This is a genomic window from Streptacidiphilus jeojiense (assembly GCF_000719095.1).
Lineage (GTDB): Bacteria > Actinomycetota > Actinomycetes > Streptomycetales > Streptomycetaceae > Streptacidiphilus > Streptacidiphilus jeojiensis.
This window is the reverse complement of the sequence record NZ_JOEH01000043.1, coordinates 1-42,542: the sequence shown is the minus strand read 5'-3', so window position 1 is coordinate 42,542 and position 42,542 is coordinate 1. Positions and strand designations below refer to the sequence as shown.

The window sequence follows — 42,542 nt, the reverse complement described above, 5'->3', positions numbered from 1 at the left end:
GGTCGCCAACGCATCCGCATCGTCCTGCGACGGACACGCCACCCGCACGATCTGGCACCCCGACGCCGTCAGCTCCGCGATCTGCTGCAACGTCGCATTCACATCCGAGGTCAGCGTCGTGGTCATCGACTGCACCGACACCGGCGCGTCACCACCGACCGCCACACTCCCCACCATGATCTGACGACTCTTGCGCCGCACGGCAAGCGGCTTGAGCGGCGTGGACGGCATTCCGAGCGAGATCGCGGTCATGAGGAGGTCACCAGAGCCCTTTCTGAGAACGGCGAGCCGAAAGCGGCGAGTACGGGTGCGGCCGTGCGCAGCGCGCGCCAGGCGCGCAGGCCGTGGAGGAGGGTGCCGGGGCGCAGCAGTTCGTGCTCGGGGGTGTCGACGACCACGCGGACGGCCGCGGCCGGCAGCCCGGCGGGAAGGGCGCGCAGCGCCCCGGCGGTCTCCATGTCGACCGCCGCCACCCCCGCGGCGTGCAGTTCCGCCCGGCGGTCACCGCGCACCACCGCGTCCGCGCTGAACAGCGGGCCGGTGTGCACGGTCAGCCCGACCGAGCGCAGCGCGGCGGCGAGCACCTCAGGACCTGGCAGCCCGGTCCCGGCCCCGGCTCCGTCCGTACCGCCACTGCCGGCATCACGCACCTCAGTGGCAACCAGGACGTCTCCGGGGCGTATTCCCGGCCCCACCGCCGCACCGAAGCCCGCGAAGAGGAAGGCGCCCGGCTCGCGCTCCTCCTGTGCCAGCGCACTGCTGACGGAGCGAAAGGCCTTCTCCCCGCCCATACCGGTACGGAGCAGCCGCACCGACGGGGCGGCGCGCACGCCCGCGCGCAGGGCGGCCTGTTCGGCCCCCAGCGCGCAGGCGAGCAGCAGCCGCCCCTCCGGACGGCCCGGTCTGGCAGGCTCCGTACTCATCCGGTGCTCACCGCGATCGCCTCCCCGTCAGCAGCGGCCGCTGGTGGCGGATCCGCTCCTCCTGTACCGGGACGCCCGCGTCCAGCTCCGGGGTTCCGTGCAGGTAGCGGCCGAGGGCCGTCACCGGGAACACCAGGCGGTAGAGGTTGTAGTTGATGGAGAAGTCCCAGGGGAAGCCGGTGCCGGTGAACTCCGGCTCGTCCCAGGTGCCCTCGGGCAGCTGGGTGGCGGCCAGCCACCGCACGCCCCGGTCCACGGTCTCGCCGGTCTCGCCGGCCGCCAGCAGCGCCATCAGCGACCAGGCGGTCTGCGAGGCGGTGGAGGTGCCGCGCCCGGCCCAGCTGCGGTCGCTGTAGGAGCGCATGTCCTCGCCCCAGCCGCCGTCCGCGTTCTGGTGCTGCTCCAGCCAGAGCACGGCCCGGCGCACCGAGCTGTGCGTGGCCGGGATGCCGGCCGAGACCAGCGCCGGGACCACCGAACCCACCCCGTAGATGTAGTTGGTGCCCCAGCGGCCGAACCAGGAGCCGTCCTCCTCCTGCTCGCGCAGCAGCCATTCGACGCCGCGCCGCACCCGGGGGTCGTCGGTCATGCCGACCGAGGTGAGCATCTCCACGACATGCGCGGTGACGTCCGCCGACGGCGGGTCGACCACCTCGCCGAAGTCGCAGAACGGCAGCTTGTTGGGCAGGGTGCTGGTGTTGTCGACGTCGAAGGCGGCCCAGGCGCCGTTCTTGGACTGCATGCCCAGGGTCCACTCGACGCCGCGTCCGACCGCCGCCTCGACCCGCTCGGGCCTGGGGTGCTCCACCCGGCGCAGGGCGAGCACGACCTCGGCCGTGTCGTCGATGTCCGGGTAGTTGTCGTTGTCGAACTCGAACGCCCAGCCGCCGGGCTGCAGCCGGGGCCGCTGCACGCCCCAGTCGCCGCGCTTGACGACCTCCTCGTCCAGCATCCAGTCGGTGGCGCTGACCAGGGCCGGATGGTCCTTGGGGAGCCCGGCGTCGGCCAGTGCGACCACCGCGAGACAGGTGTCCCACACCGGGGACTGGCAGGCCTCGATCCAGCGGTGGCCCTCGTCGGTGTGCACGGTGAAGCGCTCGAAGGCGGCCAGGCCGGCCTTCATCACCGGGTGGTCCAGCGGATAGCCGAGCAGGTGCAGCGCGATCAGCGAGTAGACGGCGGGCGGCTGGATGCCGCCCCAGCAGCCGTCGGCCTCCTGGCGGTCCACGATCCAGCGGGCGGCCTGCTGCAGGGCCAGCTTGCGCACCGGCTTCACCGGCATCCGGTGGTAGAGGTGCAGCACCCGGTCCAGCCGCTCGAAGAAGCCGTCCCAGGTGTGCGCGGCGGCGAAGGGCCGCGCCGGGTACGGGTCGGCCGGGTCGGTGTGCAGCTCGTCCAGGGCGAACGGGGCCTCGCGCACCGGGCGGTGCGCGGAGACCACGGTCAGCGGCACGATGGTCTGCCGGGCCCAGCAGCCGAACGAGTAGATGTTCAGCGGGAAGCCGCGCGGCAGGAAGATCACCTCGGGCGGCAGCTCGGGCAGCCGCTCCCAGGGCCACCAGCCGAACAGCGCCAGCCAGATCCTGGTGAACACCCGCGCCGCGGCGATCCCGCCGCCCTTGCGGATGTAGGCCGAGGCCCGGAGCATGTGCGGGGCCTGCGGGTCGTCCCCGGCCAGCTTCAGCGCGACATAGGCCTCGATGGTGGTGGACAGCTCCGACGGGCCGCCGTAGAAGGTGGCCCAGGTGCCGTCCGGAAGCTGCTGCGAGCGGATCCAGTCGGCGGTGGCCCTGGTCTGCTCCTCGGTCCTGATCCCCAGGAACTGACGGAGCAGCAGGTCCTCCGCGTCCATGGTGACATTGGTCTCCAGGTTGCCCTTCCACCAGCCCTGCTCGTCCTGGAGGCCGAGCAGGTGCGCGGTGGCGCGCTCCAGGGTCTGCGCGGCCAGCGCGCGGACGTCCTCGGGCAGGCCCTCCTGGGAGGGAGTCGCTGACTCCCCCGGCTCCTCGCCCGCCGCCACCTCCTCTCCGAACGCCGGAGCCGTCTTTCCGGCCTCGGTCGACTTCGCACTCTCCGCAGCAGGCTCTGCCTCGTACTGTGGGTCGAGCCGGCCGTCCGCGGTTGCTGTCATCTCGTCACCTCTCCCTGACCACTACGAATTCGGCGAGCGCTGCGAACTGCTCCCGAATCTTGGCGGGCATGGGCACCTCGTCGAGGGCCGCCAGCGCGGTCCGGTGCTGCCGGCGCGCCTCCTCGGCGGTCCAGGCGCGTCCGCCCGCCTCCTCGATCAAAGCCGCGCGGACCGCGAGTTGTTCCTCGTCCTCGTGCCCGCGTCCTTCCGGATCGGCCAGCAACTCGGCCAGCCGCACCGAGGCGGGGCCGCCCTCGGCCAGCGCGGCCGAGACCGGCAGGGACTTCTTGCGCTGGCGCAGGTCGCCGAAGTTGGGCTTGCCGGTGACCTCGGTGGCGCCCCAGATGCCGAGCAGGTCGTCCACGGCCTGGAAGGCCAGCCCCAGGTGGTAGCCGTAGCGCTCCAGCGCGTCGGCCCCGGCGTCGTCGATGCCGGCGAGCACCGCGCCGACCGAGGCGGAGGCGGCGAGCAGCGCGCCGGTCTTGTTGCCCTCCATCTCCAGGCACTCCTCGACGCTCACCCGGTCCCGGTGCTCGAAGGAGAGGTCCTGGGCCTGGCCGTCGATCAGCTTGCGGGTGGCCAGGGTGATCCGCTGCACGGCCCGGCCCGCGTCCACCCCGGTGGCGCCGCCCTTGTCGGCCGCCTCCAGCAGCACCTCGTTGGCCAGCGCGAACATCGCGTCGCCGACCAGGATCGCCTGCGCCGGGCCGAACACGGTCCAGACCGTGGCCCGGTGCCGGCGCTGCTCGTCGCCGTCCATGAGGTCGTCGTGGAGCAACGAGAAATTGTGCACCAGTTCGACGGCAACACCGCCGGGGATGCCGATCTCGGCCGGAGCGCCCGCCGCCTGTGCGGAGAGCAGGGCCAGCGCGGGGCGGACGGCCTTGCCGCCGTCGCCCTCGGTGGGCCTGCCCTCGGCGTCGGTCCAGCCGAAGTGGTAGGCGGATACCCGGTCCATGGGTGGCGCCAGTCGTCCGACGGCCTCCCGCAGCACGGGAGTACAGAGCGATCTGCCACGTTCGAGCAGGAACCGTACATCCGCGGCATCCACGGTGCCGACGGACTGCTCCACCGCTCGTGCCGGGCGAGTCTCCTCAGGGCTCGAAACCACGCTAGCTCCCTCTCCGTTCTGACTGTTCGTCCGGGGCTCTGCTGTCGCTGTCATCAACCAACCTGTCTGCGGGTTCGTCAGCCGGTTCGGGAGGCGCTGCCTGCTGCCGTGCCGTCCGCCCCGGCGAGGTCGGCCCGCGCGGCGCCGGCGGCGGCATTGCCGCTGCGGACGGCGCTCTCCATGGTCGCGGGCCAGCCGGTGGCCGTCCACGCTCCCGCCAGGTAGAGGCCCGGCGTGCGGGTACGGGCGGCGGGGCGCAGCGGCGCCGATCCCGGTGCGGGCGCGAAGGTCGCGGTCCGCTCCCGTGTGACGAAGAACTCGGTGACCCCGGCGCCGCGCGCCGCGGGCAGCAGCCGCTCCAGCTCGGGCAGGTAACGGCGCCTCAGCTCGGCCACCGGCAGGTCGATCTCGTCCTGCGCGGCGGACTGGGACAGGGCCAGGTACTGCCCGGGGCCGCGCAGCCCGGAGTGCGCGGTGCGGTCGAAGACCCACTGCACCGGCGAGCCGAGCGCGGCCAGGAACGGCCGGTCCAGGACCTTCCGGTCGTAGACGACGTGCACGTTGAGGATGGGTGCGTGGCCCAGTTCCAGCAGCCGCTCGGGGCGGTCGATGCTGCCGGGCGGGAGCAGCCCGTGGGCCTCGTCCTGAGGCACCGCCAGCACCACCGTGTCCACGGCCTCCAGCAGCTCCGAGCCGCCGTCCAGCCGCTCGCCGGCCAGCTCCACCCGGTGGCCGCCGCCCTCCGCCGACTTCAGCTGCGTCACCTTGGTGCGCAGCAGGATCCGCACCCCGGCGCGTTCCAACTCGGTCTCCGCGGCGTCGTGGTGCAGCGCACCGAGCGGGACCTTGGCGAAGCCGATGTCGGACGCGCCCGGGTCGCTGAGCAGCCCGGTCTTGAAGACCATGGCGGCCAGGGCGAGTGACGAGTCGTCGGCGGTCGCGTTCAGGGTGGCCACGCCGACCAGGTCCCACAGCGCGTCGACGGCCCGGGGCGACTGCCCGTGGCGGCGCAGCCAGTCGCCGAAGGACTCCCGGTCCAGCGCCGGGTCCTCCAGGTCGAGACCGCGCAGGGCCAGCGCGGCGCGGCCGGTGGCCAGCTTCTCCGCGGTGCTCATGTGCGGGTACAGGGCCAGGCTCTTGGCCAGGTGCAGCGGCACCGGCAGCCCGGCCCGGCTCAGCGAGCCGGTCCGACCGGTCGTCACATCCCGCACCGGGACGTCGAGGCGCCGCTGGATCTCGACCTGGTCGGTGACCCCGAGCCGCTGCAGCAGCCCGCGGTAGGCCGTGCAGCAGCGCAGGAAGACGTGCTGGCCGTTGTCGACCCACAGGTCCCCGCGCTTGAAGGAGAAGGCCAGACCCCCGAGCCGGGGACGGGCCTCGACCAGGGTCACCGCCGCCCCCGCGTCGGCCAGGCGCAGCGCGGCAGTGATCCCCGCGAGCCCCCCGCCGACGACCACCGCCGTCCGCCCGTTCATGCGCCTCTCCCTACATGCCGACGTGCCTGCACGCCCGCCTCGTTCTTCAACGACGTGACTCCCCAACGACCCTGTGTGACAAACACGCCACGGTCAGTCGCCGCCGTCCGACGTTCACTCAACTACGACGCCCTCCGGCCAGCCCCGAGAGTGCCACATACGCCTTCTCCCACCCCGGCAGCGACACCCGTCCGCGGAGCACCGCCTCCGGCTCGCGGACGATGCGCTCCAGCAGCCGGTGGTAGATGCCGGCCATCGCCGCCACACAGGCCCGGCTGCGCCGGTCCAGCATCGGCAGCAGCAACAGCCCCTCGTCGAAGTATTCCTGGGCCCGCCTGGCCTCGAAGAGCACCAGTCCGGTGAAGTCGGCCCCGGCCGCGGGACGGCCCAGGAAGCCCTGCTCGCAGCCGAACCTGGCGAGGTCCTCGGCGGGCAGGTAGGTGCGCCCGTTGGCGGCGTCCTCGCGGACGTCGCGCAGGATGTTGGTGAGCTGCAGCCCGAGGCCCAGGGTGTCGGCGAACTCGGCGCCGCGCTTGGGGTCGCTGCAGCCGAACACGCCCAGCGACAGCCGGCCGATGGTGCCGGCGACGCAGCGGCAGTAGACCCGCAGCTGCTCGAAGGTCTGGTACTCGGCGCCGCGGACGTCCATCTCCACGCCGTCGATCAGTTCGTCGAAGGCGTCCAGCGGGATAGCGAAGCGGGAGCAGGCGTCGGCGAGGGCGACCTTCACCGGGTCGACGTCCTCGGCCTCGACCCTGCCCTCGCGGATCTCGTCCAGCAGCGCCCTGGTCAGGCCCAGGTGCTCGGCCTTGCGCTCGTCGGACCACTCGCCGTCGCCGATGTCGTCGATCCGGCGGGCCAGCGCGTAGACGGCGGACATGGCCCGGCGCTTGTCGGCGGGGAGCAGTCTGATGCCGTAGGAGAAGTTGCGGGCCTGCGCCCCGGTCACCGCCTCGCAGTAGTGGTACGCCGCTGCCGCCTGCGGGGACACCGGCAGGGAAAGCTCTGAGGCCACCTCCATGCGCCGACTCACCGTCCTCTCACCAGAGTCGCCGCCGCCTCCCGCAGGAGACGGCTCTTACGGGGCTTGGGGGCCCCGGCCAGCACATCGTTGTCGGCCGCCGCGATCGCGTCGAGGGCCGCGTAGCCGCCGGCGGCGAAGCCGGCCAGCAGCAGCCGCAGCCGACCACCGACGGTACCGACCAGCGGCGCGCCCTGGTCCAGCAGCACCCGGGCCCGCTGCGCCTCGAAGGCCACCAGGGCGCGCAGCGCGGGTCCGGCGTGTTCGGCGTCCAGGTCCGCCTCGGTGACCTCGAACGCAGCCATGTCGGCGGCGGGCAGGTAGATCCGGTCCCGGGCGCGGTCCTCGGCGACGTCCTGCAGGTGTTCGATGATCTGCAGCGCGCTGCAGACCGCGTCGGACTGCCGGACCCGCTCCGGGGTCGCCAGCCCGGCGAGCTGCAGCACCATCAGGCCCACCGGATTGGCGGAGAGCTCGCAGTACCCCATCAGCGCTTCGATGTCGGGGTAGCGGCTGGTGGTCTGGTCCACCCGGTTGGCCTGGATCAGGGCCCGGAACGGCTCGGGGGTGAGTGCGTGCCGGTCGGCCACCGGCACCAGGGCGGCCATCAGCGGATGCCTGGGGGCCTCGGCCCCCGGAGTTCCCAGCACCGTCTCGAACACCCGGTCGAGGTCCGCCTCCAGCGCGTCCAGCAGCGCGGGGGCTTCCGCGTCGGCGGCGCCCAGGACCGCCGCGGTGGCCGCCGGGTCCTCCAGGTCGCCGTCCCCCGCGTCGTCGACCAGCCGGGCGAAGCCGTAGACGGCCATCAGCCCGGCGCGCATCGCGGCGGGCATGAAGAACGGGGCCACCGGGAAGTTCTCCCGGGCCGCCTTGTCCAGCACGACCACGGAGGCCTGCTGACTCCCCGCCTGCTCGTCCGCCTGCTTCTTGTCTGCTGCCTGTCGACGCACTGTCATGACCGCCACCCCCCCGTTCTACACCGATCTTCACGGCCTGCCCACAGCGGACACGCCAGCCTCCCACTGCCGCGCCCGCGCCGCATCCGGTCAGCTCCCCCCGGGGCGATCCCAGGGATCTTGCTCATAGCTTAGGACTCCGGTGTGACAAACCCGCCGCCGGGGGTGGCGACGGCGGGGTGTCACGGCGTCATGTCCTGCCGGTACCGCTCTTTACCTGCGCTTACCGGCTCTTCATGTACTTCTCGTACTCGGCGACGATCTCCTCAGTGGGACCGTCCGCCCGGATCACACCGCTCTCCAGCCAGATGGTGCGGTCGCAGGTGTCCCGGATCGACTTGTTGTTGTGCGAGACCAGGAAGACCGTACCGGCCTCCTTGCGCAGTTCCCGGATCCGGTCCTCGCTGCGCTTCTGGAAGGCGCTGTCGCCGGTGGACAGCGCCTCGTCGATCAGCAGCACGTCGTGGGTCTTGGCCGCGGCGATGGAGAACCGCAGCCGCGCCGCCATACCGGAGGAGTAGGTGCGCATCGGCAGCGAGATGAAGTCCCCGCGCTCGTTGATCCCGGAGAAGTCGACGATGCCCTGGTACTTCTCGCGCACCTCGGCGTAGGACATGCCCATCGCCAGGCAGCCCAGCACCACGTTGCGCTCGCCGGTCAGGTCGTTCATCAGGGCCGCGTTCACGCCCAGCAGCGAGGGCTGGCCGTCGGTGTAGATCGATCCGGACTGGGTGGGCAGCAGCCCGGCCACCGCGGCCAGGGTGGTCGACTTGCCCGACCCGTTGGAGCCGATCAGGCCGACCGCCTCGCCCTTGTAGGCGGTGAAGCTGATGCCGCGGACCGCGTGCACCTCGGAGATGGCCGGTGACGCCTTGCGGCGCACCATCCGCGACAGCGCCGAGGTCGCCGAACCGCGACCGGCACCGGCACCGTAGATCTTGTAGACGATGTGGACGTCGTCCACGATCACGGTGGGGACCTTCTCGGCACGCCGGGAGGCGGCGACCCTGCGCAGCTCCTCCTCCTGCGCCATCCGCTCCAGTTCGTCCGCGTCGACCGACTCCGCTCCGTCCGCCGCCGCGCTGCGCTCGTTCGTCGAGGTCTCAGCCACGTCCGTACTCCTCTTCGGCCTTCCAGAAGAACATGTAGCCGCCGAGACCGACCACCACGGCCCACGCCAGTGTGATGATCCAGACATGGTGCGGCAGGCTGCTCGAGGACACCGAGTCCATCAGCGCGTAGCGCATCAGGTCGTTGAAGATCAGCGCCGGGTTGTTGTTGAGGATCACCGCGACCCAGTGCGGGGCCTTGTGGGTGAAGGTGGTGACGCTCCAGAAGACGCCCGAGGTGTACATCCAGGTGCGGATGATGAAGGGCATCAGCTGGGCCATGTCCGTGGTCTTGGCCCCGATCCGGGCCATGAGCATCGCCAGCCCGGCGTTGAACACCGACTGCAGGAACAGGATCGGCAGGATCAGCACCCAGCGCAGGGTGAGCGGCTCGCCGGTGGCCAGCACGATCACGCCGAGGACGCCCATCGAGAACAGCAGCTCCTGCAGCTGGATCACGGTGAAGGCGATCGGCAGGCAGGCCCGGGGGAAGTGCAGCGCCCGGATCAGGCCGAGGTTGTCGGCGATCGAACGGGTGCCCGAAAGCACCGCCGACTGGGTGAACTGGAACACGAACACACCGGTACAGAGGTACGCGATGAAGTTCGGGATTCCCCGGTTGGTGCCCAGCAGCAGACCGAAGATCAGGTAGTAGACGGCCGCGTTCAGCAGCGGCGTCATCACCTGCCAGATCTGCCCCAGCCGCGCCGCCGTGTAGGTCGCGGTCAACCGGGCTGTGGCGAAGGCCACGATGAAATGGCGCCGCGACCACAGCCGGCGGGTGTACTCACCCAGCGGGGGCCGCTTACCGCTGACCGCAAGTCCGTACTTGGCTGCCAGGTCGCCAGGGCTCAAGCCCGAGTCCCCATCGGGACCGGCGACACCTGCCAGCCGCTGCTCGTACACCGTGGACACGCTACTCCCAAGCCCTTTGCCCCCGACCGATACGACGGAACGGTAGCGTCTCGTCGTAGTAAGGGAAAAACTAGGGGCTTCCACGTGAGAACGCAACCGTATCGTCCTGACGCTACAATGGCGCCCATGCTGACTGGGGATTCAAAGAGAACCGACAGGTCGGACGGGGTCAAACGGGCCCCGGCCGGCGCGGCGGTACTCCGCGACGACGTCACCGAGGCCATCCGCACCGCGGTGTTCGAGGAGCTCGCCGCGAGCGGTTACGGGCGCCTGTCCATCGAGGCCGTGGCACGCCGGGCCGGGGTGGGGAAGACAGCCGTCTACCGCCGCTGGCGCTCCAAGCTTCCCATGGTCATCGAGGTGGTCTCCGAGGTCGCCGCGCTGGGGCTGATCCTCCCGGACACCGGCTCGCTCCGCAATGATCTGCGGATGTTCGTCCATGTGCTGGCCCGGGTGCTGCGGCACCCGCTGGCCGCGCAGATCGTCCCCGATCTGCTGGCCGAGGCCGCGCGCAACCCGGAGATCGCCGAGACCCTGGCCGCGGCGCTGGACGCCGCGCAGCGGCAGAGCAGTGCGGCGCTGGTGCGGAAGGCGGTGGCCCGCGGTGAGCTGCCCGCTGACACCGACCCGGATCTGGCCCTGGACCTGATCGCCGGTCCGCTGTACTGGCGGCTGGCGGTGGTGCGGACGCCGATCAGCGGTGACTACCTGGACCGGCTCGCCGAATCGATCGCCACGGCGTTGGGTGCAGGCGCGTAGGGGGTTGGCCGCGCAGTTCCCCGCGCCCCTGGGGGGCTGCAACTGACCCACCGTGAGCAAGTGGCACCCACCCAGGGGCGCGGGGAACTACGCGACAAGCCAGGCACACGCCGCAGCCGAAGTCCGCACCCTTAGTACGCTGAGCCCCGTGCCCTCACCCGTCCGTGCCCTGCTGTTCGGTGTCCCCATGCTCAGGGAGCCGCTGCCGTCCTTCGACCCCTCGGCAGCCCCCGCTGAACCGTTCCCGCTCTTCCTCGACTGGCTGACCGCAGCGCTCCGATCCGGCGTCAGCGAGCCCCATGCGATGGCCCTGGCCACGGTCGACCGGGACGGCCTCCCGGACCTGAGGATCGTCGCCCTGCGCGACGCCACCGCCGACGGCTGGCTCTTCGCCACCGACGCGGACAGTCCGAAGAGCCGTCAGCTGACCGACCGTCCGCAGGCCGCCCTCGGCTTCCACTGGCGCGAGCAGGGCCGCCAGATCCGGCTGCGCGGCCCCGTGCTCCGCGCCGACGCCGGCACCGCCGCCGAGGACTTCCGGTCCCGGCTGCCGGGCTCCCGCGCGGCCATCCTGGTCGGCCGGCAGAGCGAACCGCTGGCCGACCGCACCCTGCTGGACGCCGCCTACGCCGAGGCGCTGGACCGGGTCACGGCCGATCCCGACCTCACCACCCCGGCCCACGCGCTGTTCCTGCTGCGGCCGGTCAGCGCCGAGTTCTGGCAGGGCTCGCCGGGCCGGGGCCACACCCGGCTGCGCTACACCGCCACCGACGCGGGCTGGACCCGCGAGCAGCTCTGGCCGTAGCAGGCTTCAGTGGTGGAACCCCGAGGGTCCGCCTGACCCCTGCAGCGGCCCGGGCTGCGCCTGGAGCTCCGGCAGCAGTCGGCTCAGGTCCTCCACCAGCAGGTCGGCGAGGTCGCTGGAGAATCCGTTGCGGCAGACCACCCGCAGCACCGCCAGGTCGGTGCGGTTCTCCGGGAAGGTGTAGGCCGGGACCAGCCAGCCGCGTTCGCGCAGCCGCCGGGAGACGTCGAAGACATTGAAGGCGGTGACGTCGTCGGTGGTGGTGAAGGCGAAGACCGGCAGCTCGTCGCCCCAGCTCAGCATCCGGAAGACGCCCATGGCCTCGATCCGGCGGGCCAGTGAGACCGCGATGTCCCGGCTGGCCTGCTGGACCGCGCGGTAGCCGTCCCGGCCCAGCCGCAGGAAGGTGTAGTACTGGGCGACGACCTCGGCCCCGGGGCGGGAGAAGTTGAGGGCGAAGGTGGGCATCTCGCCGCCCAGGTAGTTGACCTTGAAGACCAGTTCCTCCGGCAGCGCCTCGCGGTCGCGCCACAGCGCCCAGCCGACCCCGGGGTAGACCAGTCCGTACTTGTGGCCCGAGGTGTTGATGGAGGCGACCCTGGGCTGGCGGAAGTCCCAGCGCAGCTCCGGGTCCAGGAACGGCGCGACCATGGCTCCGGAGGCCCCGTCGACGTGGACCGGGATGTCCAGGCCGGTGCTGCCCTGGAGCTCGTCCAGGGCGGCGCAGATGTCCCACACCGGCTCGTAGCTGCCGTCGAAGGTGGAGCCGAGGATGGCGACCACCCCGATGGTGTCCTCGTCGCACAGCCCGACCGCCGAGGCGGCGTCCAGGTGGTAGCGGTCGCCCTCCATCGGCACGGTGCGCGGCTCGACCTCCCAGAAGTTGCAGAACTTCTCCCAGCAGACCTGGACGTTGACCCCCATGACCAGGTTGGGGCGGGCACCGGCGGCGTAGCGCTCGGCGTTGCGCTGCATCCAGCGGCGCTTCAGCGCCATCCCGGCGAGCATGCAGGCCTCGCTGGACCCGGTGGTCGAGCAGCCGACGGCACCGGCCGGGTCGGGGGCGTTCCACAGGTCGGCGAGCATGGCCACGCAGCGGCGCTCCAGCTCGGCGGTCTGCGGGTACTCGTCCTTGTCGATCATGTTCTTGTCGACGGACTCCGCCATCAGCAGGGTGGCCTGCGGCTCCATCCAGGTGGTGACGAAGGTGGCCAGGTTCAGCCGGGCGTTGCCGTCGAGCATCAGCTCGTCCCTGACGATCTGGTAGGCGATGTCCGCCGCCATCGGCCCGGACGGCAGCCGGTGCTTCGGCGGTGCCGTCACCATGCTGCCGACCTCCGGGTTGGCCGCCCCCAGGAACGGGTTCACCGAGACCTGGTGCCCGCCCTTCCCGTCGTGGCTCTCCTGACGACCCGTGTGCAGCGCCATTCGCCGTGCCCTTCTGTTCGATCGGTGTCCGCCCTCACGGCTTCCCCAGCCCACTTCATCCCCAGGAACGCCGTCGGGACTCCTGCGCCAGGGCAGGAGTCCCGAACCGGGGCTTCTTACGTTCGCCGCCCGCTACTGCTTGGTCCAGCGGTCCCGGCCGTCCGAGCCGGCCTTGCAGACCAGGGCGGTGCTGTTGCTGCCGGTCGCCTTGGCGCCGGTGGTGGCGCAGAAGGCGCCGGCCCTGGCGTTGGTGCCGGTGACCGCGACCGAGGTCCAGCGGTCCTTGCCCTTGCTGTCGGCGACGCAGCTGACGGCCAGCCCCTTGGCGGTCTCGCCGGAGGCCCCGGCGGTGGAGCAGAAGGCGCCGGCGGTCACGTTCTTGGTCAGCGCCGTCGACGAGGCGGTGGCCTTGGCGCTCGCCTTGGCCGAGGCCACCTTCGCGGAGGCGGACGCGGCGACCCCGGCGGCCTTCGCCGACACGCTCGCCGCGGCGCCGGAGGCCTTGGCCTTGGCCGCCGCGGCGACGGCGGTGGCCTTTCCGCTGACGGCACTGGTGGCGCTGCTCTTGCTGCTGCTGGAGCAGGCGACGGTGGAGGTGAGGACCAGCGCGGCCAGCCCTGCTGAGGCGACGGCGACGGATCGGCGGGGGCTGCGCATGAGCTAACGCCCTTTCAGAGCCGGGTGCCCGGAGCTCGGGCAGGACTCCTTCGAACGTAGGTGCGCCGCCGCCGCGCCGCTCGGCGCGTTAGGCCAGGCCGGTGACGCGCACCCGTCAGCGCACCCGCAGCCCCTTCCCCAGGGCCACCACTCCCCCGGCCGAGACGGTGTACAGCTCCCGGTCCCGGCCCGGGTCCACGCCGATCACGGCGCCGGGCGGCACCACGACGTTCTTGTCCAGGATCGCCTTGCGCACCACCGCGCCCCGGCCCACCCTGACCCCGTCCATCAGCACCGACTCCTGCACCACCGCGCCGGACTCGACGACCACGCCGGGGCCCAGCACCGAGCCGGTGACCTGGCCGCTGATGATGCATCCGGTGGAGACCATGGACTCGGCCGCCATCCCGCCGGCGACGAACTTGGCCGGCGGCCGCTGCGCGGGGTGGGTGAAGATCGGCCAGTGCCGGTTGTAGAGGTTGAACACCGGGTGCACCGAGATCAGGTCGCTGTGGGCGTCGTAGTAGGCGTCCAGGGTGCCGACGTCGCGCCAGTAGCCGTGGTCCCGCTCGGTCTCGCCGGGGACCTGGTTGTCGTCGAAGTCGTAGACCTCGGCCTGGCCGTTGTCGGTCAGCATCGGCAGGATGCTGCCGCCCATGTCGTGCACCGAGCCCTCGTCCTCGGCGTCCCGCTGGAGCGCGTCCAGCAGCACCTTGGTGGTGAAGATGTAGTTGCCCATGGAGGCGAAGACCCGGTCCGGGTCGTCGGGCAGCCCGGGGGGTGCGGCGGGCTTCTCCAGGAAGCCCTCGACCGAGCGGCCGTCGGCGGCGGTGGTGATCACGCCGAACTCGGAGGCCTGGCTGCGCGGCACCTTGATGCCGGCCACGGTCACCCCGGCGCCGGACTCGATGTGGCGGCGCAGCATCTGCTGCGGGTCCATCCGGTACACGTGGTCGGCGCCGAACACCACGATGTAGTCCGGCTGCTCGTCGTAGACCAGGTTGAGCGACTGGTAGATGGCGTCGGCGCTGCCCAGGTACCAGCGCGGCCCGAGCCGCTGCTGGGCCGGGACCGGGGTGACGTAGTCGCCGCGGATGCTGGTCATCCGCCAGGTCTGGGTGATGTGGCGGTCCAGGCTGTGGCTCTTGTACTGGGTCAGCACGCAGATCCGGTTGATGCCGCCGTTCACCAGGTTGGAAAGCACGAAGTCGATGAGTCGGTAGGCGCCGCCGAAAGGCACCGCGGGCTTGGCGCGGTCGGCCGTGAGCGGCATCAGCCGCTTGCCCTCGCCGCCGGCGAGGACGATGCCGAGAACTGACGGGCTACCGGCCATGGACGCTCCCTCTGTTGGTGTCGACACTGCTGCTTGTCACCGCGGCGCCGCTCACGACGCCCGTCCCAGCGCGTCCTGGTAGACCTCCAGGGTGCGGCGCGCGATCGCGTCCCAGCCGAACTCGGCGACCGCCCGCTCGCGCCCCGCCGCACCCAGCCGGGCGGCCCGTTCCGGGTCCAGCGCCAGGCTGTCCACCGCGGTGGCGAAGGACTTCTCGAACTCCTCGGCGTCCCGGCCGTGGTAGGGCACCAGCAGCCCGGTACGGCCGTCGTCGACCACCTCCGGGATGCCGCCGACGGCCGAGGCCACCACGGCGGTGCCGCAGGCCATGGCCTCCAGGTTGACGATGCCCAGCGGCTCGTAGACCGAAGGGCAGACGAAGACCGAGGCCCTGGACAGCAGTTGGACCACATCGGGGCGCGGCAGCATCTCGGCGATCCAGTGCACGTGCTCCCTGGAGGCGCTCAACTCGGCGAACAGCTCCCGGAACTCGCGGTCCACCTCGTCGGTGTCCGGGGCGCCGGCGCACAGCACCAGCTGCACCGACGGGTCGAACCTCCGGGCGGCGCGCAGCAGATGCGGCACGCCCTTCTGCCGGGTGATCCGGCCGACGAAGACCACCGTGGGCCGGTCCGGGTCGATGCCCAGCCGCTCCAGCACGTCGGTGCCCAGGTCGGGGTGGTAGAGCGTGGTGTCGATGCCGTTGTGGACCACCGGGACCCGGGCCGGGTCCAGCGCCGGGTAGCAGGCGAGCAGGTCGCTGCGCATGCCGTGGGAGACCGCGATGACCGCGTCGGCGGCCTCCACCGCGGTGCGCTCGACCCAGCTGGAGACGGCGTAGCCGCCGCCCAACTGCTCGGCCTTCCAAGGGCGCAGGGGCTCCAGCGAGTGCGCGGTCAGCACGTGCGGGATGCCGTGCAGCAGCTTCGCCAGGTGGCCGCCGAGGTTGGCGTACCAGGTGTGCGAGTGCACCAGCTGGCGGTCGGCGACGGCGGCGGTCAGGGCGAGGTCGACGGAGAGGGTGCGCAGCGCCGCGTTGGCGTCGGCGAGTCCCGGGTCGCCGGCGTGCCGGTGCACCCCGGGCGAGTCCGCGGTCTGCCCCGGCCAGGCCTTGCCGCCCAGCGCCCAGCTGTGCACGTCCAGATCGACCAGGCCGCGCAACTCCCTTGCCAGGAACTCGGCGTGGACGCCGGCTCCGCCGTACACGTCGGGCGGGAACTCCCTGGTGAGGAGCCCGACCCTGAGCCGTTCCCCGTGTGCCGTGCCGTCCATCGCCCGCCCCACCTCCGCATGACCCCACCCGCCATCCGTTGCAGGGGTACCCCTGCCCAACAGACGGGTGTTCGATCCCCAAGCCGCCCGACTGATCCATGCTTTCGGATACCGAGGGGTAGATCGACTCTGTTCACACGGGTTTCATCGGCCCGACTCACAGCGGCAGAACGGGTTCACCGCGCCGGGCATGCCAAACCCGGCCAGGACCTGACTGGTCCTGGCCGGGTTGACGGCGAACTACTTACGGCCGCCGAAGAGCGAGCGGGTAAGACGCTTGAGCGGCGCGAGCAGCACCATACGGGCACCCTGATTGGGGCGCGCCGCCGGAGTACTGACCCCACGGGGCGTCAGCTCCCTTATGAGGCCGACCGCTTCCGCCACATCCACCTGCGGGAGCGCAGGCGCGCCGAGTACGGCGAGGTGACGGTCGAGCCGTCGGCTCGCCGCTCCGACGCCGCACTGGACCGCGGGGACCCGCGGCCTACTGCGCGCATGCTGCATTTGATTCATATCCCACCCCTTGGAAGGCACCAGGGCCGTGGAGCGAAGACTATCCGCCTAGTGAGGTCGGTGTGCAACTGTTCCGTCCAGGAGCACCTTACCCGTCCTGTCCAGGGCGGCGTCAGGAGGCCCCTCAGCAAGGTTCCTGACCGGATCCCAGCTGGGGAAACCCCTCTGCGCGGGGGCGCTTGACCCCCATCCAGGGCGCGCGGGCCAGAAGTTCACGCCTGCGGACTGCCGCGCCTTATGTGTTGGTGCACGCACCAACGGGGAGTATGAGCCTGTTTCATCCGTTCTGTGAAAGGAAACAGCTCCATGAGGTTCGCCCGCACCGCCGCCCTCTCCGCCGCAGCCGCGGCCCTGGTCGCCCTCGGACTGGGCACCACGACCGCCTCGGCCGGACCGCAGCCGGTCCGCAGCGGCAGCCCGGCCTCGACCGTCGACCGGGTCGCCGACTTCTACGGCGCCTACATCGACGCCAACTACGGGAACGGCATGGGGAACCTGGGCACGGACCTGCGCTCCCACTACCTCACCAAGGGCCTGCGGAAGCAGCTGGCCACCTGGGAGCGGCGGAACCACGCCGACGGCGTGCTGCGCGCCCAGGACGTGCCCAACGCCTGGTCGGTGACGGCCGGCGACTCCGGCGCCGGGCACACCTGGACCACCGTCACCTTCACCTGGGGCGGCAAGAAGCCGGTCCACACCCGTGTCACCGTCCAGAGCGACCTGGCCACCGGTCTGATCTCCGACATCAAGTAGCAGTCGCAGCGGGCCGTCCCGGTCGCCATCCGGGCACCGGGACGGCCGCCCGCAGCGCCCTGGTGTACTCCTCGGTCGGGGCGTCCAGCACCCGGGCGCAGTCGCCCTGTTCCACCACCCTGCCGCGCCGCAGCACCAGGACCGTGTCGCAGAGCTGCCGCACCACCGCGAGGTCGTGCGAGATCAGCAGGTAGGCGATGCCGGTGGCGGCGCGGATGTCGGCCAGCAGATTGAGGATCTGCGCCTGGATGGAGACGTCCAGCGCCGAGACCGCCTCGTCCAGGACCAGCACCCGGGGCTCGGCCGCCAGGGCGCGGGCGATGGCCACCCGCTGCCGCTGGCCGCCGGAGAGGTCCCTGGGCAGCGCCCGGGCCTGGCGGTCCGTCAGCCCGACCTGGTCCACCAGATCGGCCAGCCGGGCGGCCCGGCCGGCCCGGTCCAGCCGGGTGTGCCGGCGCAGCACCTCGTCCACCGCGGAGTCGGCGCTCTGCCGGGGGTCCAGCGAGGTGTACGGGTCCTGGAAGACGATCTGCAGCTCACGGGCGCGGCGCAGGCGCTCGGCGGAACCCCTGGCCGGGGTCGAGCGGTCCCGGCCCAGCACGGCGATGCCGCCGCCGGTGGGGCGTTCCAGACCGACCAGCATCCGGGCCACCGTGGTCTTGCCGGAGCCCGACTCCCCCACGATGCCCAGCGATCCCCCGGCCCCGATCTCGAAGCTGACCGCGTCCACCGCGGTGTGGCTGCCGAACACCTTGGTCAGTCCGGTCACGGACACGGCGGCGCTCATGCGGGTACCTCCTCTGCGGCGGGGGCGAGTTCGGCGACCCGGTGGCAGCGCACCAGTCCGCCGCGGAAGGGCTCCAGTTCGGGCCGCCGCTCCCGGCAGACCGGGCGGACCTGGGCGCAGCGGTCCGCGAAGGCGCAGCCGGTTCCGGCCTCGTAGGCGGAGACCGGGCGGCCGGGGACGGCGTCGAGCCGTTCGGCCCGGGCGTCGATGGAGGGGCGCGAGCCCAGCAGGCCCAGGGTGTACGGGTGGGCGGCGCGGCGGTGCAGCTCCTCGGCCGCGCGGACCTCGACGATCCGTCCGGCGTACATCACCGCGACCCGGCCGCAGACCGCCAGCGCCAGGTCCAGGTCGTGGGTGATGAAGACCATGCCCATGCCGCGCTCCCGGCGCAGCCGGTCCAGGATGCCGACCACCTCGGACTGGATGGTGACGTCCAGGGCGGTGGTGGGCTCGTCGGCGAGGATCAGCCGGGGTTCGGCCAGCAGCACCGAGGCGATCATGACGCGTTGCAGCATCCCGCCGGAGAGTTCGTGCGGGTACTGGCGCAGCCGGCGGCCCGGGTCGTCGATGCCGACCTCGGCCAGCACCGCGACGGCGCGGGCCTCGGCCTCCCTGCGGGCCACGCCCCGGTTCCGGGTCAGCGCCTCGGTGAGGAAGGAGCCGATCCGCCGGGTCGGATTGATGTGGGCCCGCGGGTCCTGGAAGATCATGCCGACGCCCTGGTCGCGGTAGCGCCGCAGCGCGCCGGCGTCCATGGCGGCCACGTCGGTGCCCTGGAAGCGGATGCTCCCGCCGGCCTCGGCGCCGCGCGGCAGCAGCCTGGTGACGGCGCGTACGGTCATCGACTTGCCGGAGCCGGACTCGCCGACCAGGCCGAGCGCCTCCCCGGCGTCCAGGCTGAGGTCGATGCCGTCGAGCAGCGGCCGGGGACCCTCCTCGGCCGGGACCTCGACGGTGAGCCCGGACAGTTCGAGCAGCGGGACGGTCATGCCGGGGCTCCTTCGGTGCGGCGGGGACGGGGCTTGCGCCGCAGGTAGGGCTGTCGCCGCTGGCCGCTGATCCGCGCGCCCAGCACGGTCAGCGACAGCACGCAGAGCACGATCAGCACGCCCGGTGCGATCACCGGCAGCCAGTAGCCCTTCATCAGGGCGTCGCTGTCACTGACCATGACGCCCCAGTCGGAGGTGGGCGCCTGCACGGCCAGGCCCAGGTAGGACAGCGAGGCGAGGTCCAGCAGGGCGTAGCCGAAGGCGATGGCGGCCTGCCCGAGCACCACCGGGGCGATGTTGCGCAGGATGTGCAGCACGGTGATCCGGACGATGCCGAAACCCTGCACCGCGAGTGCGTCGACATAGGGACTTGCCGCTGCTGTCGGGCCGCCGCCCGCACGATCCGGGCCAGGAAGGGGATGTAGGCGATGGACAGCGCCGCCACCGCCGGTACCAGCCCCGGTCCGAACAGGGCCACCGCCAGCACCGCGAGCAGCAGCCCCGGCAGCGCGTAGACCAGGTCGAAGACCCGGGCCACCACGGCGTCCACCGCTCCGCCGTACCAGGCGGCAAGGAGAGCAAGCGGTATGCCGACAAGGAGGGATACCGCCACGACCAGCGCCGGGCCGAGCAGGCTGGTGCGGGAGCCGAACACCAGCCGGGACAGGATGTCCCGGCCGATGCCGTCGGCGCCGAGCAGGTGCGCGGCCGACGGCGGGGCATAGGAGTCCAGCAGCGACTGCAGGTCGGGGTCGTAGGGGGCCACCAGCGGTGCGGCCAGTGCGATCACCAGCACCAGCAGCAGGAACACCGCCGCCGCGGTGCCCGAGGGGCCGAGCGTCCCGGTGATCCGCGCGATCCGCCCGCTGCGGCGTCCGGCGGTCGCCGCCGGCACCGGGGGTGCCGCTGCCATGAGTCGATCTGTCGTCATGCTGTCCTCCCTGCACTGCGCAGCCGCGGGTCGATCAGGGCCTGGGCCAGGTCGCTGACGGCGTTGCAGACCACGAAGGCGGCGACCAGCAGCAGCGAGACCGCCTGCACCACCGGGAAGTCCTTCTGCGCCACGGACTGGATGGTGAGCTGGCCGATGCCGGGTACGGCGAACGCCGACTCGACGATCAGCGTGGAGGCGAACAGCCCCGAGGTGAGCAGCCCCAGCGCGGTGATGATCGGCGGCAGTGCGTTGCGCAGCACGTGGTCGCGCAGCACCACCCGCCGGGGCAGCCCGCGCACCAGCGCGGTCTGCACATGCTCCCGGTCGAGCTGCTCCCGCAGCGCGTTCCGGGTGACCTGGGCCAGGAAGCCGCAGGAGACCACCGCCAGCGCGCAGGCCGGCAGCACCAGGCCGTGCAGACGGGCGGCCAGGCCCGGTTGCAGCCCCGAGGCCGGGAACCAGCCGAGCCGGACCGAGAACACCGAGATCAGCAGGGTGGAGGCGACGAACGGCGGCACGGTCACCGACAGCGAGGTCACCGCCTGGGCGGCGGCGTCCACCCGTCCGGGGCGCAGCGCGGCCAGCGTGCCGATGCCCAGGCCGAGCACGGTGACCAGGACCATGCTCATGGCCACCAGCAGCAGGCTGGTGCCCAGCCCGGTGCCGACCCGGCTCGCGACGCTCTGCCCGGTGACCATGGACCGGCCCAGGTCGCCGTGCAGCACTCCGGTGAGCCAGTCCCAGTAGCGCACCGGCAGCGGCCGGTCCAGGTGCAGTTGGTGCCGCACCGCGGCGCGGGCCGCCGCCGAGGGCGCGCGACTGCCGAAGAGGACGTTCTCGGGGCTGCCGGGGGCGAGGTAGAGGCTGCCGAAGATCACCACGCTGGACAGCAGCAGGGTGGTGAGCAGCCCGCCGAGGCGGTGCAGCAGCAGACGGCCCATCAGGGCGCGCCCACGGACGCGGCCCAGGCGTTGTCCATGTAGGAGAAGGTGAGCGGGGCCCCGGTGACGGCCTTGTTCTGGAACAGCAGGGCGCGCGGCTGGACGATCGGGATCCAGGGCAGGTCCTGGTCGATGATCTTCTGCGCGGCCAGTACGTACCGGGCCCGGGCCACCGGGTCCGCGGTCCCCTGGGCCCGGTCGAGGTCGGCCTGGACCTCCGCGTTGCTGTAGCCGTTGAAGTTCTGCGAGCCGTTCCTGGTGGTGTAGCTGGAGTACATGTCGGTGGCCTCGGGGAACTCCATGTAGTTGATGGTGAGGAAGCCGTCGTAGGCGGCACGGGCCTTGGGGTCGATGAACAGCGAGCCGTACTGCTGGTCCGGCAGGCCGACGATCTTCATCTTGAGGCCGATGGACGAGGCGGTCTGCTGGAGCACCTGGGCCAGCTGCGCGTCGGCGGGCACACCGGCGGCGTAGGCGATGGTGACCTCCTTGCCGCTCGCCCCCGCGGCCTTCACCAGCTTGGCGGCGGCGGCCAGGTCGGGTTTGACCGCCAGGGCCGAATAGGCCGCCTGGTACTGGCTCCTGGCCGGGCTGCTCTCCCAGAAGCCGGGGCCGGCCACCGCGTACAGCGGGTCGGCCGCGCCGCCGAACAGGGTCTTGGCGATGCCGACCCGGTCGATGGCCATGGAGAGCGCCTGACGGACCCGGGCGTCGGCGAAGCCGCCGGTGAACCTGGAGACGATCAGGTCGATGTTCTGGGTGGTGGAGCCCTGCGCGCCGACGTACAGCTTGCCGTCGGCGGCCCTGCCCAGTTGGGCGATGGTGGAGCTGGGCAGGTCGAAGGCGCCCTGGAGGCTGCCCGAGGTGAGTGCGTTGGCCAGCGCCGAGGGGTCGCCGATGAACTTGAAGGTGACGCTGTCGGACTTCGCCGCCCGGGCCGGGTCCCAGTACTTCGGATTGCGCTTGAGGACCATCGAGTTGGTGCCGTCGAAGGAGGCGACGGTGTAGGGGCCGGAGCAGACCACACCGGTGGCCGGCTTGCCGAAGTTCTGCCCCGCCTTCTGCGCGAAGGCCTTCTCCACCACCGCGCCGCCGAGGATGCCGAGCAGGTGGACGAAGAGGTAGTCGTCCTTGCTGAAGACGATGGTGACCTGCTCGGGACCGGTGGCCCTGATCGAGCTGACGTCGTTGTAGGAGTCGGCGTAGTTGCTGGCGACGTTCGGGTCCTGGTTGCGCAGCAGGCTGTAGACCACGTCGGCGGCGGTGACCGGCTTGCCGTCGCTGAACACCGCGCGCGGGTCCAGCTGCAGGACCAGGTGCCGGGCGTCGGGCTGGCTCCAGCTCCGGGCCAGTCCCGCGCTCTCGGTGTAGTCGGCGTTGGTGTGCAGCACCGACTCGCAGACATTGCCGAGGATGGTCTCCTCGGGGTAGTCCGCGGTGGTCAGCGGGTCCTCGGAGTAGGGGGCGCGGTAGTCGCCCCACCAGGTCACCGAGGACAGTCCGGCCCTGCCGGGTGCGGTGGTGATCTGCGAGGTGGCGAAGTTGCTGCTGGGCGCGGCCTTGGCCGAGGCGCCCGAGCCGCCGCTGCCGGAGCCGCTGCAGGCGGACACCCCGCCGATCAGGGCGAGGACGGCGACGGGCAGGGCGGTGCGCAGGGCTCTTCTGTGCATCGTGGAACCTCTCCTTGTCTCCAACAATCCAGGGGCCGGACTGCGCCGGACTACTGCGCGGCGTGCACCAGCGCGCCGTCGACGTAGGTGCGCAGCACCCGGGTCGCGCCGATGGACTCGGCCGGTCCCGCGAAGGGGTCGCGGTCCAGCACCACCAGGTCGGCGTACTTGCCCACCTGCACCGAGCCGGTGACCGCGTCCAGGTGGTTCACCCGGGCCGTGCCCGCGGTGTAGGCGGCCAGCGCGGTGCCCAGGTCCAGCCGCTCCTCCGCGCCGAGGACCTCGCCGCCATTGCCGCCGTCGCCGCCCGCGGATCCGCCCTCGGATCCGCCCTCGAACTGCGGGGCGCTGCGGTTGACCGCGACATGGACGCCGAGCATCACGTCGGGGGTGCTGACCGACCAGTCGCTGCCGGCCGCGAGCATGGCCCCGGAGCGGGCCAGCGAGCCGAACGGGTACTGCCAGCCGGAGCGGCGCTCGCCCAGGAAGGGGATGGTGAGCTCGTCCATCTGCGGTTCGTGGCAGGCCCAGAGCGGCTGCATGTTGGCGGTGGCCCCGAGCGTCCGGAAGCGCGGGACGTCCTCGGGGTGCACCACCTGGAGGTGGGCCAGGTGGTGCCGGTTGCCGCGCTGCCCGTTGCGCCGCAGCGCCTCCTCGACCGCGTCCAGGGCGTTGCGGACGGCCCGGTCGCCGAGGGCGTGGAAGTGCACCTGGAAGCCGGCCGCGTCGAGTTCGCTGACGTAGCCGCCGAGCTTCTCGGGATCGATGAAGTCCATCCCGGAGGCGCCGCTGGAGCAGCCGCAGCCGTCCAGGTAGGGCTCCAGCATGGCGGCGGTGTGGTTCTCGGCGACGCCGTCCAGCATCATCTTGACGCTGCCGGTGCTGAACCGCCCGCTCCCGTCGCCCACCGCCGCGCACTCGGCCCGGCGTTCCAGGAAGAACGGGAGCTGCTCGAGACCGCCCTCGCGGTCCCACCACTGCGCGCCGCGGACCCTGGCGGTGAGCGAGCCGTCCTTCGCCGCGGCCAGGTAGGCGCCGTAGACGTCGCCGGGGCCGAAGGCGGGGCCGACCGCGGCGTCCTGCCAGCCGGTGATGCCGTGGCTGTGCAGGAAGGCCTGCCCGGCCAGCAGCCCCTGGTAGAGCTCCTGCGCCGTGGCGGCCGGGATGTGACGGGTGACCAGCTCGGCGGCGCCCTCCTGGAGCATCCCGGTGGGGGTGCCGTCGGGGTCGCGCTCGATCCGGCCGTCGGCCGGGTCCGGGGTGCCGGCGGTGATCCCGGCGATCTCCAGGGCCCGGCTGTTGGCCCAGAGCCCGTGGCCGTCGCGGTTGGGCAGTGCGACCGGGCGGTCCGGGCAGACCGCGTCCAGCAGGTCCCGGTGCGGGGTGCCGCCGGGGAAGGCCTCCATGCTCCAGCCGCCGCCGGTGATCCAGGCCCGGTCGGGGTTGGCGGCCGCGTAGCCGGCGACCGCGGCGGCGTACTCCGGTGCGGTCTCCAGCTGGTGCAGGTCGCAGCTGCGCAGCGTGGTCCCGGCCAGGACCGGGTGGACATGGGCGTCCTGGAAGCCGGGCAGCAGCAGCTTCCCGGCCAGGTCGACCACCTCGGTGCGGGGGCCGATCAGCGGGCGGACGTCGTGGTCGTCGCCGACGGCGGTGATCCGTCCGCCGCTGACGGCGACCGCGGTCGCCCAGGACCGGGCCGGGTCCACGGTGTAGACGGGGCCGCCGGTGAAGACCAGGTCGGCGTGGTGGGTGTCGCGGGGCACGGGTCCTCCGTGGTGGGAACACTGCTGGCGGTGCTGGATGAGTGAGCATCACACTCGATGACAGCGGTGCTGTCAATGGCATTGACATCGGCCGCCGGTTAAGATCGGATCAACTCGGCCGCGGCACTCCCCCGGCCGCCGCAACGGGAGGAGCAGCAGTGGCTGCGACGAAGGACCAGGGCGCTGCCGCCACCGCCAGGCGTCGGGCCGCGCTGACCCGCGAGGCGATCCTGGAGGCCGCGCTCCGGCTCTGCTCGCCGGACGGCGGTGGGGTGCTGACGTTCAGTCGGCTCGGCAAGGAGCTGGGCGCGGACCCGACCGCCGTGTACCGGCACTTCCGCGACAAGGACGAGCTGATCCTGGCCCTGACCGACGTCATGGTGGAGGAGGCGGTGGAGCTCGCCGCCGTCTCGGCACTGGGTCCGGACCGCTGGCGGGAGACCCTGGCCGCCACCGCCCGCGCGGTCCGGGCGGTCTACATGCGGCGCCCGGCCCTGGCCGTGCTGGCCGCGGCCCGCACCACCGCCAGCCCGGCCGAGACGACCAGCGTGGAGTACCTGATCGGGGTGCTGCACCGGGCCGGACTGCCGGTCGTCCAGGCCGCCGAGTGCTACCGGATGCTGCTGGACCTCACCCTGGCGATGACCCAGTCCTCGGCCTCGTTCCTGATCCTGGACCAGGAGGCGCAGGCCAAGGACGACGCCGCCTGGGCGGTCAAGTACGGCCTGCTCCCGGAGGACCGCTTCCCGCTGGTGCGCGCCAGCGCGCCCCGGCTCACCGAGCTGTTCCGGGACGACGCCCAGGTGTTCGAGCTGGTGCTGGAGACCTTCCTGGACGGGGTGGCGCTGAAGATCGAACGGGCCTCAGCGGCCGGCTGACGGCTCCTGTTCCCGGCCGTGCTTCTCGCCCTGCTCCTCGTCCTCGGTCCACAGCGCGTGCTCGCGCTTGGCCCAGGCCCGGGAGACCCGCCCGGTGCGCATCCCGTGCCGGGCCTCGGGGTCCTTGAGCGCCATCCGGATGTGCCCGATGACCAGGATGCCGACGACCAGCGCCAGCCAGTCGTGGACGAAGGAGGCCCCGGTCCGCACGGTCAGCGCGGAGAGGTGCGGGAACCACATGATCAGACCGGTGCCGACCATCACCAGCACCGCGCCGGCGATGAAGGCCGAGAACAGCTTCTGCCCGGCGTTGAACTTCCCGGCCGGACCGGCCGCCCTGGTGCCGTGCCGCACCGCCCGCCAGGCCCAGCCGCTGTCCTGCGGGCCGAACCGGTTCAACCGGGTCAGGTCGGCGCGCAGCGAGCGGAAGAAGATCCCGGCCAGCAGCGGCGCCGGGAGCAGGATGCCGGACCACTCGTGGATGACCACCAGCAGTCGCCGCCGTCCGACGATCTCGGCCAGGAACGGCAGGTAGAGGCAGGCGGCGGTGACGATCGCGGTCATCATCAGGGTGGAGGTGGTCCGGTGCACCCAGCGTTCGACGACGGTGAACCGGTAGCGCTCGCCGGGCTCAGGGGGAGGTCGGTGCATCGTTGCGCCCGTTGGACTTGCCGACCCAGGCTTCGACGTCATAGCCGTAGTGCTCCCAGTAGCCGGGCATGACCCGGTCGGTGACGGTGATGCCGGACAGCCACTTGGCCGACTTGTAGAAGTACATCGGCGCCGCGTACAGCCGCACCGGGCCGCCGTGGGCGTCGGTGACCGGCGCGTTGTTCATCTGGTGCGCCACCATCATGTCCGGGCGGCGGGCCTCGTCCAGGGTCAGGCTCTCGCTGTAGACACCGTCGAAGCAGGTGAAGCGCAGCGCCTTGCCCTCGGGCCTGACCCCGGCGGTGTCCAGCAGGTGCGACAGCAGCACCCCGCCGAACTCGGTGTCGGGCACCCGCCAGCCGGTCACGCACTGCACGTCCTTGACCAGGGTGGTCTGCGGCATCGCCCTCAGCTCGGCCAGGGTGTAGGTGGCGGGCCGGTCGACCAGCCCGTCGACGGTGAGCCGGTAGTCCTGGTCGCTCTTGTGCGGGAGCGAGTCGGCGACGTTGTAGATCTGGAAGCCCCCGCCGCCGGGCAGCAGCCCGGTCAGGCCGGTCGGGTCCTTGCTGTCGACCGTGGCAAGGAAGCTGTCGATGCCGTTCTGGAACCGTGCCCCGAAGGCCACCCCGGCGGCCCCGAGCGCGGCCACGCCGAGCACGACCCTGCGCCCGACCGGCCTGCCGTCCTTGTTCATATTTCAAGTTCACCACGCGGAACTGTGCGCACCTAGCGGAAACGACCCGCTTTCAGGAATCGGTAAGGTGTCCGGTCCGGTCACACTGCTGTCCCCGACCGGACCGGACACCTCTCGTCCCGCTGGTCGCTGATCGCTAGTACAGCGGCACGCCCGCGCGGACCAGGCGCCAGCCGGGGCTGGCCGCGAAGTCGGCCGGGTTGATCTCACCCTTGGCCTTGACCCAGGCGATCATCGTGTTGCGGATCTCGTCCGAGCTGGTCCAGATCTGCGTGGCCGTGGCGACGTGCGGGAAGTTGCCGCCGCCGTTGGCGCGGTAGTTGTTGATCGCCAGCACGAACTGCTGGGTCGGGTCCAGCGCCGCACCGTTGTAGGTCACGTTGAGGATGCGGGAGCCGGCCGGCTGCGACACGTCGATGTCGTAGCTGAGCCCGTACACCTCGTCGTAGTTGTAGTCGGGCAGGTTGTTGGCGTTGGTCAGGGCGGACTCCACGATCGGGGCGCCCACCGCGAGGGTGTTGTAGTAGTTCGCCGAGAACTCGATGTAGTCCACCAGCTGGGCACCGGTCAGGACCATCGCGGCCAGGGTGTTCTCGTAGATGTAGAGGCCCGCGGCGTCGCGCAGCCGGACCGTGCCGGCCGGGATGTCCGCGGTCCGGTTGAACGGCGCGGCCTGGGCCAGCACCGGCAGGCTCGCGTAGGAGGTGCCCACCAGACCGGTCGTCACCGCGTCCACCATGACCTTGCCGATGAGGTCGACGATCGGCACGTCCTGGAACGGCGCACGGGCGATGTTGAGGTCCACGGTAGAGGTGCCGATGACCTGGTTGACGTAGGCGACCACGGCCGCGTGCTCGTCGGCCAGCAGCTTGACGACCTTCGGGTCCTCCTCGTAGGTGTTGGAGTTGAGCACGCTCGCCACGCAGGAGGTGACCTCCCAGCCGCCGTGCACCAACTCGACCTCGAAGTCGAAGCGGGTCAGCCGCATGCCCCACTTCAGCGGCTCGGAGAGCACCACGGTCTTGCCGGTGGCGGTGTTGGTGACCAGGCGCTGGTCCACCTCCTTGTGGGTGTGACCGACCAGGATCGCGTCGATGCCGGGCACCTGCTGCGCCATCTCGGCTGCCGCGTCCTCGGGCCAGGGGATCTGGTCGCCGTAGGAGCTGGCCTCGTCGATCCCGGTGTGGGAGGAGACGACCACGACATCGGCGCCGGCGCTGCGCGCCTTGGGCACGTAGATCGCGGCCTGCTCGGCGATGCCGCCGAAGGTCATCTGACCGCTGACGTTGGCCTTGTCCCAGATCGCGATGCCCGGGTTGGTCAGACCGACGATGCCGACCTTGATGTCCGGCAGGTTCGGGACGCAGATCCGCTTGATGATGAAGGGGCGGAAGGCCGGCTTGTTGGTCTTGGGGTCCAGGGCGTTGGCCGCCAGCAGCGGGAAGTCGCACTGCCGCTCGAAGGCGCGCAGGGTGGGGATGCCGTAGTTGAACTCGTGGTTGCCCAGGGCGGCCGCGTCGTAGCGGATGTGGTTCATCGCCAGCGCCATCGGGTGCTTGGGCGCCTTCCGGCCGCCGACCGTGATCGGGTCCACCCTGGCGTAGTAGTAGCTGAGCTGGGTGCCCTGGATGATGTCGCCGGCGTCGATGAGCAGCGTGCGGTCATGGCCGATCTCCTCGCGGAGCCCGTTCACCATGGTGGAGATCTTGGCCAGGCCGACGTCGTTGTGGGCGCTGTCGTCGTACTCGGCGTTGTTGAAGTAGTCCCAGTTCACGCAGTTACCGTGGACGTCGGTGGTGCCCAGAACGGTGAAGCTGTAGGTGGGATTCGGCTTGGGCTTCTTCCCCGCTTGCTGGGACTCGGGCGAGGCGGCCTCGGCGGTGCTGGAGGTCGCTCCCGCGACGACGGCGGTTCCTGCGGCCACGGCCGCGGAGCGGGCCACGAAGTCACGGCGGTTCAGGGGCACTGGGTCTCCAGTTGGCAGGAGGGCAGGGTGAGGTACGCGGCATCCGACTGGACGCGCGTAGATGGACGCGCGTAGAAGTCTGCACTGCCACCCCGTTGCCGCGATAGACCCGGGATGTTGCCGTCAGGTTTCGGGTCCTGGAAGCTCCGGGGTCGCACCACCGGACCGTGCTCGGGCCGGGCACCGGACCCGCGCTGGACCACGGACCGCCGGGAACCAGGCAAGATGGAGCCGTGACCTTGACTGATCTCATCCCCGCCGACCCCCAGCCCGACGATCTCTTCACCGCGTTCGCGGCCTGGGCGGAGGAGCGCGGGATCACCCTCTACCCGGCGCAGGAGGAGGCGCTGATCGAGATCGTCTCCGGCTCCAACGTCATCCTGAACACCCCCACCGGGTCGGGGAAGAGCCTGGTCGCAGCCGGTGCGCACTTCGCCGCCCTGGCGAACGGACAGCGGACCTTCTACACAGCCCCGATCAAGGCACTGGTGTCGGAGAAGTTCTTCGACCTGGTGAAGATGTTCGGCACCCGGAACGTCGGCATGATGACCGGCGACGCCAGCGTGAACCCCATGGCGCCGATCATCTGCTGCACCGCCGAGGTGCTGGCCAGCATCGCACTGCGGGACGGCGCCCAGGCCGACGTCGGCCAGGTGGTCATGGACGAGTTCCACTTCTACGCCGAGCCGGACCGGGGCTGGGCCTGGCAGGTGCCGCTGATCGAGCTGCCGCAGGCGCAGTTCCTGCTGATGTCGGCGACCCTCGGCGACGTCCGCCGCTTCGAGACCGACCTCCAGCGCCGCACCGGCCGCCCGACCACCACCGTCAGCTCGGTGACCCGTCCGGTCCCGCTGTTCTACGAGTACCAGCGCACCCCCATCCACGACACCCTGGAGCAGCTGCTCAACACCGGGCAGGCACCGGTCTACGTGGTTCACTTCACCCAGGCCGCCGCGGTGGAGCGGGCCCAGGCGCTGATGAGCATCAACATGTGCTCCAAGGCCGAGAAGGACGCCATCGCCGCACTGATCGGCAACTTCCGCTTCACCACCAAGTTCGGCCGCAACCTGTCGCGGTTCGTCCGGCACGGCATCGGGGTGCACCACGCCGGGATGCTGCCCAAGTACCGGCGGCTGGTGGAACGGCTGGCCCAGGCCGGGCTGCTCAAGGTCATCTGCGGCACCGACACCCTGGGCGTCGGCGTCAACGTCCCGATCCGCACCGTGCTGTTCACCGCCCTGTCCAAGTACGACGGGCAACGGGTCCGACTGCTGCGGGCCCGCGAGTTCCACCAGATCGCCGGACGCGCCGGACGGGCCGGGTTCGACACCGTCGGCACCGTGGTCGCCCAGGCCCCCGAGCATGTCACCGAGAACGAGAAGGCCCTGGCCAAGGCCGGCGACGACCCCAAGAAGAAGCGCAAGGTGGTCCGCAAGAAGGCCCCCGAGGGCTTCGTCTCCTGGGGCGAGGAGACCTTCAACAAGCTGATCGACGCCCAGCCCGAACCGCTGGTGTCCCGCTTCCGGGTCAGCCACCTGATGCTGCTGTCCGTCATCAACCGCCCCGGCAACGCCTTCGAGGCGATGCGGCACCTGCTGATGGACAACGACGACGACCCCAAGGCCCGCCGCCGCCACATCAGCGAGGCCATCGCCATCTACCGCTCGCTGCTGGCCGGCGGCGTGGTCGAACGGCTGGACACCCCCGACGAGACCGGACGCATCGTCCGGCTCACCGTCGACCTGCAGCAGGACTTCTCACTCACCCAGCCGCTCTCCACCTTCGCCCTGGCGGCGTTCGAACTGCTGGACGTGGAGTCCCCCAGCTACGCCCTGGACGTGCTGTCCGTGGTCGAGGCCACCCTGGACGACCCGCGCCAGATCGTCGCCGCCCAGGAGAACAAGGCCCGCGGCGAGGCCGTCGCCGAGATGAAGCGCGACGGCGTCGAGTACGAGGAGCGGATGGAGCGGCTCCAGGAGATCACCTACGAGAAGCCGTTGGAGGAGCTGCTCAACCACGCCTACGAGGTCTACCGCCGGGTCCACCCCTGGATCGGCGACCACCCGCTGCGCCCCAAGACCGTCGCCCGCGACCTCTACGAGCGCGCGATGACCTTCACCGACTACGTCGGCTTCTACGAGCTGGCGCGGACCGAGGGCCTGGTGCTGCGTTACCTGGCCGGCGCCTACAAGGCGCTGGAGCACACCGTCCCGGACGACCTGAAGTCCGAGGACCTGCGCGACCTCATCTCCTGGCTGGGCGAGCTGGTCCGCCAGGTCGACTCCAGCCTGCTGGACGAGTGGGAGAAGCTGGCCAACCCGGAGGACGAGGAGGAGCGCGAGCAGCAGATGCTGGACGAGAAGACCGCACCGGTCACCGCCAACGTCCGCGCCTTCCGCGTCCTGGTCCGCAACGCCATGTTCCGCCGGGTCGAACTGGCCGCCCTGGAGCGCTACTACGACCTGGGCGAACTTGATGCCGAAGGGGGTGTCGCGCAAGGCGCGTCGGACAAGGGTGGTGGTGGGCGACGGGAGGGCGGCTGGGACCAGGACGCCTGGGCCGAGGCCATGGACGCCTACTGGGACGAGCACGAGGACCTGGGCACCGGACCGGACGCCCGTGGGCCGAAGATGCTGATCATCGACGACGAGTCGGTCCAGGGCGCCTGGCTGGTGCGGCAGATCTTCGACGACCCGGCCGGCGACCACGACTGGGGCATCAGCGCCGAGGTCGACCTCGCCTCCTCGGACGAGGAGGGCCGCGCGGTGCTGCGGGTCACCGCGGTCAACCGGCTCTGACGGTCAGACTGCCCTGGCCAGGACCATGTCGCTACGGGTGATCATGTCGATGCCGCCCCCGTGCGCGTCCAGCAGCGCCGCCACCTCGGCCTGGACCGCCGCACGGGCCTCATCGCTCATGATCCGGTAGGCGGAGATCGAGGTCAGATAGTCGATATAACGCTTCGTCGGGTAGTGGGCCGGCGTCTTGAACCGGATCTCCCGCAGATCGGTGAAGCGCCCGCGCATCAGCGGCAGCTGCGAGGTCCAGACGGACTCGTCGCCCTCCGGGGGCTCGATGGTGTCGCTCATGTTCCAGCCCGCCATGGTGTGCGGGGTGAAGGTCAGCTGGTAGCGGGCGTCGATCTCCGCCAGCCCGGCATGCACCTCCGGGTCCATCACGCCGTGGTGGTTCCAGAACAGCGCGGCCGTGCCGCCCGGCGCCAGCGCCTCGTAGGCCAGGTCCCAGCGGACCTCCTCGGGGACCCAGTGCCAGGAGGTGGCCGCGAAGAGCAGTCCGAAGGTGCGGCCGGCCCGCACCCAGCTCTCGAAGCCCGCCTGCTCGATCCGCACGCCGGGGTGGGCCGCGGTCTTGCGGCGCAGCAGCGCCGCCATCCGCGGGTCGGGTTCCACGCAGACGATCGGCACACCCCGCTCGGCGAAGGCGACGGTCGCCTTCCCGGTTCCGGCCCCGATCTCGACCGCGCCCCGGTCGCCGAGGTCCGCGTAGTCGAGCACGGTGTCCACCAACGCGGCCGGGTACTCGGCCCGGACCGCGTCGTAGAGCTCGGCGACCTCGCCGAAGACCGTGTTGCGTGCCGAGTCGTCCCGCTGCTCCGTCGTCATCCCCGCCATCCGTTCGTCCATATGATCGATGGACCGCCAACATAGCGGCCCCGGTCAGGTGAGCGTTCGGCAAGCCCGTGGACCGGGCCGCCCCTGCCTCTCGTACCCTCGTCCCAGGGAGGCCGTCGACAGGATGACGTCCACCGGCGGACTGAAGAAGAGGTCACCGAGTTGATCCGTGTGGTCATCGTCGACGACGAGACACTCGTACGGTCGGGCCTGAGCCTGATCGTCGGCTCGGCAGCTGACATCGAGGTCGTCGCCACCTGCTCCGGCGCCGAGGCCCTGGAGACCGTCGGCAGGTACTCCCCGCAGGTGGTGCTGCTGGACATCCGGATGCCGGACGTGGACGGGATCACCGTGCTCCGCTCGCTGCGGGCGCTCCCGCAGCCGCCCGCCGTGGCCATGCTCACCACCTTCGACACCGACGAGTACATCGGGACGGCGCTGCGCGGCGGCGCGGCCGGATTCCTGCTCAAGGACACCGACCCGGAGCAGCTGGTCAACGCGGTACGGGTGCTGGCCGACGGCGGCCGGGTGCTCTCCCCGGCCGTCACCGACACCGTGATCGCCGGCTACCTGGACGCCGGCCCGGACCGGCAGACCGCCGCCAGGCTGCGCACCATGACCACCCGGGAGCTGGACGTGCTCGCGCTGCTGGGCGAGGGCCTGTCCAATGCGGAGATCGCCGCCCGGCTGTTCCTCAGCACCGGTACCGTCAAGGACCACATCAGCGCGATCCTCGCCAAACTCGGCACCTCCAACCGGGTCCAGGCCGCGGTCTTCGCCCACCAGGCCGGACTGCTGGGCGGCGGCTCCGCCCCCCGGGCATGACCACGAAGGCGATGTGACCGGATGAGCACCACCGCCGAGCCGCGCCGCCGCTGGTACCTGAGCCCCTGGATCACGGTCCCGGTCCCGGTGGTGCTGGCCGTCCTGGACGCGCTGCTCGCCAACGACCTCACCTCCGTCGTGCAGATGTCGACCTCCCTGGTGGCCGCGGCGGCGCTGCTGCTGCGCACCCGGTGGCCGCTGGCGGTGATGCTGCTGACGCTGCCCGGACTGCAGCTGAGCTACATATGGCTGGCCCCGATGATCGCGCTCTACACCCTGGCCGCCGCCGAACGCCGGCGCTGGGTGGTTGGCGGCTGCGCGCTGCTGCTGGCCGTGGCCCAGTTCCTGCCCTGGCCGTACAGCGACGTGCCGGTGCAGTGGGACCGGACCACCACCCTCGCGGCGATGTACTCGCTGATGACCGCGATCGCACCGGTGGTGCTCGGCCTGCTGGTGCTGACCCGGCGGGAACTGGCGGTCAGGCTGGACGAGCTGACCCGGGGCCAGGAGCGCGAGCAGCGCCTGCTGGCACACAGCGTGCTGTCCACCGAGCGGGCCAGGCTGGCGCGGGAGATGCACGACGTGGTCTCGCACCAGGTCAGCCTGATCTCCATCCAGGCCGGTGCGCTGCAGGTGCGCGCCGACGACCCGGAGGCCACCGCCGAGGGCGCCCGGACCATCCGTCAGCTGGCCGTGAAGACCCTGGAGGAGCTGCGGCAGATGGTGGGGGTGCTGCGGGCGGCCGGCGGCGACGGACGGGAGCTCTCGCCGCAGCCGACCCTCGCCGACCTGCCCCGGCTGATCGCCGCCAGCGGCCTGGACGCGGTGCTGGACACCGTTCCGCACCAGTCCCGGCAGCAGCCGCCCTCGGCCTGGCCGGAGCCGGTTGAGCGGGCCGCGTACCGCACCGTCCAGGAGTCGCTGACCAACATCCGCAAGTACGCGCCCGGCGCCGCGGTGACCGTCACGGTGCGGGCGGACGCGGGCAGGCTGCAGGTCGAGATCCGCAACGGCCCGGCCGACCCGGGAGCCGAGCCGCTGGTGCTGCCCAGCGGCGGCCACGGCCTGGTGGGGCTGCGCGAACGGGCCCAGCAGCTCGGCGGCAGCCTGCTGGCCCGGCCGACCATGGAGGGCGGCTACCTGGTCAGCGCCGTGCTCCCGCTGCGCCCGGAGGGCAAGCTCCCGGCCCGGCCGGCGGACGGATAGCCCGTCCGGGCCGCCGACGGACGGTCTTCCCGCAGTCGACGGGCCGTCAGGCCACCCGCTGCAGCTCGCGCTCCGGCTCCGGCACCGCGGCCTGGCCGCGACGGCGGCGGCCGAGCAGCGAGGGCAGCCGCGGCGCCGCAATGAAGCCCTCGGCGCAGGCGTTGACCATGGCGATCCTGGGCAGGTCCCGGCTCCGCTCGAACAGGACGTAGCGGGGTTCCCACTGGGGCCGGTACTTGGCGTTGGCCCGGTACAGCGACTCGATCTGCCACCAGCGCGAGAAGAACATCAGCACCGAGCGCCAGGACCGCAGGAACGGTCCGGCGCCGAGCCGGGACCCGCGCTCGAAGACCGCCCGGAACACCGCGAAGTTCAGCGACACCCGCTCGATGCCCAACTGGCCCGCGCCCTGCAGCAGCTCGATGACCATGAACTCCAGCAGACCGTTGTCGGCCTCCCGGTCACGGCGCATCAGGTCCAGCGACAGCCCGTGCGCGCCCCAGGGCACGAAGCTCAGCAGCGCCCGCAGTTCGCCGTCCGCGTCCCGGCACTCCAGCATCACGCACTGGCCGTCGGCGGGGTCGCCGAGCCGTCCCAGCGCCATCGAGAAGCCCCGCTCGGTCTGGCCGTCCCGCCACTGGTCGGCCCGGCGCACCAGGGTCTCCATCTCGGCCTCGGCGATGTCGCCGTGCCTGCGCAGCATCACGCTGTATCCGGCGCGCCGCACCTTGTTGTGCGCCTGGCGCACCCCGCGCATCGCGCGCCCCTCCAGGCTGAAGTCACCCACCTCGACGATGGCTTCGTCCCCCAGTTCGAGGGCGTCAAGTCCGTGCCTCGCGTAGACGATGCCCCCCTCCTCGCTGGCACCGGTCACCGCGGGGACCCAGGCGTGCTCCCGTGCCTGGGCCAGCCAGGCCTCGATGGCACCGGGCCAGGCCTCCACGTCACCGATGGGATCCCCCGAGGCCAGCGACACCCCGCCGAGCACCCGGTAGGTCACCGCGGCCTTGCCGGACGGCGAGAAGACCACCGACTTGTCCCGGCGCAGCGCGAAGTACCCCAGCGAGTCGCGCTCCCCGTGCCGTTCCAGCAGCCCCCGCAGCCGGGTCTCGTCCTCGTCGGAGAGGAACTCCTTGCCCTTCGGCGAGCGGAACAGCGCGTAGAGCACCAGCAGCAGCACCCCCACGCTCAGCACGTTCACCGAGACGTCCACCCAGCGCGGCACGGCCACATGCAGGTCGACGTCGCTGTTGAAGCCCAGCGTGATCGCGCGCAGCAGCACGTAGTGCATCCGGCCGGGCAGCGAGGAGCCGGCCTCGGTGTTGGCCGCGCCGACCAGCAGCGTGCCCGCGAGCAGGGTCAGCAGTCCGCCGCCCAGCAGGACGCCCGCGGCCATCCGCGGGTTGGCCCGGTCGCCCTTGGCCCGGAACTCGCGCCGGCCCACCAGCAGCGCGACCGCGAAGACCGCGGTGACCACCGCGGTGGCCCAGTTGAAACCGTGCTCCCTGATCTCCGGGCGCCGCACCATCGCCACCACCAGGTCGGCCAGCAGCAGCCAGCAGATCACCGCGTTGGCGATCCAGGCCGCCCGCTTGCGACGGTTCATCATCACCGCCATCAGCAGGGCGAACACGCCCGAGGTGAATCCGGCGGTGAGCAGGTAGGGGGTGTAGTACACGCCGGTGTTGTGGTGCCGCACCTGCTCCCGCAGGGTCACCGAGACCGCCGCGAGGAGGTTGAGGAGGCCGACCGCCCGCAGGTACCAGACGACGGTTCGGGCAGCGACGCGCCGGGGGCGCGGGGCTACCGGGGCTGAGGCTCGATGCATGCTACGGCTCCATCGCGGACACAACAGGTCTGGGACAACAGGTCTGGGACAACAAGACGCCGACAACAAGACGCCGGCAGAAGGGTGGTTGTGTTAGATACTGCCGCGTCGATCTTGGTCGGACGTCCGTCCAGAGACCTGCTCACGCCCCCGCCGATCGGCTGGTCCTGCACCCCCGAAGTGCATTTCCCGCAGGCAGGCGGAACCGAGGGGGCCACCGGTCTCGTCCCATACTCGCTCCGGTCCGGCTGCTCGGAACGGGGCGCGACGCAGGTGGCGCGGGGTGCGCGGCACCACTCACGGGGGCACCGGAACGGGGGAGCATGGACGACCGGGGGAGGTCGAGACGGGTCGTGGCGGCCGCGGTCCTCGCGGCGCTGCTGAGCATGGGCGCGGGCGCCTGCGCCCACCAGGGCACGGCCGACGGGTCGACGGACGGCGGCTCGCGCGGCGGGCACTACAGGACCCGCCATCCGAGCCAACTCGACCCGGTGGTACGCCGGCTCGCGCCCTATCTGGAGCGGCACTTCGCCGGCAGCTACACCACACTGGTGATCGACAGCCCGCACAACCGGCTGCTGGTCTACCGCATCCCCGACGCGGCCCTGGACGCGGCCGCACACTCGGTGGCCGGCCGCACCCGGCTGCTGTTCGTGGACTCCCGCTACTCCTACGGGCACCAGCACGAGTTGATGGACCGGATCGGCGCCGACCTTGGCTACTGGAGGCGGCAGGGCATCAGGGTCACCTCGTGGACCGCCAGCAACGGCGTGCGCTGCGCGGTCCTGGTCAGCACCGCCCGGGGCACCGGCGCCGACCAGCGCGCCTTCGACGCCCGCTACGGCACCGGCGCCGTCGCCATAAGCAGGGGCGGCCCCGCCTGAGGTGTCAGGCGGGGCCGTGCGGTGGTTCTCGGTGCGATGCGCGCGGCGCTGCCGGCTCTGTGGATCAGGCGTGCGAGGGCGTCGCCTTGGCCGAGGCCGAGGCGGTGGACCTGGCCGGGGTGGGCGTGGTGTAGTCGGCCCAACTCGTGGGCGTCTGACCGACGTCCAGGGTGCGCAGCTTGGCCAGCACCGCCGGGTCCTGCACCTCCAGCCACTCCACCAGCTGCCGGAACGACACCAGCCGCACGTCGGGCTTGGCCGCGATGGCGCGCAGCGCCTCCTCGACCGACCGCATGTAGATGCCGCCGTTCCAGCTCTCGAAGTGGTTGCCGATGAAGTAGGGGGCGCGGTTGGTGGTGTACGCGCGGTTGAACCCGGCCATGTACGCGCCGTACGACTGCTGCTGCCAGCCGGGTCGCTTGGCGGGGTCGCCGTTGACGCTGGCGTTGGACTGGTTCGCCAGCATGTTGTAGTCCATCGACAGGACCTGGAAGTTGTGCCCGGGGAACGGGATGGACTGGAGCGGGAACTCCCACAGCCCCTTGTAGTGGCCGGGCCAGACCTGGTTGCCGCCCGGCGAGCTGGCGTCGTACTTCCAGCCCATGGACTTGGCCGTGGGCAGCAGCGCGTCCCGGCCCAGCAGGCAGGGGGTACGGCCGCCGATGAGCTCCTTGCGGTAGTCGAAGGGCAGCGCCGGCAGGTCCTTGAACCCGGTGTTGGTGCGCCACTTGGTGACGAAGCCGATGGCCTGCTCCAACTCGCTGCGCCACTGCGACGAGGACCAGGTGCCGACGCCGTTGCCGGGGCTGCAGAAGTGGCCGTTGAAGTGGGTGCCGATCTCGTGGCCCTCCAGCCAGGCCGCGCCGACCTGCTGGAGCGTCATCCGGATGTGGTCGTCCGCCAGGTAGCCGATGTCGGAGGCCCCGGGCTGGTGCCCCGGGGGCAGGTACAGGTCCTTCTTGCTCTCGGGCAGGGTGTAGATGCCGGAGAGGAAGAACGACATGGTCGCCTTGGTCTCCTGGGCGACCTCGCGGAAGTGCGAGAACAGCTTCTTGCTGTCCTCGCCCGCGCCGTCCCAGGAGAAGACGACGAACTGCGGCGGCTTCTGGCCGGGCTTGAGCCGCTCCGGCACCGGCTGGTGCGGCTGCGGCCCGGTGTCGGACGTGGAGCCGTCACCGATCAGCACAGCACCCGCGCTGGTCGGCGAGGCCGCCGAGGAACCGTCGGCGGAACCGGGGTGCGCCGAGGCTGCTCCCCCGCCGGGCTTGCTGTCCCCCGAGCCTCTCGCCGCACCGGAACCGTCCGCACAGGCGGTCACACCCAGGGCGGTGACCGCCGCGAGGGCACCTCCGGAGAGTACGTTCCTGCGGGACAGAGCGCCCATGGGGTTCACCAGGCCTTCCGGCTAGTTCGACTGCATTGCCGTGGCCGCAGTCATTGCTGTGCGATTTCTGATGGGATTCTGAGAGCTGAGACGCGAGGAACGGTCAGCCGGTTTCGTCCTGGTTCACGGACCCTGGCGATCTCACTCGGACCCCACAGTACGCACATAGGATCGCTGTACCCAGCACCCAAACCGGCCCGCGGGCCGCCGCGTGATCCTTTACCCTGCCTTTATGCCGTCGATCGCACATCTGTCGCCCCCGCGAGTTCACCTCGCGCACAGCCTGGAGGCGTCCCATGACTGACTGGGCGACACTTTCCAATCTGGGCACCGCAGCGGGCACGCTGGTCCTGGCCGCCGCCACCTTCTCGGCGGTCCGGTCGGCGGAGCGCTCCGCCCGCGCGGCGGAACGCTCCGTCCAGGCCTCGCTGCGACCGCTGCTGATCACCTCGCGGGCCGAGGCCCCCAAGCAGAAGGTGCTCTGGCAGGACGGCCAGTGGGCCCACCTCCCCGGCAGCGCCGGCTACCTCACCCTGGCGAACGAGGTCGTCTACCTCGCCGCGTCGATCCGCAACGTCGGCCCCGGCCTCGCCGTCATCCACGGCTGGCGCATCGGCGAGCGCCCCCGGTTCGCCGAGCACGAGCACCCGCCCGTGGAGGACTTCCACCGCCAGGGCCGCGACCTCTACATCGCCCCCGGCGACACCGGCTTCTGGCACGCGGCGGTACGCGAGACCTCCGACCCCGACCACGCCACGCTGCTGGCGCAGATGAAGGAACGCGACCGCATCAACATCGACCTGCTCTACGGGGACGGCGAAGGCGGGCAGCGCACCATAAGCCGCTTCTCCTTCATGCCGAAGCGGGACGGCGAGAGCGCGGACGACTGGTTCTGCCAGGTCGTCAGGCACTGGAACGTGGACCGGCCGGACCCGCGGTGAGGGTGTCCAGGAAGTCCAGCAGTACCCGGTTGAACTCATCCGGCTGCTCCAGCGGCGGCAGGTGGCCGGCGCCGGGCAGCACGGCGTGTCGCGCCCCCTTGATCCCGGCAGCGTTGATCCCTGCAGCTCCGGCCAGCAGCTCCGAGAGCTCGACGATCCCCGGCACGTCCTCGGTGCCGTGCACCACCAGGACCGGTACCTCGACCTGGTCGAGCCGCCCGAACGCCGGCGGCTCCAGGTCCCGCGCCTCGAACTGGGCGGAGCCGGACCACTCGCGCCGGGTGATCGTCCGGAACATCTCCAGGGCGAGCCGCCACACCTCGGGATCCAGGTCGGTCCAGCTGCGCCCGGGGCCGGCGGTGAGGAACTCCACCGTGGCCCGGACATAGGTCTCCAGGTCGCGCGGCTCCGGCCCGACGACCTCGTGCACCCGCTGCCGATAGAGCGTCAGAAAGCTTTCCGGCCACTGGTACCCGGACACCCCGGAGCCGACCAGCACCAGCCCGTCGACCAGCTCGGGCCGCAGCAGCGCCACGTCCAGCGCCAGCTTCCCACCGTCCGAGCTACCCACCAGGGCGGCCCGGTCCACGTCCAACTGGTCCAGCAGCTGCAGTAGTTGTTCATGCCTGGCGTACGGACCCACCGGATCGCCGGATTCGCCATGACCCGCCCAGTCATAGGTGATCACCCTGAACCGGCCTGCCAGCACCGGAACCTGACGCATCCACAGCCGACTGTCGGTGGTCCCGCCGTGCGCCAGAACCACGACGGGCCCCGGTCCGCCGGTGTCCTGGAAGGCAAGCACCGAGCCGTCGGCCAGTGCCACCCTGTCCCGCATCGTCATCCGTTGTCTGCCGCCCGCCGTGCGCCGCCCGCTAGCCCAGGTCGGTGAGCTGCCGCAGCGCCTCCGCCGTCGCGAAGACGTCCGCGCGGCGCTCCTTGGCGTGCTCGACCAGATCGGCGAGGGCGAAGCTGTTCGGCAACTGCTTGATCCCCGCCATGGCGAGGTAGGAGCGGGTCAGCGTGGCCGCGTAGAACTCGTTCATGGGGCTGTCGAGCGGCGGGCAGACCGCCAGCGTGTGCAGCAGGGCCGCCGCGCGCCAGCAGATGTCGCGCGGCTCCTCATCGGCAACCAGCACCACATCGGTGGCATGCCGGGCTATCGCCGCACTGATCCCCGAGGGGTCCCACACGGTCGGGTCGGAGGGAAGGTGGTGTGCCAGGACGTTCCACGCCCATGCCTCGTCAGCCTTCACGCTCTGTTCCCTCGTCACGCGGTCTTACGTCCGAACCGCTCTTGGAAGTAGGCCCAGTTCTCAGCCGTGTTGAACTCCGCGGCCGCATCGAGCGACCGCTGACGATCAGCGTCCAGTTCCCGCTTGGCGACCTCGGTCACCAGTGCCGTGATCGTCGTCCCCTCGGCTGCCGCCCGCGCCGCCAGACGGGCGTGGAACTCCTCATCCACCCGAATGGTGATGTGCTTCGACATGCCATCAGCGTACAGCGCCCGTGCTGTACGGTCGACGCTTCCGGGAACTCCACCCCGGGCGGCGGCACCCGCCACCGCCGCCCGGAACGCCCTGATCCGCCGAAACCACCGGTCAGAGCGGTGCATCGGCCTCGTCCACGGCCCGGACACCCTCCGGAAACTCACCGGCGAAGGCGTCCGCGATCCGCAGCCACGGCTTCGCCTCCTCCGCCCGACCCTGCCGCTGCAGCGTGCGCCCCAGCATCAGGTGCGCATAGTGCTCGACCGGGTCCCGGTCAATGACCTCGCGCAGCTGCGCCTCCGCCCGCTGAAGCTGCGCCGAGTGGTAGTACGCCCGCGCCAGCAGCATCCGGACGTCCACCTGCTCCGGCAGCTCGGCCACGACCCCCTCCAGGATCCGTGCAGCCTCGGCGTAGTCCTTGGCCTCGAAGAACAGTCCGGCCCGCCGCCACTTCTCCGACACTGCCTCTTCCACGTACTGCATCGCCATGCGCCCTGCTCCTCTCGGTGTCCAGCCGGTCCGTCGACCGGTCACCCGACTCAGCATCCTTGAGCACTCAACTATTCCCAGGTCGACTGGCCGAAGGGGGGCAGGTGGCAGGATGACCTTGCTCTCCCGCTCGCGCCTGCCCGCTCCTCCCGCTCCAACTACCAGACCAGCCAGGGGGAATGCCATGACCAGCACAGCACCAGCCGTCCCCGTCCGCGTATCAGCCGCAGAACGCGCCGCAGCGGCGGCGGGCTTCAAGCTCAGCTGCACGCCCGAGGTGGGCAGACTCCTCAGCGTGGCTGCCGCCGCGAAGCCCAATGGCACCATCGCCGAGAGCGGCACCGGATGCGGCGTCGGCACCGCCTGGCTCCACAGCGGCCTCGGCAGCGCAGCACGACTCGTCACCGCAGAGCGCGACGAGGAACTGGCCCGCGCCGCGGCCGACCTCTTCGCGGACGACGAGCGGGTACAGGTCCTCCCCGGCGACTGGCGCCTCCTGGAGCGGCACGCCCCCTTCGACGTCTTCTTCTGCGACGGCGGCGGCAAACGCGACGCCCAGCAACAGGTGGTCGACCTCCTCGCCCCCGGCGGCATCCTCGTCCTCGACGACTTCACCCCCTCCCCCGAATGGCCACCCCGCTTCGCCGGCGAGATCGACGAGCTCAGGCTCTTCTACCTCACCCACCCCGACCTCCGGGCCACGGAGATCCTCACCACCCCCACAACCTCCGCGGTTGTGGCCGTCCGGCGGGAGTAGAGGAGGAGGACGGCTGGCGTGGGTGCGGAATCCGCCTTGCTGCCGAGCCCCCGTCTTGTGGCCGGGTTGCCGGTGCGTGTTCGCTCCCGGTGATCGTTCGTCAGTTCCGTGGGGCGCGTTGGCGTGTTGGTGGCTGAGGTGGCTCGCTCCGCTCGCGGCCAACTACGAGGAGCCGGGGGCGGGTTGGGGTTCGTTGCCGGGCGGCGGGTGGGTGCGGGGTGGGGCGTGCAGAAACGTTCCTTGGACTGAACCGGGGTCACTTTCGGGACAAGGTGTCACTTGATCATGCCGTAATGCCCCATTTGACACAGTCCTGGCGTACCACGAGTGACCCGGTGTCCCGAAATCGACCCCGGTTCCCGCGAGACCCGGCCACAGAACCGCTTCTGCACGCCCGCACCCGGCAACGGCGCCCGGCACCGGCCCCGCTCCCCCGCTGTAGTTGGCCCGCGAGGCGGAGCCGAGCAACAGCAACAAGCCACGGGCGTGCCATTCGGCATCGGTGGCGCCATGTAAGCCACCCACAGCAGCCGCCCCACCAACGACGGCCGGCCTCCCCTGCCCGCTTCCGGCGGGGAATGCAGAGAAGCCCCCTGACCGGTGGTCAGGGGGCTTTCTGTTAATGGTTGTTCGGCGGCGTCCTACTCTCCCACAGGGTCCCCCCTGCAGTAC

General features: G+C 71.4%; 39 protein-coding genes and 1 pseudogene. 10 read left to right on the top strand and 30 right to left on the bottom strand.

Annotated features, from left to right (window positions below):
• The 9 genes from IF29_RS0137910 to IF29_RS0137870 form a co-directional block, all read right to left on the bottom strand.
• On the bottom strand, positions 1-252 hold a 252-nt coding region (locus IF29_RS0137910), incomplete at its 3' end, for a flavodoxin-dependent (E)-4-hydroxy-3-methylbut-2-enyl-diphosphate synthase (protein ID WP_030265801.1).
• Positions 249-923: a phosphorylase family protein gene (locus IF29_RS0137905; RefSeq protein WP_051726562.1), complete on the bottom strand. Its 675-nt coding sequence runs from the start codon at positions 921-923 to the stop codon at positions 249-251. The genes IF29_RS0137910 and IF29_RS0137905, both read right to left, overlap by 4 nt.
• A 7-nt stretch (positions 924-930) precedes the next feature.
• Positions 931-3,054 carry a squalene--hopene cyclase gene (gene shc / locus IF29_RS0137900; RefSeq protein WP_084715469.1) on the bottom strand — a complete coding sequence of 708 codons (2,124 nt, stop codon included), beginning with the start codon at positions 3,052-3,054 and terminating at the stop codon, positions 931-933.
• Between the two features lie 4 nt (positions 3,055-3,058).
• Entirely contained in the window at positions 3,059-4,219 is a 1,161-nt protein-coding gene (locus tag IF29_RS0137895) for a polyprenyl synthetase family protein (RefSeq protein ID WP_084715468.1), read from the bottom strand.
• A 23-nt stretch (positions 4,220-4,242) separates the two neighbouring features.
• Entirely contained in the window at positions 4,243-5,640 is a 1,398-nt protein-coding gene (gene hpnE, locus IF29_RS0137890; protein ID WP_051726561.1) for a hydroxysqualene dehydroxylase HpnE, read from the bottom strand.
• A 118-nt stretch (positions 5,641-5,758) separates the two neighbouring features.
• Positions 5,759-6,661 carry a presqualene diphosphate synthase HpnD gene (hpnD, locus tag IF29_RS0137885; RefSeq protein ID WP_030265785.1) on the bottom strand — a complete coding sequence of 301 codons (903 nt, stop codon included), beginning with the start codon at positions 6,659-6,661 and terminating at the stop codon, positions 5,759-5,761.
• 8 nt (positions 6,662-6,669) lie between these two features.
• A complete protein-coding gene (gene hpnC, locus IF29_RS0137880) occupies positions 6,670-7,542 on the bottom strand; it encodes a squalene synthase HpnC (protein WP_030265782.1) in 873 nt (290 codons plus the stop codon).
• 298 nt (positions 7,543-7,840) lie between these two features.
• Positions 7,841-8,650: an ABC transporter ATP-binding protein gene (locus IF29_RS0137875; protein WP_030265779.1), complete on the bottom strand. Its 810-nt coding sequence runs from the start codon at positions 8,648-8,650 to the stop codon at positions 7,841-7,843.
• Between the two features lie 70 nt (positions 8,651-8,720).
• Entirely contained in the window at positions 8,721-9,641 is a 921-nt protein-coding gene (locus tag IF29_RS0137870) for an ABC transporter permease (RefSeq protein WP_037598216.1), read from the bottom strand.
• Between the two features lie 126 nt (positions 9,642-9,767).
• On the opposite strand from IF29_RS0137870, the gene IF29_RS0137865 reads away from it, so the two are divergent.
• Both IF29_RS0137865 and IF29_RS0137860 read left to right on the top strand, forming a co-directional pair.
• Positions 9,768-10,400 (top strand): TetR/AcrR family transcriptional regulator, encoded by a 633-nt coding sequence (locus IF29_RS0137865; RefSeq protein WP_037598222.1) that lies wholly within the window; start codon positions 9,768-9,770, stop codon positions 10,398-10,400.
• A 148-nt stretch (positions 10,401-10,548) separates the two neighbouring features.
• On the top strand, positions 10,549-11,205 hold the full coding sequence (locus IF29_RS0137860) for a pyridoxine/pyridoxamine 5'-phosphate oxidase (protein WP_232242799.1): 657 nt from the start codon (positions 10,549-10,551) through the stop codon (positions 11,203-11,205).
• A gap of 6 nt (positions 11,206-11,211) precedes the next feature.
• Here IF29_RS0137860 and gad read toward each other — a convergent pair whose 3' ends face one another.
• The 5 genes from gad to IF29_RS48260 all read right to left on the bottom strand — a co-directional run bounded on the left by gad (position 11,212) and on the right by IF29_RS48260 (position 16,408).
• Positions 11,212-12,633 (bottom strand): glutamate decarboxylase, encoded by a 1,422-nt coding sequence (gene gad, locus IF29_RS0137855; RefSeq protein ID WP_030265769.1) that lies wholly within the window; start codon positions 12,631-12,633, stop codon positions 11,212-11,214.
• 132 nt (positions 12,634-12,765) lie between these two features.
• Positions 12,766-13,290 carry a hypothetical protein gene (locus tag IF29_RS47175; RefSeq protein WP_198037661.1) on the bottom strand — a complete coding sequence of 175 codons (525 nt, stop codon included), beginning with the start codon at positions 13,288-13,290 and terminating at the stop codon, positions 12,766-12,768.
• Between the two features lie 115 nt (positions 13,291-13,405).
• Positions 13,406-14,623, bottom strand: a complete 1,218-nt coding sequence (glgC, locus tag IF29_RS0137840) for a glucose-1-phosphate adenylyltransferase (protein ID WP_030265762.1) — start codon at positions 14,621-14,623, stop codon at positions 13,406-13,408.
• 51 nt (positions 14,624-14,674) lie between these two features.
• Positions 14,675-15,895, bottom strand: a complete 1,221-nt coding sequence (gene glgA, locus IF29_RS0137835) for a glycogen synthase (protein ID WP_030265760.1) — start codon at positions 15,893-15,895, stop codon at positions 14,675-14,677.
• A gap of 240 nt (positions 15,896-16,135) precedes the next feature.
• The gene (locus IF29_RS48260; protein WP_084715467.1) at positions 16,136-16,408 is read right to left on the bottom strand and encodes a hypothetical protein; all 273 of its coding nucleotides are present in this window, start codon (positions 16,406-16,408) and stop codon (positions 16,136-16,138) included.
• Between the two features lie 306 nt (positions 16,409-16,714).
• Here IF29_RS48260 and IF29_RS0137830 point away from each other — a divergent pair, with 306 nt between their 5' ends.
• The gene (locus tag IF29_RS0137830; protein WP_030265757.1) at positions 16,715-17,161 is read left to right on the top strand and encodes a hypothetical protein; all 447 of its coding nucleotides are present in this window, start codon (positions 16,715-16,717) and stop codon (positions 17,159-17,161) included.
• Here IF29_RS0137830 and IF29_RS0137825 read toward each other — a convergent pair.
• The 6 genes and pseudogenes from IF29_RS0137825 to IF29_RS0137800 all read right to left on the bottom strand — a co-directional run bounded on the left by IF29_RS0137825 (position 17,154) and on the right by IF29_RS0137800 (position 24,245).
• Positions 17,154-17,948, bottom strand: coding sequence for an ABC transporter ATP-binding protein (locus IF29_RS0137825; RefSeq protein ID WP_030265754.1), 795 nt, complete (start codon positions 17,946-17,948; stop codon positions 17,154-17,156). The genes IF29_RS0137830 and IF29_RS0137825 overlap by 8 nt on opposite strands.
• Positions 17,945-18,937, bottom strand: a complete 993-nt coding sequence (locus IF29_RS0137820) for an ABC transporter ATP-binding protein (protein ID WP_030265752.1) — start codon at positions 18,935-18,937, stop codon at positions 17,945-17,947. Before IF29_RS0137820 ends, IF29_RS0137825 begins: the two co-directional genes overlap by 4 nt.
• Positions 18,934-19,850: pseudogene (locus IF29_RS48850) on the bottom strand (ABC transporter permease). The gene IF29_RS0137820 and the pseudogene IF29_RS48850 overlap by 4 nt, the downstream one beginning before the upstream one ends.
• A 14-nt stretch (positions 19,851-19,864) precedes the next feature.
• The gene (locus IF29_RS0137810; protein ID WP_030265750.1) at positions 19,865-20,812 is read right to left on the bottom strand and encodes an ABC transporter permease; all 948 of its coding nucleotides are present in this window, start codon (positions 20,810-20,812) and stop codon (positions 19,865-19,867) included.
• Positions 20,812-22,482, bottom strand: coding sequence for an ABC transporter substrate-binding protein (locus IF29_RS0137805; protein ID WP_030265749.1), 1,671 nt, complete (start codon positions 22,480-22,482; stop codon positions 20,812-20,814). Before IF29_RS0137805 ends, IF29_RS0137810 begins: the two co-directional genes overlap by 1 nt.
• A 50-nt stretch (positions 22,483-22,532) precedes the next feature.
• Complete coding sequence (locus tag IF29_RS0137800; protein ID WP_030265746.1) at positions 22,533-24,245, bottom strand: amidohydrolase; 1,713 nt, start codon at positions 24,243-24,245, stop codon at positions 22,533-22,535.
• A 158-nt stretch (positions 24,246-24,403) separates the two neighbouring features.
• Between IF29_RS0137800 and IF29_RS0137795 the strand changes: the two genes are divergently transcribed.
• Positions 24,404-25,123 carry a TetR/AcrR family transcriptional regulator gene (locus tag IF29_RS0137795; RefSeq protein ID WP_030265743.1) on the top strand — a complete coding sequence of 240 codons (720 nt, stop codon included), beginning with the start codon at positions 24,404-24,406 and terminating at the stop codon, positions 25,121-25,123.
• Here IF29_RS0137795 and IF29_RS0137790 read toward each other — a convergent pair.
• From IF29_RS0137790 to IF29_RS0137780, 3 genes are all read right to left on the bottom strand, one after another.
• The gene (locus IF29_RS0137790) at positions 25,109-25,774 is read right to left on the bottom strand and encodes a cytochrome b/b6 domain-containing protein (protein ID WP_051726557.1); all 666 of its coding nucleotides are present in this window, start codon (positions 25,772-25,774) and stop codon (positions 25,109-25,111) included. The two genes, IF29_RS0137795 and IF29_RS0137790, sit on opposite strands and share 15 nt — an antisense overlap.
• The gene (locus IF29_RS0137785) at positions 25,755-26,468 is read right to left on the bottom strand and encodes a molybdopterin-dependent oxidoreductase (protein WP_030265735.1); all 714 of its coding nucleotides are present in this window, start codon (positions 26,466-26,468) and stop codon (positions 25,755-25,757) included. The genes IF29_RS0137790 and IF29_RS0137785 overlap by 20 nt, the downstream gene beginning before the upstream one ends.
• Positions 26,469-26,604: 136 nt before the next feature.
• Entirely contained in the window at positions 26,605-28,434 is a 1,830-nt protein-coding gene (locus tag IF29_RS0137780; RefSeq protein ID WP_030265732.1) for a bifunctional metallophosphatase/5'-nucleotidase, read from the bottom strand.
• Positions 28,435-28,667: 233 nt separating this feature from the next.
• On the opposite strand from IF29_RS0137780, the gene IF29_RS0137775 reads away from it, so the two are divergent.
• Entirely contained in the window at positions 28,668-31,232 is a 2,565-nt protein-coding gene (locus IF29_RS0137775; protein WP_030265729.1) for a DEAD/DEAH box helicase, read from the top strand.
• Between the two features lie 3 nt (positions 31,233-31,235).
• On the opposite strand, the gene IF29_RS44145 is transcribed toward IF29_RS0137775, so the two are convergent.
• A complete protein-coding gene (locus tag IF29_RS44145; RefSeq protein WP_051726556.1) occupies positions 31,236-32,057 on the bottom strand; it encodes a class I SAM-dependent methyltransferase in 822 nt (273 codons plus the stop codon).
• 171 nt (positions 32,058-32,228) lie between these two features.
• Here IF29_RS44145 and IF29_RS0137765 point away from each other — a divergent pair, with 171 nt between their 5' ends.
• Positions 32,229-32,891: a response regulator gene (locus tag IF29_RS0137765; RefSeq protein WP_030265723.1), complete on the top strand. Its 663-nt coding sequence runs from the start codon at positions 32,229-32,231 to the stop codon at positions 32,889-32,891.
• Positions 32,892-32,912: 21 nt separating this feature from the next.
• Positions 32,913-34,097, top strand: a complete 1,185-nt coding sequence (locus IF29_RS0137760; protein ID WP_051726555.1) for a sensor histidine kinase — start codon at positions 32,913-32,915, stop codon at positions 34,095-34,097.
• A 46-nt stretch (positions 34,098-34,143) separates the two neighbouring features.
• Here the strand turns inward: IF29_RS0137760 and IF29_RS0137755 are convergent, their stop codons facing one another.
• Entirely contained in the window at positions 34,144-35,925 is a 1,782-nt protein-coding gene (locus IF29_RS0137755; protein WP_051726554.1) for a phosphatidylglycerol lysyltransferase domain-containing protein, read from the bottom strand.
• A 353-nt stretch (positions 35,926-36,278) separates the two neighbouring features.
• Here IF29_RS0137755 and IF29_RS0137750 point away from each other — a divergent pair, with 353 nt between their 5' ends.
• Positions 36,279-36,809 carry a hypothetical protein gene (locus IF29_RS0137750; protein ID WP_030265712.1) on the top strand — a complete coding sequence of 177 codons (531 nt, stop codon included), beginning with the start codon at positions 36,279-36,281 and terminating at the stop codon, positions 36,807-36,809.
• A gap of 64 nt (positions 36,810-36,873) precedes the next feature.
• Here the strand turns inward: IF29_RS0137750 and IF29_RS0137745 are convergent, their stop codons facing one another.
• A complete protein-coding gene (locus IF29_RS0137745) occupies positions 36,874-38,193 on the bottom strand; it encodes a polysaccharide deacetylase family protein (RefSeq protein WP_037598215.1) in 1,320 nt (439 codons plus the stop codon).
• Positions 38,194-38,489: 296 nt separating this feature from the next.
• Between IF29_RS0137745 and IF29_RS0137740 the strand changes: the two genes are divergently transcribed.
• Positions 38,490-39,134, top strand: a complete 645-nt coding sequence (locus tag IF29_RS0137740; RefSeq protein WP_030265706.1) for a hypothetical protein — start codon at positions 38,490-38,492, stop codon at positions 39,132-39,134.
• On the opposite strand, the gene IF29_RS0137735 is transcribed toward IF29_RS0137740, so the two are convergent.
• The 4 genes from IF29_RS0137735 to IF29_RS0137720 all read right to left on the bottom strand — a co-directional run bounded on the left by IF29_RS0137735 (position 39,097) and on the right by IF29_RS0137720 (position 41,113).
• Complete coding sequence (locus IF29_RS0137735; protein WP_157624134.1) at positions 39,097-39,972, bottom strand: alpha/beta fold hydrolase; 876 nt, start codon at positions 39,970-39,972, stop codon at positions 39,097-39,099. The genes IF29_RS0137740 and IF29_RS0137735 overlap by 38 nt on opposite strands.
• A 37-nt stretch (positions 39,973-40,009) precedes the next feature.
• Positions 40,010-40,390: a hypothetical protein gene (locus IF29_RS0137730; protein WP_030265700.1), complete on the bottom strand. Its 381-nt coding sequence runs from the start codon at positions 40,388-40,390 to the stop codon at positions 40,010-40,012.
• A 14-nt stretch (positions 40,391-40,404) separates the two neighbouring features.
• Complete coding sequence (locus IF29_RS48255) at positions 40,405-40,623, bottom strand: toxin-antitoxin system HicB family antitoxin (protein WP_030265696.1); 219 nt, start codon at positions 40,621-40,623, stop codon at positions 40,405-40,407.
• 112 nt (positions 40,624-40,735) lie between these two features.
• Entirely contained in the window at positions 40,736-41,113 is a 378-nt protein-coding gene (locus IF29_RS0137720; protein WP_051726553.1) for a tetratricopeptide repeat protein, read from the bottom strand.
• A 184-nt stretch (positions 41,114-41,297) separates the two neighbouring features.
• Here IF29_RS0137720 and IF29_RS0137715 point away from each other — a divergent pair, with 184 nt between their 5' ends.
• Positions 41,298-41,870 carry an O-methyltransferase gene (locus tag IF29_RS0137715; protein WP_030265674.1) on the top strand — a complete coding sequence of 191 codons (573 nt, stop codon included), beginning with the start codon at positions 41,298-41,300 and terminating at the stop codon, positions 41,868-41,870.
• The last annotated feature ends 672 nt before the right edge of the window (positions 41,871-42,542 follow it).

Excerpts from the sequence above, each read along its gene's own strand:
- IF29_RS0137805 (WP_030265749.1), bottom strand. The coding sequence starts at position 22,482 with ATGCACAGAAGAGCCCTGCGCACCGCCCTGCCCGTCGCCGTCCTCGCC.
- hpnD (WP_030265785.1), bottom strand. The coding sequence starts at position 6,661 with ATGGAGGTGGCCTCAGAGCTTTCCCTGCCGGTGTCCCCGCAGGCGGCA.
- IF29_RS0137905 (WP_051726562.1), bottom strand. The coding sequence starts at position 923 with ATGAGTACGGAGCCTGCCAGACCGGGCCGTCCGGAGGGGCGGCTGCTG.
- IF29_RS0137825 (WP_030265754.1), bottom strand. The coding sequence starts at position 17,948 with ATGAGCGCCGCCGTGTCCGTGACCGGACTGACCAAGGTGTTCGGCAGC.
- IF29_RS0137785 (WP_030265735.1), bottom strand. The coding sequence starts at position 26,468 with ATGAACAAGGACGGCAGGCCGGTCGGGCGCAGGGTCGTGCTCGGCGTG.
- IF29_RS0137760 (WP_051726555.1), top strand. The coding sequence starts at position 32,913 with ATGAGCACCACCGCCGAGCCGCGCCGCCGCTGGTACCTGAGCCCCTGG.
- IF29_RS0137895 (WP_084715468.1), bottom strand. The coding sequence starts at position 4,219 with ATGACAGCGACAGCAGAGCCCCGGACGAACAGTCAGAACGGAGAGGGA.
- IF29_RS0137865 (WP_037598222.1), top strand. The coding sequence starts at position 9,768 with ATGCTGACTGGGGATTCAAAGAGAACCGACAGGTCGGACGGGGTCAAA.
- IF29_RS0137875 (WP_030265779.1), bottom strand. The coding sequence starts at position 8,650 with ATGGCGCAGGAGGAGGAGCTGCGCAGGGTCGCCGCCTCCCGGCGTGCC.
- IF29_RS48260 (WP_084715467.1), bottom strand. The coding sequence starts at position 16,408 with ATGAATCAAATGCAGCATGCGCGCAGTAGGCCGCGGGTCCCCGCGGTC.
- IF29_RS0137810 (WP_030265750.1), bottom strand. The coding sequence starts at position 20,812 with ATGGGCCGTCTGCTGCTGCACCGCCTCGGCGGGCTGCTCACCACCCTG.
- hpnE (WP_051726561.1), bottom strand. The coding sequence starts at position 5,640 with ATGAACGGGCGGACGGCGGTGGTCGTCGGCGGGGGGCTCGCGGGGATC.
- IF29_RS44145 (WP_051726556.1), bottom strand. The coding sequence starts at position 32,057 with ATGACGACGGAGCAGCGGGACGACTCGGCACGCAACACGGTCTTCGGC.
- glgA (WP_030265760.1), bottom strand. The coding sequence starts at position 15,895 with ATGGACGGCACGGCACACGGGGAACGGCTCAGGGTCGGGCTCCTCACC.
- IF29_RS48255 (WP_030265696.1), bottom strand. The coding sequence starts at position 40,623 with ATGTCGAAGCACATCACCATTCGGGTGGATGAGGAGTTCCACGCCCGT.
- gad (WP_030265769.1), bottom strand. The coding sequence starts at position 12,633 with ATGGCGCTGCACACGGGTCGTCAGGAGAGCCACGACGGGAAGGGCGGG.
- IF29_RS47175 (WP_198037661.1), bottom strand. The coding sequence starts at position 13,290 with ATGCGCAGCCCCCGCCGATCCGTCGCCGTCGCCTCAGCAGGGCTGGCC.
- IF29_RS0137755 (WP_051726554.1), bottom strand. The coding sequence starts at position 35,925 with ATGCATCGAGCCTCAGCCCCGGTAGCCCCGCGCCCCCGGCGCGTCGCT.
- IF29_RS0137790 (WP_051726557.1), bottom strand. The coding sequence starts at position 25,774 with ATGCACCGACCTCCCCCTGAGCCCGGCGAGCGCTACCGGTTCACCGTC.
- IF29_RS0137830 (WP_030265757.1), top strand. The coding sequence starts at position 16,715 with ATGAGGTTCGCCCGCACCGCCGCCCTCTCCGCCGCAGCCGCGGCCCTG.
- glgC (WP_030265762.1), bottom strand. The coding sequence starts at position 14,623 with ATGGCCGGTAGCCCGTCAGTTCTCGGCATCGTCCTCGCCGGCGGCGAG.
- IF29_RS0137735 (WP_157624134.1), bottom strand. The coding sequence starts at position 39,972 with ATGCGGGACAGGGTGGCACTGGCCGACGGCTCGGTGCTTGCCTTCCAG.
- IF29_RS0137715 (WP_030265674.1), top strand. The coding sequence starts at position 41,298 with ATGACCAGCACAGCACCAGCCGTCCCCGTCCGCGTATCAGCCGCAGAA.
- IF29_RS0137820 (WP_030265752.1), bottom strand. The coding sequence starts at position 18,937 with ATGACCGTCCCGCTGCTCGAACTGTCCGGGCTCACCGTCGAGGTCCCG.
- IF29_RS0137740 (WP_030265706.1), top strand. The coding sequence starts at position 38,490 with ATGACTGACTGGGCGACACTTTCCAATCTGGGCACCGCAGCGGGCACG.
- shc (WP_084715469.1), bottom strand. The coding sequence starts at position 3,054 with ATGACAGCAACCGCGGACGGCCGGCTCGACCCACAGTACGAGGCAGAG.
- IF29_RS0137745 (WP_037598215.1), bottom strand. The coding sequence starts at position 38,193 with ATGGGCGCTCTGTCCCGCAGGAACGTACTCTCCGGAGGTGCCCTCGCG.
- IF29_RS0137720 (WP_051726553.1), bottom strand. The coding sequence starts at position 41,113 with ATGGCGATGCAGTACGTGGAAGAGGCAGTGTCGGAGAAGTGGCGGCGG.